The sequence below is a fragment of the Streptococcus marmotae genome, from assembly GCF_001623565.1.
Taxonomy (GTDB): domain Bacteria; phylum Bacillota; class Bacilli; order Lactobacillales; family Streptococcaceae; genus Streptococcus; species Streptococcus marmotae.
Genome location: NZ_CP015196.1, coordinates 1 through 57,671 on the forward strand (window position 1 = coordinate 1; position 57,671 = coordinate 57,671).

The 57,671-nt window shown below is 40.1% G+C and carries 53 protein-coding genes, 1 tRNA gene and 1 pseudogene (1 of these 55 running past the window's edge); 9 read left to right on the plus strand and 46 right to left on the minus strand.

Going from position 1 to position 57,671, the window contains the following annotated elements; all coding sequences use genetic code 11:
• Positions 1–477: 477 nt before the first annotated feature.
• Both eno and A4H00_RS00010 read right to left on the minus strand, forming a co-directional pair.
• Positions 478–1,785, minus strand: a complete 1,308-nt coding sequence (gene eno, locus A4H00_RS00005; RefSeq protein ID WP_067085729.1) for a surface-displayed alpha-enolase — start codon at positions 1,783–1,785, stop codon at positions 478–480.
• A gap of 124 nt (positions 1,786–1,909) precedes the next feature.
• Positions 1,910–2,920, minus strand: coding sequence for a YeiH family protein (locus A4H00_RS00010; protein ID WP_067085732.1), 1,011 nt, complete (start codon positions 2,918–2,920; stop codon positions 1,910–1,912).
• Between the two features lie 122 nt (positions 2,921–3,042).
• Between A4H00_RS00010 and A4H00_RS00015 the strand changes: the two genes are divergently transcribed.
• Complete coding sequence (locus tag A4H00_RS00015) at positions 3,043–3,489, plus strand: DUF1694 domain-containing protein (RefSeq protein ID WP_067085735.1); 447 nt, start codon at positions 3,043–3,045, stop codon at positions 3,487–3,489.
• Between the two features lie 38 nt (positions 3,490–3,527).
• Here A4H00_RS00015 and serB read toward each other — a convergent pair whose 3' ends face one another.
• From serB to A4H00_RS00055, 9 genes are all read right to left on the minus strand, one after another.
• On the minus strand, positions 3,528–4,238 hold the full coding sequence (serB, locus tag A4H00_RS00020; protein WP_067091294.1) for a phosphoserine phosphatase SerB: 711 nt from the start codon (positions 4,236–4,238) through the stop codon (positions 3,528–3,530).
• A gap of 122 nt (positions 4,239–4,360) precedes the next feature.
• Positions 4,361–6,085: a septation ring formation regulator EzrA gene (gene ezrA, locus A4H00_RS00025; protein ID WP_067085740.1), complete on the minus strand. Its 1,725-nt coding sequence runs from the start codon at positions 6,083–6,085 to the stop codon at positions 4,361–4,363.
• 88 nt (positions 6,086–6,173) lie between these two features.
• Complete coding sequence (gyrB, locus tag A4H00_RS00030) at positions 6,174–8,126, minus strand: DNA topoisomerase (ATP-hydrolyzing) subunit B (protein WP_067085744.1); 1,953 nt, start codon at positions 8,124–8,126, stop codon at positions 6,174–6,176.
• Between the two features lie 234 nt (positions 8,127–8,360).
• A complete protein-coding gene (locus A4H00_RS00035; protein ID WP_067085747.1) occupies positions 8,361–8,900 on the minus strand; it encodes a DJ-1 family glyoxalase III in 540 nt (179 codons plus the stop codon).
• An 8-nt stretch (positions 8,901–8,908) separates the two neighbouring features.
• Positions 8,909–10,141 carry an FtsW/RodA/SpoVE family cell cycle protein gene (locus A4H00_RS00040; protein ID WP_067085750.1) on the minus strand — a complete coding sequence of 411 codons (1,233 nt, stop codon included), beginning with the start codon at positions 10,139–10,141 and terminating at the stop codon, positions 8,909–8,911.
• Between the two features lie 261 nt (positions 10,142–10,402).
• Positions 10,403–10,645 carry a type B 50S ribosomal protein L31 gene (locus A4H00_RS00045; protein ID WP_067091298.1) on the minus strand — a complete coding sequence of 81 codons (243 nt, stop codon included), beginning with the start codon at positions 10,643–10,645 and terminating at the stop codon, positions 10,403–10,405.
• A gap of 101 nt (positions 10,646–10,746) precedes the next feature.
• Positions 10,747–10,896: a hypothetical protein gene (locus A4H00_RS11725; protein ID WP_157770957.1), complete on the minus strand. Its 150-nt coding sequence runs from the start codon at positions 10,894–10,896 to the stop codon at positions 10,747–10,749.
• Between the two features lie 2 nt (positions 10,897–10,898).
• Positions 10,899–11,843: an FAD:protein FMN transferase gene (locus tag A4H00_RS00050; protein ID WP_067085753.1), complete on the minus strand. Its 945-nt coding sequence runs from the start codon at positions 11,841–11,843 to the stop codon at positions 10,899–10,901.
• The gene (locus A4H00_RS00055) at positions 11,830–12,768 is read right to left on the minus strand and encodes a DHH family phosphoesterase (protein ID WP_067085757.1); all 939 of its coding nucleotides are present in this window, start codon (positions 12,766–12,768) and stop codon (positions 11,830–11,832) included. Before A4H00_RS00055 ends, A4H00_RS00050 begins: the two co-directional genes overlap by 14 nt.
• 99 nt (positions 12,769–12,867) lie before the next feature.
• Between A4H00_RS00055 and A4H00_RS00060 the strand changes: the two genes are divergently transcribed.
• Positions 12,868–13,323, plus strand: coding sequence for a flavodoxin (locus A4H00_RS00060; RefSeq protein ID WP_067085759.1), 456 nt, complete (start codon positions 12,868–12,870; stop codon positions 13,321–13,323).
• Positions 13,324–13,374: 51 nt separating this feature from the next.
• On the opposite strand, the gene A4H00_RS00065 is transcribed toward A4H00_RS00060, so the two are convergent.
• Complete coding sequence (locus A4H00_RS00065) at positions 13,375–14,601, minus strand: chloride channel protein (RefSeq protein ID WP_067085762.1); 1,227 nt, start codon at positions 14,599–14,601, stop codon at positions 13,375–13,377.
• A 259-nt stretch (positions 14,602–14,860) separates the two neighbouring features.
• On the opposite strand from A4H00_RS00065, the gene A4H00_RS11730 reads away from it, so the two are divergent.
• Positions 14,861–15,007: a hypothetical protein gene (locus A4H00_RS11730; protein ID WP_157770958.1), complete on the plus strand. Its 147-nt coding sequence runs from the start codon at positions 14,861–14,863 to the stop codon at positions 15,005–15,007.
• A 113-nt stretch (positions 15,008–15,120) separates the two neighbouring features.
• On the opposite strand, the gene A4H00_RS00070 is transcribed toward A4H00_RS11730, so the two are convergent.
• The 5 genes from A4H00_RS00070 to A4H00_RS11615 all read right to left on the minus strand — a co-directional run bounded on the left by A4H00_RS00070 (position 15,121) and on the right by A4H00_RS11615 (position 21,442).
• Entirely contained in the window at positions 15,121–16,653 is a 1,533-nt protein-coding gene (locus A4H00_RS00070) for a ClC family H(+)/Cl(-) exchange transporter (RefSeq protein WP_067085765.1), read from the minus strand.
• 368 nt (positions 16,654–17,021) lie between these two features.
• Positions 17,022–17,093: transfer RNA gene (locus tag A4H00_RS00075), tRNA-Arg, on the minus strand.
• Positions 17,094–17,195: 102 nt separating this feature from the next.
• Positions 17,196–17,543: a 50S ribosomal protein L19 gene (gene rplS / locus A4H00_RS00080; protein ID WP_067085767.1), complete on the minus strand. Its 348-nt coding sequence runs from the start codon at positions 17,541–17,543 to the stop codon at positions 17,196–17,198.
• A gap of 683 nt (positions 17,544–18,226) precedes the next feature.
• Positions 18,227–20,113 carry a DUF4838 domain-containing protein gene (locus tag A4H00_RS11610; protein WP_067085769.1) on the minus strand — a complete coding sequence of 629 codons (1,887 nt, stop codon included), beginning with the start codon at positions 20,111–20,113 and terminating at the stop codon, positions 18,227–18,229.
• Positions 20,114–20,125: 12 nt separating this feature from the next.
• On the minus strand, positions 20,126–21,442 hold the full coding sequence (locus A4H00_RS11615) for a PTS sugar transporter subunit IIC (protein ID WP_067085772.1): 1,317 nt from the start codon (positions 21,440–21,442) through the stop codon (positions 20,126–20,128).
• A 149-nt stretch (positions 21,443–21,591) separates the two neighbouring features.
• Here A4H00_RS11615 and A4H00_RS00095 point away from each other — a divergent pair, with 149 nt between their 5' ends.
• A complete protein-coding gene (locus A4H00_RS00095) occupies positions 21,592–22,788 on the plus strand; it encodes an ROK family transcriptional regulator (RefSeq protein WP_067085775.1) in 1,197 nt (398 codons plus the stop codon).
• Between the two features lie 639 nt (positions 22,789–23,427).
• Here A4H00_RS00095 and alaS read toward each other — a convergent pair.
• The 7 genes from alaS to metG form a co-directional block, all read right to left on the minus strand.
• A complete protein-coding gene (alaS, locus tag A4H00_RS00100) occupies positions 23,428–26,046 on the minus strand; it encodes an alanine--tRNA ligase (protein WP_067091302.1) in 2,619 nt (872 codons plus the stop codon).
• Between the two features lie 19 nt (positions 26,047–26,065).
• A complete protein-coding gene (locus A4H00_RS00105) occupies positions 26,066–26,560 on the minus strand; it encodes an LURP-one-related/scramblase family protein (protein ID WP_067085778.1) in 495 nt (164 codons plus the stop codon).
• 194 nt (positions 26,561–26,754) lie between these two features.
• Complete coding sequence (gene prsA, locus A4H00_RS00110; protein WP_067085781.1) at positions 26,755–27,747, minus strand: peptidylprolyl isomerase PrsA; 993 nt, start codon at positions 27,745–27,747, stop codon at positions 26,755–26,757.
• A 61-nt stretch (positions 27,748–27,808) separates the two neighbouring features.
• Positions 27,809–28,528, minus strand: a complete 720-nt coding sequence (locus tag A4H00_RS00115; protein ID WP_067085784.1) for an O-methyltransferase — start codon at positions 28,526–28,528, stop codon at positions 27,809–27,811.
• A 364-nt stretch (positions 28,529–28,892) separates the two neighbouring features.
• A complete protein-coding gene (pepF, locus tag A4H00_RS00120) occupies positions 28,893–30,695 on the minus strand; it encodes an oligoendopeptidase F (RefSeq protein WP_067085786.1) in 1,803 nt (600 codons plus the stop codon).
• A 62-nt stretch (positions 30,696–30,757) separates the two neighbouring features.
• The gene (locus tag A4H00_RS00125) at positions 30,758–31,720 is read right to left on the minus strand and encodes a competence protein CoiA (protein WP_067085789.1); all 963 of its coding nucleotides are present in this window, start codon (positions 31,718–31,720) and stop codon (positions 30,758–30,760) included.
• Positions 31,721–31,926: 206 nt separating this feature from the next.
• Positions 31,927–33,924 carry a methionine--tRNA ligase gene (gene metG / locus A4H00_RS00130; protein WP_067085792.1) on the minus strand — a complete coding sequence of 666 codons (1,998 nt, stop codon included), beginning with the start codon at positions 33,922–33,924 and terminating at the stop codon, positions 31,927–31,929.
• Between the two features lie 197 nt (positions 33,925–34,121).
• Here metG and A4H00_RS00135 point away from each other — a divergent pair, with 197 nt between their 5' ends.
• The 3 genes from A4H00_RS00135 to A4H00_RS00145 all read left to right on the plus strand — a co-directional run bounded on the left by A4H00_RS00135 (position 34,122) and on the right by A4H00_RS00145 (position 36,115).
• On the plus strand, positions 34,122–34,949 hold the full coding sequence (locus A4H00_RS00135; RefSeq protein WP_067085795.1) for an exodeoxyribonuclease III: 828 nt from the start codon (positions 34,122–34,124) through the stop codon (positions 34,947–34,949).
• A gap of 9 nt (positions 34,950–34,958) precedes the next feature.
• Complete coding sequence (locus A4H00_RS00140) at positions 34,959–35,339, plus strand: VOC family protein (RefSeq protein ID WP_067085799.1); 381 nt, start codon at positions 34,959–34,961, stop codon at positions 35,337–35,339.
• 188 nt (positions 35,340–35,527) lie between these two features.
• Complete coding sequence (locus A4H00_RS00145; protein WP_067085802.1) at positions 35,528–36,115, plus strand: helix-turn-helix transcriptional regulator; 588 nt, start codon at positions 35,528–35,530, stop codon at positions 36,113–36,115.
• 244 nt (positions 36,116–36,359) lie between these two features.
• Here the strand turns inward: A4H00_RS00145 and A4H00_RS00150 are convergent, their stop codons facing one another.
• The 14 genes from A4H00_RS00150 to tmk all read right to left on the minus strand — a co-directional run bounded on the left by A4H00_RS00150 (position 36,360) and on the right by tmk (position 48,478).
• Positions 36,360–37,793, minus strand: a complete 1,434-nt coding sequence (locus A4H00_RS00150) for a 6-phospho-beta-glucosidase (RefSeq protein WP_067085805.1) — start codon at positions 37,791–37,793, stop codon at positions 36,360–36,362.
• A gap of 29 nt (positions 37,794–37,822) precedes the next feature.
• The gene (locus A4H00_RS00155) at positions 37,823–38,842 is read right to left on the minus strand and encodes a glycoside hydrolase family 5 protein (protein ID WP_067085808.1); all 1,020 of its coding nucleotides are present in this window, start codon (positions 38,840–38,842) and stop codon (positions 37,823–37,825) included.
• 14 nt (positions 38,843–38,856) lie between these two features.
• Positions 38,857–40,209: a PTS transporter subunit EIIC gene (locus A4H00_RS00160; RefSeq protein ID WP_067085812.1), complete on the minus strand. Its 1,353-nt coding sequence runs from the start codon at positions 40,207–40,209 to the stop codon at positions 38,857–38,859.
• Positions 40,210–40,343: 134 nt separating this feature from the next.
• Entirely contained in the window at positions 40,344–41,093 is a 750-nt protein-coding gene (locus A4H00_RS00165) for a MurR/RpiR family transcriptional regulator (protein ID WP_067085814.1), read from the minus strand.
• Positions 41,094–41,641: 548 nt separating this feature from the next.
• Positions 41,642–41,995: an arsenate reductase family protein gene (locus tag A4H00_RS00175; protein ID WP_067085819.1), complete on the minus strand. Its 354-nt coding sequence runs from the start codon at positions 41,993–41,995 to the stop codon at positions 41,642–41,644.
• Positions 41,989–42,489 (minus strand): methylated-DNA--[protein]-cysteine S-methyltransferase, encoded by a 501-nt coding sequence (locus tag A4H00_RS00180; protein ID WP_099092145.1) that lies wholly within the window; start codon positions 42,487–42,489, stop codon positions 41,989–41,991. Before A4H00_RS00180 ends, A4H00_RS00175 begins: the two co-directional genes overlap by 7 nt.
• The gene (locus A4H00_RS00185; RefSeq protein ID WP_067085825.1) at positions 42,479–42,682 is read right to left on the minus strand and encodes a DUF6440 family protein; all 204 of its coding nucleotides are present in this window, start codon (positions 42,680–42,682) and stop codon (positions 42,479–42,481) included. The genes A4H00_RS00180 and A4H00_RS00185 overlap by 11 nt, the downstream gene beginning before the upstream one ends.
• Positions 42,682–43,866: a phosphoglycerate dehydrogenase gene (locus A4H00_RS00190; protein WP_067085828.1), complete on the minus strand. Its 1,185-nt coding sequence runs from the start codon at positions 43,864–43,866 to the stop codon at positions 42,682–42,684. Before A4H00_RS00190 ends, A4H00_RS00185 begins: the two co-directional genes overlap by 1 nt.
• A 54-nt stretch (positions 43,867–43,920) precedes the next feature.
• Positions 43,921–44,481, minus strand: a complete 561-nt coding sequence (locus A4H00_RS00195) for a GNAT family N-acetyltransferase (RefSeq protein ID WP_067085831.1) — start codon at positions 44,479–44,481, stop codon at positions 43,921–43,923.
• Positions 44,481–45,572, minus strand: a complete 1,092-nt coding sequence (gene serC / locus A4H00_RS00200) for a 3-phosphoserine/phosphohydroxythreonine transaminase (protein ID WP_067085834.1) — start codon at positions 45,570–45,572, stop codon at positions 44,481–44,483. Before serC ends, A4H00_RS00195 begins: the two co-directional genes overlap by 1 nt.
• A gap of 180 nt (positions 45,573–45,752) precedes the next feature.
• Positions 45,753–46,613 (minus strand): 16S rRNA (cytidine(1402)-2'-O)-methyltransferase, encoded by an 861-nt coding sequence (gene rsmI / locus A4H00_RS00205; protein ID WP_067085837.1) that lies wholly within the window; start codon positions 46,611–46,613, stop codon positions 45,753–45,755.
• A gap of 2 nt (positions 46,614–46,615) precedes the next feature.
• Positions 46,616–46,933, minus strand: a complete 318-nt coding sequence (gene yabA, locus A4H00_RS00210) for a DNA replication initiation control protein YabA (RefSeq protein ID WP_067085840.1) — start codon at positions 46,931–46,933, stop codon at positions 46,616–46,618.
• Between the two features lie 3 nt (positions 46,934–46,936).
• Entirely contained in the window at positions 46,937–47,842 is a 906-nt protein-coding gene (locus A4H00_RS00215) for a DNA polymerase III subunit delta' (protein WP_067085842.1), read from the minus strand.
• A gap of 3 nt (positions 47,843–47,845) precedes the next feature.
• The gene (gene tmk, locus A4H00_RS00220; RefSeq protein WP_067085845.1) at positions 47,846–48,478 is read right to left on the minus strand and encodes a dTMP kinase; all 633 of its coding nucleotides are present in this window, start codon (positions 48,476–48,478) and stop codon (positions 47,846–47,848) included.
• 260 nt (positions 48,479–48,738) lie between these two features.
• On the opposite strand from tmk, the gene A4H00_RS00225 reads away from it, so the two are divergent.
• Complete coding sequence (locus A4H00_RS00225) at positions 48,739–49,602, plus strand: YitT family protein (protein ID WP_067085848.1); 864 nt, start codon at positions 48,739–48,741, stop codon at positions 49,600–49,602.
• A 146-nt stretch (positions 49,603–49,748) separates the two neighbouring features.
• Here A4H00_RS00225 and A4H00_RS00230 read toward each other — a convergent pair whose 3' ends face one another.
• From A4H00_RS00230 to A4H00_RS00240, 3 genes are all read right to left on the minus strand, one after another.
• Positions 49,749–50,405 carry a CBS domain-containing protein gene (locus A4H00_RS00230; protein ID WP_067085851.1) on the minus strand — a complete coding sequence of 219 codons (657 nt, stop codon included), beginning with the start codon at positions 50,403–50,405 and terminating at the stop codon, positions 49,749–49,751.
• 256 nt (positions 50,406–50,661) lie between these two features.
• Positions 50,662–51,036: a hypothetical protein gene (locus A4H00_RS00235; RefSeq protein ID WP_067085854.1), complete on the minus strand. Its 375-nt coding sequence runs from the start codon at positions 51,034–51,036 to the stop codon at positions 50,662–50,664.
• Positions 51,037–51,047: 11 nt separating this feature from the next.
• Positions 51,048–53,117 (minus strand): ATP-binding cassette domain-containing protein, encoded by a 2,070-nt coding sequence (locus tag A4H00_RS00240; RefSeq protein WP_067085857.1) that lies wholly within the window; start codon positions 53,115–53,117, stop codon positions 51,048–51,050.
• 312 nt (positions 53,118–53,429) lie between these two features.
• Between A4H00_RS00240 and A4H00_RS00245 the strand changes: the two genes are divergently transcribed.
• The gene (locus A4H00_RS00245) at positions 53,430–53,987 is read left to right on the plus strand and encodes a hypothetical protein (RefSeq protein ID WP_067085860.1); all 558 of its coding nucleotides are present in this window, start codon (positions 53,430–53,432) and stop codon (positions 53,985–53,987) included.
• A gap of 263 nt (positions 53,988–54,250) precedes the next feature.
• Here A4H00_RS00245 and A4H00_RS12390 read toward each other — a convergent pair.
• The 5 genes and pseudogenes from A4H00_RS12390 to A4H00_RS00265 all read right to left on the minus strand — a co-directional run.
• Positions 54,251–54,362: pseudogene (locus A4H00_RS12390) on the minus strand (IS200/IS605 family transposase); the annotation flags it as partial.
• Positions 54,363–54,619: 257 nt separating this feature from the next.
• Entirely contained in the window at positions 54,620–55,681 is a 1,062-nt protein-coding gene (locus A4H00_RS00250; RefSeq protein ID WP_067085862.1) for a zinc-dependent alcohol dehydrogenase family protein, read from the minus strand.
• 403 nt (positions 55,682–56,084) lie between these two features.
• Positions 56,085–56,795 (minus strand): ABC transporter ATP-binding protein, encoded by a 711-nt coding sequence (locus A4H00_RS00255; protein WP_067085865.1) that lies wholly within the window; start codon positions 56,793–56,795, stop codon positions 56,085–56,087.
• Positions 56,795–57,559: an ABC transporter ATP-binding protein gene (locus A4H00_RS00260; protein ID WP_067085866.1), complete on the minus strand. Its 765-nt coding sequence runs from the start codon at positions 57,557–57,559 to the stop codon at positions 56,795–56,797. The genes A4H00_RS00255 and A4H00_RS00260 overlap by 1 nt, the downstream gene beginning before the upstream one ends.
• A protein-coding gene (locus A4H00_RS00265) for a branched-chain amino acid ABC transporter permease (protein WP_067085868.1) crosses the window boundary here: on the minus strand, positions 57,559–57,671 show its 3' end. 838 nt of this gene lie beyond the right edge of the window; 113 of the gene's 951 nt are visible here — the last part of the coding sequence; its start codon lies beyond the right edge, outside the window; the stop codon is at positions 57,559–57,561. The genes A4H00_RS00260 and A4H00_RS00265 overlap by 1 nt, the downstream gene beginning before the upstream one ends.

Sequence of the window (57,671 nt, forward strand, 5' to 3'; positions counted from 1 at the left end):
TTATTATTTTAAATACTTTTAAGTTATTAAAACAAAAAACATATTAAACCATGTTAAAAAGCTCCCTCAACAAACGTTAAGAGAGCGATTCTATATTCATAATTATACCAGAAAAGCCCCTAAAATCGCTTCTAAGGGCTTTTAGTCTATATACCGTTAATTTATCAGACAAGCTAAACAATAGATCTAGAAAATGTCTTAACTGGAGAACATATTTTATGAAGAAGAAATGCACTTAATTTGACAATTCAAGGTCTAAAAAATAACCCTGCCATGGCAAGGTTACCCCATCTGATAGATAACCAGTAGAGTAGGTTTTGTAGTAGTCGTTTGCGTTGATTTTATACTTAACAAAAAGAACAATCTCTAAAATTGGGGTAGTACAAAGGGTAGTAAATCCCCCAAAAAAACACCCTAGGATAACGCCCTAGAGTGTTGATTTATCAAGGCTTTTAAGCCCTTAACCCCATAAAGAGATTATTTTTTCAAGTTGTAGAAAGAGTTCAACCCTTTGTATACTGCAACTTCACCAAGTTGATCTTCGATGCGAAGCAATTGGTTGTATTTCGCAATACGGTCAGTACGTGACAATGAACCTGTCTTGATTTGACCAGCGTTTGTTGCAACTGCGATGTCAGCGATTGTTGAATCTTCTGTTTCACCTGAACGGTGTGATACAACCGCAGTGTATCCAGCTTCTTTCGCCATTTCAATTGCTTCAAATGTTTCAGTTAATGTACCGATTTGGTTTACTTTGATAAGGATTGAGTTAGCAGCACCTTCTTTGATACCACGTGCTAGGTAGTCAGTGTTTGTAACGAAGAAGTCGTCACCAACCAATTGTACACGTTTACCAAGACGTTCAGTAAGAGCTTTCCAACCGTCCCAGTCGTTTTCATCCATACCATCTTCAATTGTGATGATTGGATATTTGTTTACCAATTCTTCAAGGTAATCGATTTGCTCTGCAGAAGTACGTACAGCAGCTCCTTCACCTTCAAATTTAGTGTAGTCGTATACTTTACGCTCTTTGTCGTAGAATTCAGATGATGCACAGTCAAAACCAATCATGATTCCATTTTCACCAGCTTCGTAACCAGCTGCTTCGATTGCTTCGATGATTGTTTCAACACCGTCTTCAGTTCCTTCGAATTTAGGAGCGAATCCACCTTCGTCACCAACAGCTGTTACCAAACCACGAGCTTTCAAGATTTTCTTCAAAGCGTGGAATACTTCAGCACCCCAACGAAGACCTTCTTTGAAAGTTGGCGCACCAACTGGCAAGATCATGAATTCTTGGAAAGCAATTGGAGCATCTGAGTGAGAACCACCGTTAACGATGTTCATCATTGGTGTTGGAAGAACTTTTGTATTGAATCCACCAAGGTAGCTGTAAAGTGGGATTTCAAGGTAGTCAGCAGCAGCACGTGCTACAGCGATAGACACGCCAAGGATTGCGTTTGCACCCAATTTACCTTTGTTTGGAGTACCGTCAAGAGCAATCATTGCACGGTCGATTGCTTGTTGGTCACGAACGTCGTAACCGATGATAGCGTCTGCGATAACGTTGTTTACGTTATCAACAGCTTTTTGTGTACCAAGACCAAGGTAACGAGATTTATCTCCATCACGAAGCTCAACTGCTTCATGCTCACCAGTAGAAGCTCCTGAAGGAACCATACCACGACCGAATGCGCCTGATTCAGTGTAAACTTCTACTTCCAGTGTTGGGTTACCGCGTGAGTCTAGGACTTCGCGAGCGTAAACATCAGTAATAATTGACATTTTTTACTCTCCTTTGAGTTAATTTTATTTACTAAACCATGTTACCTTAAAAATGCGTTTTTTTCAAGGAAAAACTTATTTTTTTCGCACTTCTAGCAATGATAACGCTTCCTTGTTTCTACTCCTATCCAATTCTAAGCAGAAAAATCAGTAGTAAGGCTAGACTGACTTGAAAGACACCTATCAAGCCCATGTAAATCAGAAATTTAGGGCCTTCTTGGAGAAACTTCTTAAAGTCTAGGCGTAGCCCAATCGCTGCAAGGGCTGTCAATTCAAACCAAGAACTGAAAAATGTAGAGGTTTTCCCGAAAAAGAATGGAAGTGGGAAAAAACTATTCAACAAACAAAGGGTGAGAAAAGCTAGGATATACCACGGAATGCTGGCTAAAACCGATTTCAGATTGGTATTTTCAGCAGGAGTTATTCCTTTCCTCTTGGTCATCAAGCGCTCAAAGGCAAATACGACAACCACTAGAAAGAGGATACGGGTAATCTTAAACAGGGTCGCATATTGGGTGACATTTGCATTGATCAGGCTGGCAGCGGCTACGACTTGACCGACTGACTGTAAAACACCTCCTGTCAGAGCGCTATTTGCTAAATCAGAAAAGCCTAATAGTCTAACGCCGATAACAGGTAAGACAAAGAGTAAAATCGTACCGAGTAAGTTGATGAGTACAATCGCCTGTCCCTTGTCCTTACTATCAGCTCGAATAGCTGGAGCAATAGCTCCGATAGCCGATGAGCCACAAACCGCATTTCCCCCTGCAATCATGAGGGCCATTTCTTCTTTGAACCCTAATTTTTTCCCTAGAAAATAGCTAAAGGTAATGACACTAGCCATCATGAGAAGAATATAGAAAAGACCAGATAATCCCAAGTGAGCAATCGTTTGAAAGGTCACGGTTAGACCAAGTAGGGCAACTGAAATTTCTAACAGCCTACTTTCTGAGAATTTTGTCCCTTTTTCAAATCGCGTGCTTCTACAGATTGTATTTCCTAAAAAAATCCCGATACAAATAGCTAAACTAGCCGCTCCGATACTGGGGAAAAACCTAGCTAGCCCTTTTGCAAGGACTGCTACTAGAAAGGACAGGATAAAACCTGGCACGATCTCCTTATGGATAATTTTCATAATTGAACTCCTTTGCTATACGTGACCTTATTGTACCACAGTTGCACTCATTTTCCGAGGAAAAGCGAGAAGGATTTCATCTGTCCATTTTCTATTTAACCGTCTTATGATATACTAGGTATATGAAAGATATAAATGACATCATTATGCAACAGGCTGCTGGAGGGTTGAAACTCAATCCAGATGAGCAGCGAAGATTTTTACAAACCTTTGAAGAACGAGTGATTGGCTTGTGTAACATTGACGAGGCAAATTCACACGAGCTACTAGAGCATTTCAAGGAGATGTTGCGGCAACTGAGCAAGGATTTTCAGCCTATTTTTGTCAAAATTTCCCCCTACATTGATAGCCAGAAGCAAATTCTCTATCTCAAAATGGCGCAAGAATTAGGCTGTGAGGCTACGATTGTCTCTGAAGATTGTTCAAAACAATATGGTCTGGTCATTCATACAAACTGCCCTAGTCAGGTAGACACCTACGAGCTCTCTCAACAATTTACAGAACTTCTCTACCCTACAACGCCAAAAACAGAGAAAAAAACTTCTTTTTGGAAAAAATTATTTGGTTGAAAGCAAAAAGGGAGTGGGGAAAATCGATTTCTACGAAATCACGATTTTTCTCCCACTCCTTTTTTTTTATCTTCCATCAATCCGTCCATGACATCCAGAACTTTGATTAGATTTTTTTCATTGATTTGATAAGGTGCCTGTTCTCGTACGATTGGTTTGGCACAAAAGGCAATGCCTATTCCTGCCACTTGAATCATCGGGAGGTCATTGGCACCATCTCCAACTGCGATTGTATCAGCTAAATGCAGACCATTTTCGAGTGCCCATTTTTCTAAACACTCCTTTTTAGTCTCTTTCGTGACAATCTCTCCTAAAACTCGACCAGTCAAGATTCCATTTTCAGTTTCCAGACGATTGGCCTTGACATAATCAAGCCCCAGCTTCTCTGCCAGCTTATCAACCGTTTCATGAAAACCTCCTGAAACAACAGCAACCTTGTATCCTCTCTGGTGCAATTCTGTAACCAATTCACGAGCACCCGGTGTAAAATGAATCTTTTCTAAAATATGGTCAAAAACGCTCAAGGGCAGACCTTTTAGTAGAGCGACACGCTCAGCAAGTGCCTCTTTAAAATCCAACTCTCCTCTCATCGCTCGCTCTGTAATGGCTGCGACTTTCTCACCGACACCAGCTTCCTCACCTAGTAAGTCAATCCCCTCTTCTAAAATCAAGGTGCTGTCCACATCCATGACCAATAGTCCTTTTACTGTCACTTTTTTCTCCTTTATCTGATTTATAGATTTTATCATTTTAATGTCCATGTCGGGTAACTTTTCATGAATTTGTCACCAACACGAATCTCCTGATATTTTTCTTTGTGAGTTTTGTCCAACTCTTTCTATAAAACAAAAAGCCCAAGGGCTTTTTGTTTTTAATAACGAATGGTTTCTTTTGTTTTTTCGTAGGAGCGCACAAATCGCTCTGTCACTCCTGGCTCAACAGTTTCTAAGGCAAATGAAATTTCTTCAAATGCGGCTTGATAGTCAAAGTCCTTTTCAAAAGTTGCTAATGAACGATTGAAAGCCTTTTGAATACTGTCACTAGATGAACGGTAACGATTTGAATACTGCAACAATTGTTCTGTTAGAGCTGCATTTTGTACAATACGGTAAGCTGTTTCTTCTACTTCTCCCATATCAAATGTCGCATTTTCTAATAAACGGTTGACAATTTCAACATTGATGCGCTTGTGATCCAACTCAGCTAGCAAAGCTTCTACGTGGTCGCTTGCTCTAAAGAAAATTGATAGAAATTCATCTGGGATTCCAGGGAGATTCCGTTTTTCCATATAGCGCTTCAAGACATGTAATTTATTCACATAAACAGTAGCTTGCTTACGGGCATTCGTCTCAGACGCTTCTTGAGATTTGAGATAATCTGCTAGGACTAATTGCTCTTCTTCCATCTCCTTCAAGGCTGTCAAAGCATGTTCTAAACGCTCTTCTAAGATGGAGTAAGCGACTTGCGGATTGTCTAATTCCTCGATGCTATCAGCAACTGTTGTCTCCAAGGAGGCGACTTTCACAGATAATTGATGAATACGAGATTGTTTGCTTTCTGCTAATAGGTAGGAAGTGCTCAAGCGTTCTGTCTCTTCCACCAACACCTTTGTATTATTTGCAATGTGCTCCAAGAATTTTGGTAAGTTTTTACTGATTTTAGCCGCCGATTGGTGTGCATCAATTTCACGCGTAAATACTTTGTATAGGTGGTCAATTTTTGCTTGAATATCCGCATTTTCTGAGTCAGCAGCATCCAAATCAAAGGATACAATCAGAGCTGTATTTTCACGGATAGCCACACGAATTTCTTGGAAACGAACTTCAATATTACCTTCTATGAAAAGATAGCCTTCTTCGACCAGTTTCCGGTAACCAGCTTCTAAATCTTCCAATTGATCTGGGAAAGTTTGAGTGACCTTTTCAATCAAAGCAGGGATGCGCTCCATAATTTGATTGAGAGCAATCATGTGATTTTCTGTCTTATCAAGAATACCTGCAGCTTCAATTGGGTCACCAGACGAGTTCAACATGACAAATTCTGAAAATTCAACTTCAATATTTTTGAGTTGCTTTTCTAATTCTGGTAGGGTTTCGCCGTACTGTTCTGCATTTTCACGAACAGACTCTTGTAGGGTATCAAAGAGGTCCAAGGCATGTTTGACACGACCTGAATTTTTTTCCTCTTGCTCTTTTAAATCACGCAAGCCCTGACGAATCGCAGCAATGTCTTCTTCAATCAAGTCGATTTGACTTTCGATACTGTCAATAGCACTTTTTGCTCGCACAAAGCGGAATGAGTTGTTAAAGGCTTCGGCTTCAAAAATATGATTTTCAATGTCTGCAAATGAATTCAGAGACAAATCAACCCACTTTTGATTCCACTCACGGAAAGATACCTGACTTTGTCCAATCAAATGAAGACTCTTCACCGCTTCGACCTCATCATTGACAGGTAGGTTAAATAAATCCTCTTTTCGATCTTCTAACGCAATCAATAAGTTATCATTGCGTTTACGAGCAATCAGACAGGCAATATAAGCAATGATTAAGATAACAACAATCGCAACGATTAAAATGATTGTTCCTCTAGACATGTAAATCTCCTTAGATAATAATTTGTACTGGAAAATATCGCTTTATTATACCATACTTTTCAGCGATATGCACTCGTTTTTTAGAAAATTATACGTCAAGTGTGGAATATACCGCATTTTCTTCGATAAATTCGCGACGTGGTTCTACCTTATCTCCCATTAACATGTCAAAAATCTTATCTGCCTCTGCTGCATCATCAACTGATACACGTGCCATTAAACGATTTTCGGGATTCATCGTCGTTTCCCACAGCTGATGATCATCCATTTCCCCAAGTCCTTTATAGCGCTGAATTGTTGGTTTCGAACGTCCTTGACTGTATCGCTCCAAGGCTTCTTGCAATTCTTGCTCCTGATTGACACCAGGCTGAATATACTCTTTCACCTCGCTTCCGACCTTGACCCCATAAATCGGTGGCTGCGCAATATAGACATAGCCCGCTTCGACAATTGGGCGCATATAGCGGTAAAAGAGAGTCAAAAGAAGGGTACGAATGTGGGCACCATCGACATCGGCATCTGTCATGATGACGAGCTTTTGGTAGCGTGCCTTGGTCACATCAAAGTCCGCTCCAAATCCAGTTCCCATAGCGGTAAACAGACTGCGAATCTCTTCGTTGGCCAAAATTTTATCCATACTGGCTTTTTCAACGTTGAGGATTTTTCCACGAATTGGCAAAATTGCTTGAAATTCGCGGTTACGTCCTGATTTTGCTGAACCTCCCGCTGAATCCCCCTCTACAATAAAGAGTTCTGTTTGAGCTGGATCATTTGAGGAGCAGTCTGCCAATTTGCCTGGAAGGTTTGAAATCTCTAATCCTGATTTTTTGCGTGTTACTTCGCGGGCTCGTTTAGCAGCAATCCGAGCCTTACTTGCTAAAATTCCTTTTTCAACGATGCGACGAGCAATCTGCGGATTCTCCAGCAGAAATTCTGAAAAGGCTTCCGAAAAGAGGCGGTTGGTAATTTTCACTACCTCGCTGTTTCCCAGCTTGGTCTTGGTTTGTCCCTCAAATTGTGGGCCAGGGTGCTTGACGGAAATAACAGCTGTCAACCCTTCTCGGACATCCTCACCCGTTAAGTTGTCCTCATTTTCCTTGAGAATTTTATTTTTCTTAGCATAGTCATTAATGACACGGGTCAAGGCTGTGCGGAAACCTTGCTCATGCGTTCCACCTTCATGGGTGTGGATATTATTAGCAAAGCTGATTACATTTTCATGATAGCTTGTCGTGTATTGCATCGCCACTTCGACTGTAATATCATCCATTTCGCCATCCGTGTAAATCGGTGTCTCAAAGATGACATCCTTGTTTTCATTGAGGTATTCGACATAGGAAGCGATACCGCCCTCATAGTGGTATTCCTTGCTTTGCTCCAGCCCTTCTCGCTTGTCGATGATCGATAGACGTAAGCCACGATTGAGAAAGGCCAACTCTTGCACACGCTTATTCAATTTTGCAAAGTCAAATTCTGTCGTTTCTGTGAAAATTTCAGGGTCTGGCGTGAAATGAACCGTTGTACCTGATTGGTCTGTTTCGCCAATCACTTCTAGATCTGCTACGACTTCCCCACGACGGTATTCTTGGTAATAAACTTGACCATTTTTGTACACACGGACATCTAACTGAGTAGACAAGGCATTTACGACCGAAGAGCCAACACCGTGCAAACCTCCTGAAACCTTGTAGCCCCCACCGCCGAATTTTCCTCCAGCATGGAGCACGGTAAAGACCGTTTCAACCGCTGGACGTCCAGTTTTTTCCTGAATATCAACAGGAATCCCACGTCCATTGTCGACAACGGTAATGGAATTATCTTTTTCAATATAAAGCTCAATATGGGTCGCAAAACCAGCCAGTGCCTCGTCAATAGAGTTATCAACAATTTCCCACACCAAGTGATGCAAGCCCTCTTTTGAGGTTGAGCCAATATACATCCCTGGACGCAGGCGAACCGCTTCTAGCCCTTCCAATACCTGAATCTGACTGGCATCGTATTCTTGCGCCTTTTCCTTTATTTTGTTTATTTCTTCTGTCATTTTTCTTCCTTCAACCTGCTCTTACGATTGCTTCTTGATTTCTCTTATTTCCAAGAAAGCCTTATAAAAACAGTTTTTTCATGATAAAACTAGCTAGACTAGTACTCCTTATTGTATCATATTTTCCGCCATTTTCCTAGAAAAAAAGGAGGATTCCAAGTCTGATTCCAGCGAAATCAGCTCGTTCCTCCTTTACTCTATCTAGCTACTCTCCCTCTATATAGGTGCCAAGGTTTAGCGCTCATAAACCATAGCTTGTGCTAGGCTATCCCCATCTCCACCAAGTACATCAACTAGTTGGTAGGCAAAAGCAAGGCTGGTACCTGCTCCTCGACTGGTAATGATCTTTTCATCAACGACCACGGTCTCTGCTACATGCTGACCAGAAGGGATTTCTGCTTCTTTACCTGGGTAACATGTGTACCGACGATCCGTCAGCAAGCCCGCTCTTTCTAAAACAATTGGCGCAGCGCATATGGCTGCAATCCATTTTCCGCTTGCTGCAGCAACTTGTAAAGCTGCAACCAAGCCATCATGGTCACGTAAATGAACAGACCCTGGCATTCCCCCTGGCAAAACGACCATATCATAGTCTGAAAATTCGCCTGAAAAGACCTTATCTGCTTGGACTTTGATCCCATGGGACCCTTCGACTTCTAAATCCGTCAATCCGACCATATCACACTCAATTGAGGCACGGCGCAAGACATCTACAGGTGTCAAGGCTTCTATTTCTTCAAAACCATTTGCTAATACAACTGCTACTTTTTTCATAAAAACACCTATCTTTCTACACGTTTTATTGTGATTTTCTTATATGTTCGCGACTTATTCCAACGCTGTTCGTTTGACAAGGTATATTGATAACTCATGGATAACATCAATCCAACACCGATAAGATTGGAAATGATGGATGAGCCACCTTGTGAAATAAACGGCAAAGGAATTCCTGTCAAGGGAAGAACTCCAATGGCTGCACCGATATTTTCAAAAACATGAAAGAGCAGCATCATAATGTAGCCTGTCGATACGTAGGTATAAAAGCGATTATTGCACTGCAAAGTAATCCGCAACATACGATAGATAAGCAATGTATAAAGACCAATCAAAGTGACTCCACCAATAAAGCCAAAATTCTCTCCAATCACCGTAAAAATCATATCACTTTCCCGAACAGGAACCAAGAGATTGGTCTTGTTAAAACCGATTCCTTTGAGACCACCGCTACCAATAGCAATTAAACTTTGTGCCTGTTGATAGGTTGTGGACTTAGCGTTTTTAAAAGGGTCTAACCATGCTGCGATACGATTGATTTTGTAGGTATCCATTCCTATGTTGTATAAAAAGGTTGTCCCACCAGGAGCGATAAACAAGAGTAAAAATCCACCTATCAAGATCACTGCTCCAACAAAGGTTGGCAAGAGAATTTTCCATGAAACTCCTGAAATCAGCACCATCCCACTGAAAATTGCTAGAAAAACCAAGGAAGTCCCTAAATCTTTTTGAAAGTAGAGAAGTCCAAGTACAGGAATCGTCCATAAAACGAGATAAGCAATCAGCTGAAAATCTTTTTGAAGGTTTCTTATTGGGTGTTTTTTCTGAAAGCTGACAATGGTACGGGCCGTCATGATGATGTAGGAAATTTTCATAAATTCAGAGGGCTGAAAGAGGGTCACACCACGAATAGTTACCCAGTTTTTCGCCCCTGTTGAAGCTACTAGCTCCGGACTGTAAAACACGATTGGAAGCACCATCAATCCTAAACCGAGCAAATACAATAAAGGAGTCATCTGCCATAAAAATTTCGTACTGAAGAACATCACCAAAAACGCAAAAGCAATTCCCGTAAAAATCCATATCAGTTGCTGTCCAACAATTGTTGCCACATTATGCGGATAATCTTGGCTGACAGCTACATAGACCGCTATCAAACCAATTAACAATAAAAAAAAGACCGGCAAAATCAAAGCATAGTCAACCCTGCTCTCTATTGAATTCTTCCTATTCATTTTCATTCCTCATACTTTCAAATAGCTCACCATTCCAGTATAGCAGAAAAGAGAAAAATTTTGAACTAGGAAGATAGGACAAAGAAAATAATTTTACCAACAAAAATAACTAGTAACTACGCTTTTTGGGGTTTCTAAACCTAAAAAATAGCACAGCAGGCCTAGACTAGCTCACTTATTCCCCAACTCATGAAAAAACAGCCCACTGGGCTGAGAGCCGCTCTTTCATTTCTTGGCTCACGAAAAAACGGTCCACTGGACCGTTTTTTATTTGAGACCGTATTTTTTGTTGAAACGATCCACACGTCCATCTGCTTGCGTGAACTTTTGACGTCCTGTGTAGAATGGGTGTGAGTCTGATGAAATTTCCACACGAATCAACGGGTATGTTTCACCTTCAAATTCGATAGTTTCTTTAGAGTTCTTTGTAGAACCGCTAAGGAACTTGTAACCAGTAGTTGTGTCCATGAAGACAACAGTGCGATATTCTGGATGGATATCTTTTTTCATTTTAAAAATTCCTTTCTGCCATGGACTCTTTGTCGAGCCATAGATAATACCTGTATAGTCTATCATATTTTACAACACTTAGCAACTATTTTTTCTATTTTTTATTGAATAGAGGCACCCGAATCGGCATCCGTTTTAATCTTGCTTCCAAAATAGCCCTCAGATGCTCCAGAATCAGTATCCGTAGATGCATTGATCAGCATTTGCCCTAGAAGCGACAAATCAGTGATGTCATAATCTAATTCTTTCAAACTTAGTCTCCATTTGCCACTACTAGCTTATTGCGCAAACCTGGGGTGAGAAGCAGCTGATTTTTTTGAGTAATGAGAATTGCTTCAATCCCTTCTTGGTCTTTAACTGTTTGGTAGATTTCTTGGATGGGGCGTCCGAATAAACGGGTGGTCCAGATTTCTCCGTCAACTGATTGTTTGGAAACAATGGTCAGACTTGCGACATCACTTGTGACGGGATAACCTGTCTGACTATCAAAGATATGGTGGTAGGTTTTTCCTTCATAGGTAAAGGTTCGTTCGTAGATACCTGAGGTGACAACTGAGCCGTCTTCAATTTTTACAATAGCAATATTATTTCCTCTTGGAAGGTTTGGATGCTGAATACCGATATGCCACTGGCCATCTGGATTGTGGTTAGCCTGGCCAAATGTCAGGACATTGCCTCCCAGATTGATGAGGCCTCGTGATACGCCAATACGCTGCAAGTGCTCAACAATTCGATCTGCAATATAGCCTTTAGCAAGGGCACCTAGGTCAATGGCCATTCCTTCTTTTCGTAAATAGACGGACTGGGTTTCCTCATCTAATTCAATGTCTTGTGGATTGATTAAGGCTAATTTTTCATCAATCTCTGCTTGGCTAGGAACACGCGCATCTGAAAAGCCAATCCGCCAAGTTTGTACGAGAGGACCAATCGTAATATTTAAACGGCTATTGGAAGCGCAACTATGACGTTTTCCAAGTGCAATCAATTCAAATAAATCAGACGCAACAGGGACTGCTTGAACCCCTGCATTATAATTCACTTCCATAAGCTCAGATGTTAAATCGTTAGCCGAAAACCGATCTTTATACAGATATAAGAGCTCCTCTACTTGGTCTAAAATAGGCTCTGCCTCTTGGTGCCAAATTTTAATATCAATGACCGTTCCCATGAGACGAAGTTGTCGACTACTCGCTTGCATCGGCTGCTACCTGCTTTAATTCTTGGTAAATTTGCTCATTTTCTTCAGTAGAATATGAGTTGGCGCCACTGGCTAAAGGATGACCTCCTCCATGATGGCGCTTGGCAATTTCATTGATAGGGAGAAACTTACTGCGCAACCGCACCCGATAAGAACCGTCAGGTTGCTCAACAAAAATTCCCCAGCTTTTGACTATATTGACACGACCAGGCACTCCTACGATAAAAGAGGTATCTGCATCTCCAATACCAAATTCCTTGAGCAAGGTCTGGCTGAGAAGCACACGTGCTGCTCCATTTTCATCAATTTCTAAATGATCATAGACATAGCCAATTAACTTAGCAACACTATAATCAACTGATTCCATTTGCCGCGAAAGACCTGCAAAATCAAACTCATACTGACGAAGTTTTGCCACGATTTCAAATGTTTTTACCGAAGTTGTTGGATACAAAAAGCGCCCTGTATCCCCCACAATACCTGCATAGAGTAAATAGGCAATATCCGCATCTATTTCCAACCCCATATCAAAGGCAAACTGCGCAATCATTTCGCTACAAGAGCTAGCGCTGGTATTGACCCATGAAAGATCTCCGTAGACTTCATCGTTGGGGTGATGGTCCATCTTGATGAGAAAATCGCCCTGATTATAGCGTTTGTCATCAATACGAGCTTGATTGGCTGTGTCCGTCACAATAACCAATGCTCCTTGGTACTCCTCATCTGCTACTGTTTCCATTTGCGCCAACCAAGCAAGATTTGGCTCTGTGTAGCCGGTCACCTTGATTGTTTTTTCTGGAAAATTTTTCTGCAATAGACGCTGCAGGCCAACCTGACTACCTAGGGCATCTGGATCCGGCCGCATATGACGGTGAATGACAATGGTTTGGTACTCTCTTATTTTTTCTAAAATCTTTTCTAGCATTCTAAGCACTCCTTTTTTTCATTCTATCATAAAAGTAGCGCTTTTGAAAATTTGGAGAATATGGTATACTAAGGCTATCATCTATTTTGGGAGGAAACTATGGCACTGGCAAAAATTGTCTACGCTAGTATGACGGGCAATACCGAAGAAATTGCGGATATTGTCGCAAATAAATTGGAAGAACTCGGTCTGGAGGTACACAATGACGAGTGTACCACCGTTGAAACAGAAGAAATCTTGGATGCGGATATTATCATCGTGGCAACCTACACCTATTCATACGGTGCAGACGGTGAATTGCCTGATGAAATCGTTGATTTCTACACAGATTTAGCGGATTATGACCTGACAGGAAAAATCTATGGGGTCTGCGGATCTGGTGACACCTTCTATGAAGATTTCTGTAAGTCAGTAGACGATTTTGACCATATGCTCGCTTCACGTGGTGCAACCAAAGGAGCAGAAAATGTCAAGGTCGACTTAGCAGCTGAAGAAGACGATATCGTGAACCTCGAACGCTTCGCAACAGACCTCGTTGCAGCATTAGAGGCCTAATATATGTAAGTTAACCAAAAGGAAGCCTATTTTGTGGGCTTCCTTTTCTCTTTATTCTACATCGATAACTAAAGCTTGTTGCAAACCATAGATAGACTGCTTGCGATTGAGCAGATAGCTGATGATAACAGTAATGGTGAAAAATGGGAGATGATGAAAACCAAAGACCTCTCCACCAATCAATATAGGAGCAAGTAAGGTATTGGTCGCGCTGGCAAAGACACTAATATACCCTGCTGCTGCAACCAGTTCTACCGGAAGTCCAAAAAATGGAGCCAAAATAACACCAAGAGAGGCACCGACAGCAAACAAGGGTGTCACCTCTCCCCCTTGAAATCCAGCCGCTAGGGTTATAGTGGTAAAAAGCAGTTTCAGTAGAAAATCATAGGAATAGATTTGCTGGCTTGAAAAGCTCTGTTCAATCAAATTCGTCCCCAAACCTGCATAGCGTCCAAAATGAGCTAAACGAATGACTAGACTAAGCATTAGACCAATGATGGCAATTCTCCAATAGGGATTGGGCAAATAGTGAAGAGCCTGTTTTTTTAGATACTGCTGTAGAGAGATAAAAGCATTGCCAGTCAGACCAAAGAAAAGACCCAAGAGGATACATTTGACAAACACGGAAACGGTTAACTCTGGAGTGGTTACAATCACATGGGTAAATTTTTCCAAGCCTAAGTGATGAGAGAAGCTACTAGCAGTATAGACCGCAACAAGAGCTGGCAGTAAGGCATACAATTGAAGCTGGCCAATTGCAAGCACCTCTAAGGCAAAAAAGAGGGCTGCAAGCGGGGTTTGAAATAAGCCTGCAAAACCTGCTGCCATACCGGTCACTAGAATCACTTGTTCGTTCTTAGGAAAGGTAAAAAAGCGGTCAAATTGATGAGAAATAGCTGCACCAAGCTGGACTGCAACTCCTTCTCGCCCAGCACTCCCACCAAATAAATGGGTTAACCAAGTGGACAAGATGACAAGTGGAATGAGCGAAGATGGAATCTTTCTATCTTCACCATGAGCCACTTCAAAAACAAGCGCCATTCCTTTTTGTGCTTCCTTGCTAAAATGCTGGTAAAGAAAAACAATCGCAAGTCCAGCTAGTCCTAGAAAAGGCAAGAGACTGCTAAGATGGCTCGTCCGCCATTCTCCAATCCAGAGCAAAACACGACCAAAAAGGGTTGTTAAGCCACCTGTCATTAGACCGATGATTAGACCAAATACCGCTAAACGAATCGTCACACTATAGGGATGTTGATAACTTTCTTTTATGGGAATCATCGCTCCTCCTTCTTTTTAAAAATTTTACCAGAGGCTGAGACAAAAGTCTCTTACCTCGTTACGTTACATAGTTTGAGCAGTTTGACGCATATCAATAGTCAGGGGAGTGACGATTGATATCTGAGCTTGAAAATCAAAAAGCGAGGATTGTCTGGTTTGTAAAACGTTGATAAGTCAACACTCTAGTAGAAGAGGCTAGCGAACATTTCGCTAGCTCTATTTCCAACCTTTCACAATTCTTAATTGTAAGGAGCGAACTATGCTCGTTCTATTTCCAGCCTTCCACAATTCTCAATTGCAAGGGGCGAGCTGCGCTCGTTCTATTTCCAGCCTTCCACAATTCTCAATTGTGGAAGCTAGTCAACATGCGGGGGTGGGAGTAAGCGAATCCAGTGGATTAGTTTAGCCCGAACCTAAAAATAAAGGAGTGAGGATAATCGATTTCTGTCCCACTCCCAAAATGATGATTCAAACAGAATGGATTGTTCACCATTTTTAAGACCAGAAACTTGAAAAAGGCTATAGCAATAACTGTTTGACCTTACTGATTTCTGATTCATTCACGACTAAGAAAATGGTCGCACCTGCGTGGAGGACTGTGGTCCCAGATACCACTTCTGATTTCTGATGATGAATCTGAGTTGTCAGTAAAATATTTTTCGGTAAATCTAAATCCCGCACTCGTTTACCAGCTAGTTTGTCCGATACAATCAGTTCAATCAGCGTTGGCTCAATGATATTGGAAGGTGCAGTGACAGACATCTTGGCTAGCATGGCTTCGTAAATAGGCTCCCCTTTTAGCAAATCCATCACAATATAAGAGACGAGAGTAACCACACCAATAGCCATCAGTTGTTTCAAATCCCCTACCATCTCGGTCACTAAAATCATCGCAGTAAGCGGAGCCTTGGAAATCGCACCAAAATACCCTGCCATGCCCAATACGATAAATAAAGGAAGAGCCGTTTCCGAAACAAGATGAAGTTGCTCAAAAATTAGACCAAAAGTCATGCCCAATAGAGAACCCAAGGTTAACATGGGCAAAAAGATACCACCTGGTAAACCACTACTATAGGAAATCATGCTCCAAACAAACCGAATGAAAAAATAAAGACAGATTGTCGCTAAGATTTGATGCTCCTGAGCAAGTGAAATAATTAACCGATGCCCACCACCTAGTAGCTGTGGATAGAAATAACCAATCGGAATAATCAGCAAAATACCAATCATCCCATAAGCATAAGACGGTACCCGACATTTTTCTCCAAGAAAGTCATAGAAACGATGAAAGTTTAAAATCACTTTTTCATATCCAAAGCCCATTAGCCCTAAAAAGATTCCCAAAAGAAGAAAAATCCAGTATTGTTTTAAAGAGAGAAAAGGCAACGCTTGATTCATCGATAAAACAGGGGTTAAGCCAAAAATATTCAATGAAATAAAATTGGCAACAAGGCTTGCCACTAAGGCTGTTACCCACACCATACGTGAAAAATGGTGATAAATTTCTTCTACTACAAAAAGTAGACCAGCAATCGGTGCATTAAAGGCTGCTGAAAGTCCTGCTGCTGCACCACTAGCAATAAAGGCTCTCGTTTCTAATGGACTGGCTTTTAGGAATTTCGCTACACCTTTAGCTGACATTGCGCCTAACTGAATACTCGGTCCCTCACGCCCGAGCATAAATCCCATTGAAATAGCACATACGCCTGCCACAAATTTTTTCCAAAGTACACTCCACCAATCCGTACGCAGCAAGCCCTTTAATTCTCCCTCAATATGGGGAATCCCTGAGCCCTTAATATCTGGATCAGACTTGACTAATAGGCTAATCAGCCAAACTACCAGTAGACTGACTAGAGTAATCGGTACGAGACGAATCGGATTGGCTTGAGCAGCATGATACTGCGATAAAACCAGCTCAAAAAGTATCTCAATGGCCAGACGAAATAGGCTAACTACTATCCCTGAAACAATCCCAACCACTATGCCACGCCAGACAAACCCCATAATCGAGCTTGCCGAAAACCGAAACTCTCGATGATGATTTTCCATAATTTTTCTCCTATCCTTATCCTAAATGAATAGCTCCCTAAATGTACATCACGCATTCTGTTTAGTGGGCTTCAGGATTTCTTATCCCTATTCTACCAAATCTAAACCAATTTTTCGAGGGAAATGGGTTAATACACAAAATACTACCTCACCTAAGCGAGGACTAGTTCCAATTAAAGCAATAATAGATCGAATTGAGGGTCCTCCCCACAAATCACCCTTAAAATAAATTCTCATACAACGCACGACAGGTTAGGCTATACCGAAGAACTCTTTTAATATGCTCTTATCTTTCCCTTCGCTTATATTTTAGGCATCAGAAAACCCTTAAAAACAGTGATGTTCAAAGGGTTTTTGCTGTTTTTATATCTCCCCTGCAGGAATCGAACCTGCAACTAATTCTTAGGAGGAATTTGTTATATCCATTTAACTAAGGGAAGGTTCTTTTATTGTATCGTAGACAGGGAAAGATTGCAAGAAAAAAATGAAAAGCACCCTTGCGGGTGCCCATATCCGTAATAGATTGAAATTCCAATCGTTGATTAACGACGGATTTCTTTGATACGCGCTGCTTTACCTTGTAATGCACGTAGGTAGTACAATTTCGCACGACGTACTTTACCGTAGCGTACTACTTCAATTTTATCAACACGTGGAGTGTGGATTGGGAATGTACGTTCTACACCGATACCGCTTGAAATTTTGCGGACAGTATACATTTCTGAGATTCCTTGACCTTTACGAGAGATAACAACCCCCTCAAAGATCTGGATACGCTCGCGGCTTCCCTCAACAACCTTTGCGTGAACACGCACAGTGTCACCAGGACGGAATGCAGGGATATCAGTACGAAGTTGACCTTCTGTCAAACTTTGAATTAATGGATTCATGTTTTCTATTCTCCTATCTTGCCAATCATGAGAGCATGGTCTCAGCGGATTAACCGTTTTTTTGTGCGTCCATCACACACGCTCTCTATTATATACAAATATTGAGAACTTGTAAAGTAAAATATATGATTATTTTTTGAATGTAAAATCTCAGAGTAAATTCTAGGTGTGGTAAAAACCAAAAGTTAGACTGAGACAGAAAAATAAGGTAGAACTTACTTTGGGACAAGTAGGTAATCTATCATGAAACACAAACACTTAACTCTCTCAGATCGTACCGATAGTCCAATCTGACATGAATTTCCACTAGTTTTTAGCGTTTTTTCAGACTAAATGCCACTTTAAGGAGCAATGGAAGTTAGTTCGGGGATTTAGCACTATCAGCCGAACGTGATGATGTCCCATCCGTTAAACGAGAAAGATAAAAGAACAGGACAAAATCAAAAAAATGTTCAATATTGAAAGCCGTATTGATGGAAAAATAGAGCCTGTGATGACTGAATTGTTCCCTTAACTGGACAATTACGAGTGAATTTTATAACAGATATCGAACCTGATAAAAAAGAGCTTCCAAGAATAATGATATTTGTGCTTGTTCGTTTGATCAACATCAACCACTTTTATACATTCTTCCTCTTCCGCTCTAGTTCAAATTTTTATCTATCTAGAATAAGGCGCAGGAATCACAAGGTAAAACCTGCATAATTTTTTGCAACCTCAATAACACGATACACATCTAAGTTTTGCTGGAAATGCATTTCATGATTACGAATGTAATCCAGTACATCTCGCCATTTTCTTTGTGCTTCTTGGAGATTTCCAGAAGCTAGCAAAGCTAACGCAGTACTCATCTTTACGATGTATTCTCTATGATAGGCTAATTGCCGCCATTCATGCCGTTGTATTCCACAATTCTCTACAATATTTTTTTCGATAACAGGCAACATATTATCTGCGAGATTGCGCGATACAGCATACTCTACTCCCAAGATAGCATTCTGACGTTCCCCAATAGCATTAAAATGATCACACGATGAATACCGTGACAACGTTTCCAAATACGAAACAGCCTCAGGCCAATTTTTTCCATAAAGTGCTGAGAAGTAGTGTGTCTTTAAGTCTTCGTATACTTGTTCTTTATTCCATAACATTTGTCCCATCACATAATTCGGGAAATTATGCGGGAATCCTGCACGTAATTCTTGGCAACTGATATAGCCGTTTAACTGTAACTGCTCTAAAAACTGTACATCCCGATAAATCGTTTTACTAATCTTCATGTATCCAAAATCACCATAGTGCGCTCGACCTAATGGATAGTCATAGACAAAACTATCTCCTTGGAACATCTTTTTCCAGCTAAATAAATATGACAGATTTTCCTCCAAGGAATTTGGAAGAACCATTTTGTTTCTAATATAAGATTTTGCTTGCGGGATTCCTCCTTCATAATTGACATCTGCGTAACTCTTTTCGAATGTACGTGTAATCGGAGCAAACATCATGGTAAATCGATTTGGATTTTTTAAGATTTCATACTTCGGAGCAAATAGCAACTCATGATATAGTAAGAAACAGATCTTCGTTTCCAAATTTTCAGCTTCTAAGGCAACATCTAATTCGTTTAAAATCCGAATATATTGATCAGCTGGAATATCTTTCTGACAGTCCTCACATTCACAAATATTATTGCGAGCATCAGACAACCATACATGTAAATAATCGACATCAGGTCGCTCCTTAGCATAAGAAACGATTAACTCTACCATCTTTTGACTTACTTCCGAATTCGAAAAACAGAGACTTGTTAAAATCGGTGCAGTATTATATAGCTCTCGCTTACCGTCTAATTGAGCTACCAAATGCTCTTTTTCCTTTGGTAATGTCAATCCTGATTCCCAACCATATTTTGAGGAATATCCTAAAACTTCACCAGTCCACCCATGACCAACTCGATGATGACGTAAGCCACGTTTAGCTAGTTCCTTATCAAGACGGTCACTCATTTTTTGAGCAATTTCTTGATTGAATGGCTCTTTTTCTTGATAAGGATTAAACTCATGCTCATACCATCTCTTCAAAAAAGAGTACGGATTCTCAAACTGAATAAAAAAGCTATTCATGCGAATCTTTGGCAACCAATCAATGAAATCTGAGACATTCTCATACGAGTCTGCACCCTCTATACAAACTCCTCTGTGCTTATAACTCGCTACCTCATCAACAGAAATAACTTTTGCTTCCCACACCGCTCCATCCAAAGTTGGAACAACTTCATTCTGTCGACCAGGCCGAGTAAATACCACACCAAATTCATTTAACAGACGATAAACACCTATCAATAGTGCAATATCTGAATTACCAACAATTGTTCCCTGCCCATTGGCTAATCGAATAGAAATACAATCTGTTTCTTTATTATCTGGTATTACAGATAAAACAAGATCAGCTTGTACATTGTCAATTTCCACTACTTTCTTTGCAAATAATTTGAAAAGGTAAGTAGTTAATTCTGAGATAGCAAAGTTACTTGTAACCGTTTTATTATCTGTATATATGGTGATATCCATTATAAGACCTCCTTATTTTTCTTCCAGTATTTCACGTTCTAAATTTTGCGCATCTGCAACTTTAAAAAATGGATAATAGATGAGGAATGAAATTGCTACTAGTACCAATTGTAGCACTGCACCTTTCCAGCTACCTCCTGTAGCTAAGAAACCACCAATAATTGGAGGCATCGTCCAAGGAAGAACAACCCCAGTTGTCATTGGGACTAAACCACTTGCCATAGCCAAATAAGTCACTATCGCATTAGTGGCAGGTGTCAAAACAAATGGAATCAGCATAATCGGATTCAAAACAGTAGGAAAACTAAACAGAATAGCCGTATTGATATTAAAAATTGCTGGAATAAATGATATCCTTCCTAATGTTTTGTAAGTTCTACTCTTGCTAAAAAGAATAAGGCAAAGTGCAAGTCCAATCGTCGCACCTCCTCCTCCAATAAAGACAAACAAATCTTTAAACGGCAACGTAATAATATGAGGAAGGGCATCTCCTGCTGAAAATGCAGTCTGATTTTCATTCGTAAACGCAAGCCAAACTGGATCTACAAAGGCATTTAAGACTTGTCCACCATTTACACCACAGAACCAGAAAAGAGAATTTACAAGGACTACAATAATCATCCCTGGTAACGTTCCAGCAATAAGGCCTAGAGGTTTACCAAAAACAAGCCCCAAAACTGTTCCAAGCCCTCCACTAATTCCAGCTGCTTCAAGACCTTTTAGGACACACGCCCAAACCGCAAAAATTGTGATACCTGGAAGAAGGGCTGAAAAAGATTTGCTTACAGCTTCTGGTACGTTCTTAGGCATTCTAATAATGATGTTTCGCTGAATAAAGAACCGATAAATTTCAGCAGTAACAAGACTAACTGCAATAGCCACAAATAATGCACTTGCGTTTAAATTCCCAAAACCAATCGCACCTCCGAATGTTTGAGCTACTTTCTCCCCGGCCTCATTGAATACTTGAGCTGAAAAACGCGGAGTCATAATGATAAAGCTGGAAATAGCTAATACTCCCGCAGAAGGTCCATCCGTATCATAAGAGCTCGATAACTTATAGGCAATACCAAAACACGCAACTAAACTGATAATAGCCATCGTACTTTGATTTAAGGTTGTCAATACCCCCATCAACCCAACATTCATCAGCCAGTTCTTAAAACCTTCGCTTGGCCAATTCGTCAACAACAGGAACACCGAACCAATTAGAACAAGTGGCATGGCAACCATAAACCCTTCTCTAACCGCTTTCAAATGGCGCTGGTTCCCTATTTTTTCTCCTAAGGGAGCCAGTCTGTGTTCAAGAAAATGAATAAATCCATTCATTTTTCTATCCTCCTTGTTTTATTTTTTATTTCAACTTAATTATACAAAGAAAGCGTTTTCTTGTCAATCTTTTTTTAAAAAAATAAATTAAAATATTTTGTTTTATTCTATGATATAATATAATAAATACAAAAGGAACTGCACAAACAATGAGTAATTCAATATATAATTCAGACGCTAACACTCAGAACACCTCTAAAATAGTAGAGTTTATTTACAGAAATCAAGACGTATCTCGGATTAAGCTTGCACATGCGTTAAATATAAAACCAGCTACTGTTACAAACATCATTGCTTCTCTGATAAAAGAACAACTCGTATTTGAAACTGGCGATCAAATCAGAGAATTAAAAGGTTCTGGTAGAAGCCGTAAACTCCTCAGTATTAATCCTCAGTATGCTTTTTTTATTGGCATCGAGTTTAATATGACTGGTATTATGATAGCCGCAACCAATTCGATTGGAAACTGCCTCTATCAAAACTCTATCAAAACTTCTGAATATTCTACTAATCAAATCAATCACGTCATTATTCGTCTTATTCAAGGCTGTATCAATCATTTAGGATCTCAAACTTGTTCCGGTATCGGCATAGCTATTCCAGGACATTTTGACTCCCTTCATCAAACTGTTATTTCTAATAATAAAATTTGGGAACATTTTAATTTAAATGAAATAAAAAATGTATTTTCTATACCTATTTTCATTCAAAACAATATCGAATGTATGGCACTAGAAGAATACCTCTTTGATCCACATAATTCACCTGATAAATTTTTATTTATACATGTGGGACCTGGTTTATTCTGCTCTTTTTTTGACTCACTACATATCACACTTCCTAAAGGGAACTATATTGGTGAGATCGGACATACTGTTGTAGACAGGACCGGCTCCTTTTGTGAATGCGGTAAAAGAGGTTGTTTACAAACTTATATCTCTGATAGTTGGTTAATCGAAACCGCCAAGTATTTATATGAACATTCAAGTAATACCGTACTACGGAATTTAGTATCTTCTACTGAAGAAATCACCTTAGATACCGTCATTGCAGCATATACACTAGGAGATAGCTTTATCATTGATAAAATCGAAATTGGGCTATCACTCCTGGCCATTTCAATTGCAAATACACTTATTATCTATGACTCTCAAAAAATTTTTATCAATAGCCAACTTCTAAATCATCTCGATTTCAAAGAAAAATTAATCAAGCATATCCATGAGCAATTCGAATTTATCTCAACAGATGATCAATTAAATATTGAAGTTTTAGCATTTGATTTATACAGAGGAGCACAAGCAGCCTGTGCTCTGGCTGCCTACCATACCATCATCAGAACATAAATAAAAAAGACGCAGGAAGACGAACCCAAATTATTCAAAAAGAACTCTTCTTCCCCCTAAAGTTGATGAAGCCCTGAAACAGTCAGCGCAATTGATACTCAATGAAAATCAAAGTTAGCGACTTTCTTAGATGTTCCCTACCTCTTTTTTATCACTATCCTTTTCATTTACTGAAAAGCATCATGTTTGACTTACTCCGTACTTAGCCTACTTCATTTCATAGCAAAATTAAATAGTTATACATGTGATAGCTATTTTTGAAATTAATTGATCATGAAAATGAATAATCTAATACAGAAATTAAAATAAAAGGCAAAAACCGAATGATTAATGCTTAATCTCTTTTGAGATAGCATCATCATTCGGTTTTTATCAAAAAACTGTTTCAGTAGACTCCGGGTTGAGCGGTCAATCATCAAGCTTAAAAAGTAGCAACAACTTGCTGCTTTATTCTGTTTTTACTAGTTTTAATAATAGAGGAGTTTGTGGGTGAGAGCAAACGAATCCAGTGGATTCGTTTAACCAAACCTATAAAGAAAGGAGTGAAGTTAATCGATTTCTTCGAAATCACGATTGAGTCTCACTCCTTTCTTTCGCTTTTCTACTACTAACAACTTTTATCAGCTACACGCCATATCTTTACAACTGGTTGCCAACTTCTGCCAAGAGTTTTCCAATTGCAGAAGCATCACTTCCTCCTGCCATAGCCATGTCTGGTTTACCACCACCGCGACCAGCGACGATTGGAGCGAGTTCTTTTATTAGATTGCCTGCATGGACATCCTTGGTCTTGCTTGCGACAAGAACATTGACTTTTTCACTGATAGCAGCCACAAGCACCAAGACATCTGAATAATCTTTTTGTTTCCAGTTGTCAGCAAAAGTACGTAGTGCTCCTGCATCTGACACTTCGATTTGGCTAGCAATATAGCGCAGACCATTTGCTTCTTTGACATCTTTGAAAATATCACCAGCCGCAGCTGCTGCTGCTTTTTCTTTCAAAGCTGTATTCTCTTTTTGCAATTCACGCAACTGTTCTTGCAGGCTTGCGACCTTGTTTGGTACTTCTTTGATTTGTGGTGCTTTAATGGTTGTAGCCACTGCTTTAAGCAATTCTTCCTCTTCACGGTAGGCAAGGAAGGCTTCACGGCTGGTTACTGCGATGATACGACGAGTTCCAGAACCGATTCCTTCTTCTTTGACAATTTTGAAGAGGCCGATTTCAGCAGTATTTGCCACATGTGTACCACCACACAACTCAATCGAATAGTCGCCAATCGTTACAACGCGGACTTCTTTGCCATACTTTTCACCAAAGAGAGCCATTGCCCCCATTTCTTTCGCCGTGTCAATGTCTGTCTCGACTGTCACGACTGGAAGGGCTGCCCAGATTTGGGCGTTGACTTCTTCTTCGATACGACGGAGTTCTTCAGCTGTTACGGCTTCAAAGTGGGTAAAGTCAAAGCGTAAGAATTCTTGCTCGTTGAGAGAACCCGCCTGCGTTGCATGCTCACCGATGACATGGTGAAGAGCTGCATGTAACAAGTGAGTCGCTGTATGGTTTTTCATGATGCGGTGGCGACGAAGTGTATCAATGGCAAGAGTATACGTTGCACCTGTATGCAATTCTCCAACCACTTCTACTGTATGAAGTGGTTGACCATTTGGAGCCTTCTGGACATCTGTCACACGAGCAACTAATTGGCCTGTTTCATCAAAAATCGATCCATGATCTGCAACCTGTCCCCCCATCTCTGCGTAGAAAGGTGTTTGATTGAAGACAAGTAGGGCTTCGCCACTTGCTAGGCTATCTACACGCGCATTGTCTGCAATCATGACCACTAGGCTTGCGGTCAATTCGTCTGCACCATAAACAAAGGTAGACTCTTCGGTAATGCCTGCAAGGGTTTCATTTTGCATGCCCATTGAACCACCTTTGACAACTGACGCACGCGCACGCTCTTGTTGCTCTTTCATGGCTGCTTTAAAGCCTTCATGGTCAATGGCAAATCCTTGGTCTTCTGCCAATTCTTCGGTCAATTCAACTGGGAAACCATAGGTGTCATACAGTTTGAAAATATCTTTTCCTTCGAGGGTTGATTTTCCAGCTTCTTTCAACTCAGCTAACAATTCATCCAAGTGGATTGAACCCGCATCAATGGTCCGTGCAAAGGTTTCTTCTTCTCGTTTAACGATTTTTTCGATAAATTCATGCTTTTCAAGCACTTCTGGATAGTAACTTTCCATAATATGGCCAACTGTCACAACTAATTGGTACAAGAAGGATTCATTAATGCCCAAGCGACGACCATGCATAACCGCACGGCGGAGCAAACGGCGAAGGACATAGCCACGTCCCTCATTTCCAGGAAGAGCACCGTCACCAATCGCAAAGGAAAGGGCACGAATATGGTCTGCAATGACCTTAAAGCTCATGTTATCCCCGTCTGGATCATACGTTTTACCTGATAGCTTTTCTACCTCACGAATAATCGGCATGAAGAGATCTGTTTCAAAGTTGGTCTTAGCCCCTTGAAAAATCGCAGCCAATCGCTCTAAACCAGCACCCGTATCAATGTTTTTATTTGGCAATTCCTTGTACTCAGAGCGCGGTATTTCTGGATCTGCGTTGAATTGAGAGAGAACGATATTCCAAATCTCGATGTAGCGGTCATTTTCAATATCTTCTTCTAAGAGACGAATGCCGATATTTTCTGGGTCAAAAGCTTCTCCACGGTCAAAGAAAATTTCTGTATCTGGTCCAGAAGGTCCTGCACCGATTTCCCAGAAATTATCTTCAAGTGGAATCAAGTGACTTGGGTCAACCCCCAGAGCAAGCCAACGGTTGTAAGAATCGGTATCGTCTGGGTAGTAGGTCATGTAGAGCTTTTCTTTTGGAAAACCAAACCACTCTGGGCTGGTCAACAGTTCAAAGCCCCACTCAATTGCTTCATCGCGGAAATAATCTCCGATAGAGAAGTTCCCAAGCATTTCAAACATGGTGTGGTGACGAGCTGTCTTTCCGACATTTTCAATATCGTTGGTCCGAATGGACTTTTGAGCATTGGTAATCCGTGGATTTTCAGGAATTACTGATCCGTCGAAATATTTTTTTAGGGTTGCTACCCCAGAGTTAATCCACAAGAGAGTTGGATCGTTGACTGGGACAAGATTAGCAGATGGTTCTACTGAATGCCCCTTTGACTTCCAGAAGTCCAACCACATTTGACGAATTTGTGCACTAGATAATTGTTTCATTTTTCCTATTTCCTTTCCTTTACGTTGCGGCAGCTGCTGAGGCACTCCGCATCTCCTTCACATAATCAATTGCAATCACAAGGGCAATTGTGACATCTGCATACGCATCTTCATAGACTGTAACTTGGTAGGTCGAAGTCATCCGAAACCATTCTTGGTCGATTTTCGCAACCACAGTACCATTATGGATTAAGTCAAACTTCATATCCCAGAAATCACCAATCACCTCGAGGCCTAAATTCTCAATCTCGTACCGAGGCTTGAACCAAGAGAATTTCTTCTGAATGGTGAATGGGGCTTGTCCTAAGACCTTAACCTCGAAGCGAGAGAAGAACCCGGAGAATTTCCTCTGAATAGTGCTAACAAGCTGTCCATTAGCACTGCGAATCTCAAAGTTTTTAAACCATTTGAGCAGACTGCCTTCGACTTGGTAACAGAGTTGACCACGGTCATCTTTGATATCAAATTTGCCACCCCAGGACCAAAAACGTTGCTTAATCTGAAATTGTTTCATCCTAGACCTCCAAAAGAAAAGACAAGAACACTAACGAAGGGCGAAAAACCGCGGTACCACCTTCATTCAATGAACTTGTCATTCTCATTTTTTATGCAATTGTCATGACTAAGTAGCAAGATAGTCTACCTTATATGGCTCGCACCGACCGCCAATTCTCTGAAATAAGGAGGATAGACTATCTATTCTTAATCTTATTTATCTTTTTCTGAACTTGATTCTTTTGTTTCAGAACTGCTTGAAGCTTCTGTGCTTGATGATTCTTTACTTGAACCATCTCCTGTAGTGATATATTGTGATAAGATGCCTTGGAAGGCTTGATCTTTCACCTTTACATTAGCTGTTTTAAAGGCATCTGCAATTACCTGCTTCACATAAGTGGCATCACTTTGCTTAGACTTAATAAACGCCTCTTTCAAAATATCTTTGTATTCTTTCCAATCCGCAGCTTTTTCTGACTTACTGTTTAATTTTACAACATAGTAGCTGGTTTTATAATTCGATAAATTGACACTTTTCACAACAGAAGCTCCAACTTGCCCATTGTTCAAGGCAAACACAGCCGTCTTCACTTCATTTGGTACCGTCGTAGACGTTGAGTCAAACTTAATGGTTCCTCCTTCACCTTTTGTTGCTGCATCTGTCGAATTATCTTTCGCAAGTTGGGCAAAATCAGCACCTTCTGCTTGTGCTTGACCTAACACTTCATTTGCTTTTGCTTCATTATCTAATTTGATAATTTGTGCCGTTACTTCTGGAGTATAGGATTCGTAAGCTTTTTGATACTCTTCATCTGTCAGTTCTTTTTCTGCCTTTTCTTTCACAGCAAATTCAACTAACTTATTGGCACGAATTTGTTTTTTATAAGTTTCTTGTGTCAATCCTGCTGAAGCTAAGGCTCCTGCAAATGATTCCCCGTAGCTCTTTGCCATTTTTTCGTAGGCCTCATCTACTTCTTTTGCAGAAACTTCTTTGCCGTACTGCTCTTCAAAGACATCGCCAATCACCATTGACAATAAGGTCTGCTGCGCTTGTTGATTTGTTTTCACACGTTCATAAAATTCTGAAACGCTGATTGTATTACCTTTCATGGTAACGATATCCTTGTCAGATGTATTCGAACAAGCTGCAAGGGTTACTGCTGCAAACAAGGTCACAGCTCCTGCGAGAATTTTTTTAGTCTTCATTCCGAATTGCTTCTCCTTTTTTATTAACTGTACCATTATACCACAAATGCTTAAAAAATACTTAATTTTCTTCTGTAGGAAGGACTACATCTTCTACGTTTTTCCTAAGCATAAGCAAACCGTCACTCATGGACACTAAACTTGCTGTCAAATCAGGGTTGTCTAAGGTGGCATCAAATAGTCGCTGCAAGCCTCGATAAATCGTCCGCTGACCACGCCGAACTTCCATAATATCGCGCGCTACGTCGCCACCTTGAAAAATATCGTCTAAAATAATCAAGCCTCCAACTTTCACTTTTTTCAAGACTTCTGGTAAAAAGACAATGTACTTCGACTTAGCAGAATCCATAAAGACAAAATCATAGCTATTATCTGCCAAGGTCGGCAACACATCCATCGCTTCACCTTCGACTAGTTGAATCTGATTTCGCTTGTCATATTTGGTAAAATTTTCCTTAGCAAAGCCAATCATCTCTTCATTGCGATCAATAGTCGTAATCTTGGAAGTTGGACTATTTTCTGCCATTAATAAAGCAGAATATCCAATCGCTGTTCCAATTTCTAAGATAGCAGCAGGCTGCAACAATTGCATGAGTAGGCGAAAATAAGCTGTTGTCTCGTGAGGAATAATCGGAATATTCTCCTTGCGTGCAAAGTCTTCCAGTTCTTTCAAAAATCCTGTATTTTGCGCCTGACGTGCCCGCATCATTTCCACAATTTCTTCCTTTACTACTGGACGGCGCATGTTGTGGTTTGCGTTTTTACTGTATGATTCTACCATTTTTTCAGTATAACATAAGGGATTTTTGCGGTCAACTGATAGTCTTTGGAAATCACGACAGACGCATGAAGAAAATCATTCGTTGAAAAAGTTGTGAAAACAGCAAAACGCCTACTTTGATAACCTTATTTCAAAAAAAATCGAATGATTTTCGAGAAATTCTCTAGTTTTCCATTCTTTAATACTACATGAAAGTTTCGCTTTCGGCAATTACGGGTCTTGGCTTTCAACATTTCAGAATAATAAATCATATTTTAGAAATAATTTGGAAAAATTTTCTTCATGCGTTTGGCATGTTTGGAAATCAAGTTCTATCGCTCACCGTAGAAAAAGGCTGAGAAAAACTTCTCAACCTCACTATTTTTTACAAATGAACACCTTTTTCAACTAGAGCTTCTAGCTCTGTCAAACGGGCTTCAAAGACCTTGAAGGCATCGTTCAGGTAGTCTTCTTTTGTCATGTCAACGCCTGCTTTTTTGATGACATTTAATGGATAATCTGAACTTCCTGCCTTGAGGTAAGCCAGATAATGTTCCTTGTCTTCTGGACTCCCATGTACAATCTTATGAGAAAGGGCAGAAGCTGCTGCAAAACCTGTCGCATATTGGTACACGTAGAAATTATAGTAAAAATGCGGAATGCGAGCCCATTCAAATTGAATTTGTGGGTTTTCCTCAGCAGATAAACCATAGTATTTCTCGTTGATTTCACTATATAAATTATTCAAAAATTCAGCTGTCAACACTTGACTTTCTTGATCAGCTTTGTAGATTGCCTGCTCAAACTCAGCAAATTGTGTCTGACGGAATACTGTACCACGGAAGCCATCCAAATAATGATTGAGAATAGCAAAGCGTGTCTTATCATCTTCAACTTCTGACAATAGTTTTTCTGTCAGAATATTTTCGTTGGTCGTAGAAGCAATTTCTGCCAAGAAAATAGAATAATGGCCATACACATACGGCTGATTCTTACGTGTAAACATGGAATGAAGTGAATGCCCTGTTTCATGGATGAGAGTATAGAGATTATCGAGCGTATCTTGCCAGTTCAAGAGCATGAAAGCATTGGTATCATAAGCTCCTCCAGAGTAAGCTCCTGAGCGTTTTCCTTCATTTTCATGGACATCAATCCAACGATTTTCAAAGGCTTCCTTAACTTGGGCACTGTATTCATCACCAAAAATTGTTAAGGTATCTGCAGCCTTAGCTAAAGCATCTTCATAGGTGAATTTGTAATCAACATCTGAAAGCGGTGTGTACATATCGTACATTTTCAAATCGTCAATTCCCAATAATTTCTTCCGCAAATTGATATAACGATGCAAGAGTGGCAGATGTTTATTGACCGCCTCTACCAAAGTATCGTAAACAGACTCTGGAATAAAGTTAGCAGACAAGGCTGCATGGCGAGCGCTGTCATACTTCCGCAAGCGAGCCTTTAAATTATTGACTTTAACATTGGCTTGCAAGGTCTTCGCATAGGTGTGTTGGAATTGCTCATACGTGCTATACAGACCTTCATAGGCTTCTTGACGAACGGCACGGTTGCTTGATTCCATAAACGAAATGTAACTACCATGCGAAAGCGGTACAAGTTCACCTTCTTCGTTGGTAACCTCTGGGAAACGAATGCTAGCATTATCAAGAACAGAAAAGGTTTCTGACGGTGCATCGAACACTTCACTTGTTGCAGCTAATACTTCTTCTACTTCTTGAGATAGGACGTGTTTCTTGCCTGCTAATAGTTTCTCAAATTGGTGGCTGTACTGTTGCAAAGCTGGTTCTTCTTCCATGAAAGCCGCCAGTTGCTCTTCTGTCGCTTCTAAGAATTCTGGTTCATAGAAGGCAAAAGCTTGTGAAAGGGCTGAATAGAGTCCTAAAGCCTTCGCTTGAAATTCTTGGTATTTTCCTTCACGTGTATCTTGGTCATTTTTCATTGAAGCATAGACATAAAGTGTTTCCATACGGCGCATGAGCTCTAATTGCGTCTCACTAATTTCTAGTAAACTCTTTGCTGAATCAAGCAAGTGGCCAGCAAATCCTGCTGTCTTTTCTACATCAGCTTGTAGGGCAGCCAGCTCGCCTTCCCATGCTTCATCCGTTGGAAAAATGGTGGTCAAGTCCCACTGGTATTTTTCTTCAATTTCACTACGTTGTTTTGTCATAATTGATTTACCTCCGTACAGACTATTTTACCATAACAAAAGGAGTTCTTCTAACGTTAGCTCTACTGTCCGAGTTTTTTCCTTGACTTTATCTGATAAAATGCTGGTGAGTAGAGATACTGCTCTGTCTTGCAGTCCAATTGCTGATAATATTCCCAAAAATGAGCATAATAAGCAGACAAATCTTGCTCAATCTGAGCAAATCCAATTGTCGATTCTGGCAAACGAATCTGAGGGTAAAAATCATCTAATGTTTGAGTAAGAAGATTGCCACCTTCCTGGTAGAGTTGGGCTTGAATGCCCATCCATTTTGGAGATTGGTGATACAACTGACGTGCTAAATATTCACGTATCTGCCTATCTAGCCTGCCTTTTAGTACGGCTACTTTTTTCCCTTGGTACGGAAAACGCAGTATCGTTAGCAGATTTCCAACCCCTAAGGGAAATTCCTGCGTCAAGCACTGCACTTGCCCGTGCAAATCCTCATGAATAAGGTAACGCAAACGTATTTTTTCACGCTCTCTATCCAATTCCCAAAGAAAAAATCCTAAGCGATGACTAAAATAAAGAAATTGCCTCTGCAGATTCGTCAACCGCTTTTTCAGCCATAAGTCCTTGCCCAATAGCCAAACAACGCGGTAACCTGCCTGCTGATAAGAATAGGTCCGCTCTTGTAACCGCCTTATCGGCAAACTCGAACATTGGATTTCAAGAACCAGCTTATCATTAATAAAAACATCTGCAATTTGCTCAATCTCTGGCAATCGTTTTTCGAGTTCTGCCTGACTATCTTGCAAAGCCCATTGATACAAACTTGTCTTCAACTGAAGATGTTGTTCCGATTCATTTTCTGAGAAATAATGGCAATTTTTCAGTGATATATGAGCAAAATGGGGGCGCATAACTTCCCCTTTGCGTAAGCGTACAGGTCCACCACATCCGGGACAGAAAAATGCTTGACCGTCTACCGCTTGCTGTTCAAGTAAGTGGACAGACCGTCCTTGTTCATTTTTTGCAACTAGCATAAGCCCTCCTGTCTATTCATTCGTAAAAAAAGTTGAACAATTTTCAGTTGTTCAACTTTTGATATTTTTCTTCACAAACAGTAGCCGTCCCTTGTTTTGATAGTTATTAAATTAACTTTGCTAACATGAACTGTTGATAGCTAAATCTAGAAGGTTGAAGCAAAAAAACAAAGTAAGTGGATTTGTTTGATTTCTTAGGAGAATGTTTATCCAATCACACTTCCATTTGGTACGCTAGCATCAACTGTCAAGAGGGTCAAGCTATCTCCATGTTCAGCAGATAGAATCATCCCCTGACTGATGTGTCCCATCATCTTACGCGGCTTGAGGTTGGCTACAATTTGAACTTTTTTGCCGACCAATTCTTGCTCATTTGGATAATATTTGGCGATACCTGAAAGAATTTGGCGGTCTTCCTTGTCACCAGCGTCCAAACGGAATTGAAGTAATTTATCACTACCTTCAACTTTTTTAACTTCTTTGACTTCCGCCACACGGATTTCGACCTTTTCAAAATCATCAAACTTGATTTCCTTGCGGTTGAGGGTCAATTCAACCTCTTCTGGTTTCCATTCTTTTTCCACAACTGGTTTACCAGCTGCCATTTGTTCCTTGATGTAGGCAATTTCCTCGTCCATTTCAAGACGTGGGAAAATTGGCTGACCTTTTGGAACCACTCGCAAGTCTTTTGGTAAATCTGCAAGTGCTAAATTCTCTAAGCTATTTGCCTTTTCCATTCCCAACTGCTCTAAGATTGCAGCACTTGTCGTCATCATGAATGGCTCAATCAAATGAGCCACCACACGAAGACTTGCTACTAAGTGGCTCATGACGGCAGCCAGTTCGCTTCGTTTGTCTTTCTCTTTTGCTAACAGCCATGGAGCCGTTTCATCGATATACTTGTTAGTACGGGCAATCAAGGTCCAGACTGATTCTAGGGCACGTGGATAATCCACCGCATCCATTTGCTTATGGTATTCTGCAATTGCTTCTGCTGCTACCTGTGCCAAATCCGCATCAAAGGCTGTCACATTTTCTGCATAGCTAGGCACTTGTCCGTCAAAGTATTTATTCACCATAGCCACTGTACGGTTGAGGAGGTTTCCAAGGTCATTGGCAAGCTCGTAGTTAATCCGCCCTACATAATCCTCTGGCGTAAAGGTCCCGTCTGAACCGACCGGCAAACTTCTCATAAGATAGTAACGCAAAGGATCGAGTCCATAGCGCTCCACCAACATATCCGGATAGACAACATTTCCTTTAGATTTAGACATTTTGCCGTCTTTCATGACAAACCAACCGTGAGCAATCAAGCGTTCTGGTAATGGTAAGTCAAGCATCATGAGGAGGATTGGCCAGTAAATCGAGTGGAAACGTAAGATGTCTTTCGCAACCATGTGGTAGACACTACCATTATTCCAGAATTTATCAAAATTCGCATGATTTTCTTGACCATAGCCAAGGGCTGTTGCATAGTTCAAGAGGGCATCAATCCAGACATAGACAACATGTTTTGGATTGGACGGTACTGGAACTCCCCAGGTAAAGGAAGTCCGGCTGACTGCCAAATCCTCAAGACCTGGTTCAATAAAGTTTTTCACGATTTCATTCATCCGCCCATCTGGTTGGATGAAATCAGGACGTTCTTTAAAGAAGGCTACCAAGCGATCCGCATACTTGCTCAAACGAAGGAAATAGGATTCTTCTGATACCCATTCCACCTCATGACCAGAAGGGGCAATTCCCCCAATCACCTTGCCTGCTTCATCTCGAAAAACTTCTTCTAACTGGCTTTCGGTGAAAAATTCCTCATCAGACACAGAATACCAGCCAGAATATTCCCCTAGATAAATATCGTCTTGTGCCAGTAAACGTTCAAAGACTTCTGCCACTACCGTTTCATGGTAGTCGTCTGTCGTACGAATAAAGCCGTCATAGGAAATATCTAGGAGTTTCCATAATTCTTTGACCCCCACAGCCATGCCGTCCACATATTCTTGCGGAGTAATACCAGCTTCAGCTGCCTTGTCTTGAATCTTTTGGCCATGCTCATCAAGACCTGTCAACGAGAAAACATCATAGCCCATAAGGCGTTTGTAACGTGCTAAAACATCGCAGGCAATCGTAGTTGTCGCATTTCCAATGTGGAGCTTCCCAGAAGGGTAGTAAATGGGGGTCGTAATGTAAAAATTCTTTTCTGTCATAACTTTTCCTTTCAGGGCAAATGAAACCCAGTTCTATTTCTTCATTATATCATAAAAAAGGAACTGATAACACACAAAATATCACGTACTCTACTTCCCTATGTGTAGAAATGACCACAGAAGATTGAGCACAAAAGAAGCCTACTTCTCTCACTTTTTGATATAATACAAGAAGAACAAAAAGAAAAGGATAGATTATGAAACTCATCTCATGGAATATTGATTCCCTCAATGCAGCCTTGACCAGTGATTCTGCCCGTGCACAATTGTCACAAGCCGTGCTGCAAACCCTCGTTACAGAAGACGCGGATATTATCGCCATCCAAGAAACGAAATTGTCAGCCAAAGGACCTACTAAAAAGCATTTGGAGATTTTAGAGCAACTCTTTCCTGATTATGAAAATACATGGCGTTCATCTGTCGAACCAGCTCGTAAGGGCTATGCAGGAACCATGTTTCTCTATAAAAAAGGCTTGACACCAACTATTACCTTCCCAGAAATTGGAGCACCAACGACCATGGACTTGGAAGGTCGAATCATCACTCTAGAATTCGAACATTTCTTTGTGACCCAAGTTTACACACCAAATGCGGGAGACGGGTTGAAACGCCTTGCTGACCGCCAAGTCTGGGATGAAAAGTATGCAGAATATTTAGCAAAACTTGATCAAGAAAAGCCTGTTCTGGCAACAGGTGACTATAATGTTGCCCACCACGAAATCGATCTTGCAAATCCTGCTAGCAACCGTCAATCACCTGGATTTACCGATGAAGAACGTGCAGGATTTACCAATCTACTTGCCAAGGGATTCACTGATACCTTCCGCCACTTGCATGGTGAGCTTCCCCATCAATACACTTGGTGGGCGCAACGCAGCAAGACCAGCAAAATCAACAACACCGGCTGGAGAATTGACTACTGGCTTACCAGCAATCGTGTAGCTGATAAGGTCACCAAGTCTGAGATGATTGACTCAGGTGCCCGCCAAGACCACACCCCAATCGTGATGGAAATTGATTTATAAGGAGAAACGATGATTACAGCATCAACCACCATGCTCTATGTAGAGGATACAACAGCCACTATGGAATTTTGGACCGAAAAAATGGGCTTTGTTCTCTTAGATACAGCTGACCACGGAGACGCTATTTCCTATGAAATTGCGCCGTCGCTTGCGGCTACGACCAAATTTGGCATTCATGATAAGGAGTGGGTTGCAAAAGCAAATCCTGGTATGACTCTCGGCTTTCCAAGTCTGTTGTTTGAAACAGAAGATTTAAAATCTGAGTACGAACGTTTGACACAAGCAGGCGTTTCCACCAATCCCATCATGGAATACCAAGGGATGGTTCATTTCACCTTTGCTGACAACGAAGGACATTACATCGCAGTACGAGAAAGCACCGCCAAATAATGCAAAAAGGCAGAAGAGTTCGCTCTTGCCTTTTTATTTATACCTTGTCAACTTCCTGTCAACTTATTTTTAGCCTTAGAACGTGTCTTAATTCCTTGACATTGCTCATTTTTCATCCCTTGTCAAAGGATTTTGCTAGCCAGAAATGCAACCATTTGGTATGCTAGGTGTAGAAGGAGGAAATCATTATGGAACTTGGAAAACAGATCAAACACTATCGCAAGGAATTTGGCTTGTCTCAAGATGATTTGGCAGAAGAGCTATTTGTCAGCCGGCAAACGGTTTCTAATTGGGAACGCGGAACCACCTATCCTGACATTCAAAATCTTCTGCTCCTTTGCCAGATTTTTGATACTGACCTGAACCAACTCGTGCAAGGGGATATTGTGACATTCAGCGAAATTCTCCACGGAGCAGACTATAACAGATACGAACGCCATTCACGCATCATGACTTGGGGAATGTTTCTTTGTGCCATCCTCTCATTTCCGCTCTTTTACTATCTAGGTTGGACAGGCATTATCATTTTCTTGATTCTCTGGGGAGTCTCTCTTTATTACGCTCATCAGGTCGATCGGTTCAAGAAGAAATATGATTTGAAAACTATCAAAGAATTGATTGCCTATAGCGAGGGAAAATCACTCAGCAAAATCGCAAAACGCGAGGAAAAAGCAAAGACACCTTATCAAAACATTCTTATTGTTGCGGGATTTACAGTCGTTAGTGCCTTGATTGCACTTCTTGTCGCAGGGATTTGCCTGTTCTTCTTTCCTTGAAGATCCTCCGTAAGATAAAATAACAAAACCACAGACATTGTTTCACCTAAAATAGGTAGTAAACAATATCTGTGGTTTTTCTTAGTACATTTTGTTTTCTTTTAAGTACGTAGGATACTTTAGACTACAGCAACATCCAAAATAGAGAATTTACTTCAAGTTTTTCTATATTATTAAAGGAAAAATTGATTAGATATCAGGTGGGAAAAGGAATTTCCCTAAAATAATAAGGCTGTCTATGCACTCAAATATTCTCTCCATTTGATGCTATCAGTTCTTTATACCAAAAGAAGGAATCTTTCTTATATCGTTCAAGGGTACCAGTACCGTCATTATTTCTATCTACATAAATAAATCCGTAACGTTTTTTCATTTCGCCAGTAGTAAACGATACACAATCAATACAGCCCCAAGGAGTATATCCCATTACTAATACTCCGTCTTCATTAATTGCTTTCTTGATTTCTTTAATATGATCTGATAAGTAAATTATCCTATAGACATCATTAACCCTACTATCTTCTGTAAGAATATCAAATGCTCCGAACCCATTTTCTACAATAAAGATTGGCTTCTCATATCTTTCATACATTGCATTTAGAACATACCTTAAACCTTCTGGATCTATTGACCAACCCCAGTCTGACTCTTTGATATGAGGATTTTTTACAGAATACTCACTCGAACCATCTAAACTAGTTGAAACATCCGTAAATGCGGTTGAATCGACAGTATTACTCATATAGTAAGAAATACCAATATAATCGACCGTACCCAATTGGAGATCTACTAAATCCTCTTCAGTAATATCAAGTTTGAATCCCTTTTTCTCAAACATCTTCAGAGCATAATGGGGATAGCGACCGCGTACTTGAACATCACAGAAAAACCATCTGTCATGCATCATTCTTTGGGCTAATATTTGATCTGATGGCCTACTCGAATATGGATAGATAGGAACCATCGCAATCATATTACCGATTTGAAAATCAGGATTAATTTCTTTACCTAACGCCACTGCTTTTGCAGAAGCAACCAGTTCATAATGACCACATTGATACATGGCCTCTTCAGGATTTTCGTAGTTATTAAAATGGGCTCCAGAATTTGTCCAACCAAAAATATCGTTTTTATAGTTCATTTGATTGTTAATTTCATTGAAGGTCATCCAATACTTGACTTTATTTCTATATCTCTTAAAACAAACTTCTGAGAATCTGAGGAAGAAATCAATTGTCTTACGATTCATGAAACCACCATAATTCTTTGCAAGTCCATAGGGCATTTCAAAATGGGATAACGTTATAACTGGTTCAATTCCATATTTTAGTAACTCATCAAAAACGTCATCATAAAACTGCAATCCTTCTTCATTTGGCTCTAACTCATCTCCATTGGGAAATATTCTTGACCAGGCAATGGACGTTCTAAAACATTTAAATCCCATCTCAGCAAATAATGCAATATCTTCCGTATAACGATGATAAAAATCAATTCCTATATGATTGGGATAATACTTACCTTCTATAACACCATCTGTTATTTCTCTTGGGACTCCATATGCTCCTGCAGTCATAACATCCGCAACACTAAACCCTTTACTTGTTTCTAAAACACCACCTTCAAACTGATGCGCCGCTAAAGCACCACCCCATAAGAAATTTTTTGGAAACGCCATATTTGCTCCTCTCAATTTCAATTAATTTTTCAAATTTTTGACACCTGTTTCTGAAAACTCCAAGTCTCTTTCAGAGAATCATCAACCTTATAACTCCAATAACAATTCCCTATCGCACTCTCCCATGCAGATAATTGTTCTTTTAGAAGACACTCAAGTATTTCTGGTTCACTACTCAAGTAATTGGATTGGCTCCACTCACCTACTAAAACATCATGTGATTGGCTTGCATCTTCAATCTTCTTCTTGAAATTATTCTGGATATAGTCAACATAGCTGGCAAGTGTCGCTTCCTGAATTTCAAATCTTGCAAAATTAATATACATGTGGGTATCAATTACAACATTTGGATAATCTTCCCTCACCATAAACTCAGACCATTCTTCAATTCTAAATCCATCATGAAAAACAATTTTTCTCTCATCTCCAATTATTGGATTTAATCTATTATACGTCTGTTTGTAAAAAGATTTAAGAAATTCAGTGGAAATCTCTGAAGATTTAGATAAGTTATCCTGGTACTTCTCAGGCAAACTATATTTTAACATATTAAATATTTTGTTATCAGCCGGCTCATTTAGAACCTCAATTCCCCAAAGTGCTGATGAATCCTTATATCGAACAGCCAAACGTTCTAATGTATTTAATAGCTGTACAACATTTTCTTGATGATGATGAAAAGTACATAGCCCAGTAAAGCCACTATTATCTAAGCCGTTCTGTCCACCTGGTGCTGTATGCATATCAATCAGGATTTTTAAGTCATATTTTTCAGCCCAGAGAAATGCTTTATCTAAATAGTCAATTGTCCCCTCAAAAATCGTATGTGAGATTGGTATACGAATAAGGCTAACTCCATTATCAGAAATAAACTTAAAATCATTCTCTGTGATCCAACTATCCCTGTGCTTTGAGAGGAATTCATTGATGTTAGAACCTAGTTCTAGTTTTAATTCAGATTCATCGTCTGATTTGGTACCATCAAAAACTGTAGGAGACATCCACTTTTCTAATACTAGCCAATTGCCTAAATTGACTCCTCTAACCATTACACACCTCTCAACTAAGCTTGTTCTTCCAAATAACTATCACCTAAGAGCCATGTTGCAATGAATGAAGTTATGATTGAAATAGCAAGTACAATGAACGCATAAACGATATTCAGTGGGTTTTCACCACCGATAAACATAGCAATCGAAGCCAATCCCGGACTGCCAAAAGCAAAAGCTTTAAGCGACAGCAATCCTGCTACTAAGGCTCCTATCCCTCCTCCAATCATGCTTCCATATAATGGTGTTTTGTAACGTACGGATACGCCAAATAGAGCTGGTTCTGTAATACCCATCAAGGCAGTTATACCTGATGAATAAGCCATACTTTTAGTTTTAATATTCTTAGAACGTACTGCTACTGCTAATGCCGCACCACATTGAGCCATATTGGCCGCTAGGACTGCAGGAAACATGAGTGGGTCAAATCCGAATTCAGTAAATACACCAATAGTAATAGGTGTAAAACTTTGGTGCATACCAGTCATTCCAATAAATGGGCCAAATACACCAATTAGAACAAGCCCAGGAATACGAGCAAACTGTACAAAATATGAAATTATCGTAGCAAAAATATTACCTACAAAAGCTCCTATAGGTCCTAATAGTGCTAATCCTACAAGACCGGTAATAATTAAAGTGAGTAATGGAGCAAGAAAAAATTTAACCGTTTCATGAATTTTATTATAGAAAAAGCGTTCAATATAAGATTCAAACCAGACAATTAAAATAATTGGAACAGCTGTCGAACTATAAGAAAATGAAGTAATTGGAATGCCAAAGAATGAAATTGGTTGTCCAGCTCCCATTAACTCAACCAAAGCTGGATAAAGCAATACACCAGCAAGAGTCAAAGAAATACTTGTATTTGTCTTAAAATATCTAGAAGATGTATAAGCGATTAACAATGGTAAGAAATAAAATACTGCATCTGAAATTGTATTTAAGATAATGTAATTTTGAGAATCCGAAGTTAACCATTTAAAAGCAATTGCCGCTGCTAATAATGCTTTAAGCATACCTGAACCTGTAATAGCAGGAAGTATCGGTGTAAAAATGCTAGTTAAAGCTGAAAGAATTCCTACTTTAGAAGTATTCGTCTGCCCCTCAACTTCAGCATTTAAATGATAAAGCTCGTCAATTGAATTATAGACATTTACAACGTCACTGCCAATAATGACTTGAAACTGCCCATTCTGTTTCATAATTCCTTTAACACCATCTATATCTGACAATATTTTTTCATTCGCTTTAGCCTCATCTTTCAGTTCAAATCTGAGACGAGTAGCACAATGTACAAGCGAAATAATATTTTCTTTTCCACCAACATTAGTAATAATTGATTTTGATAGTTTTTTATAATCCATAATGATTCAACTTTCCATTTTTATTTCTGAGCTCACTTGTATAATAGCAGATAATTAAAGGGCTTACAATATTTTTGGAAACGATTGTAACAGGTTTAGCATTTTATAATTTGTTACATAATAAAAACAGAGTGTTACTTTACACTCTGTTGTATCTCTAACACTTCCCTCCCAAGTCGTTCTATCCAAGCTACCGTTGCTATCTGGCTGGAAATATCTATATCTTTATCTCTAATATTTTTTAAATAAAATGGAATGCAATCATCAGTCAATTGCCCAATAGAGCTATTTTTACTTGATGTAATGGACACTGTCTTAGCCCCCAGAATGTGAAATTGTTCTTGGAGTTGAAGAATCTCCTTTGTTTCTCCAGAAATAGTTAAAAAAATTACTACAATTTTTTCGTTCTGATTCCTTTCTGAAATTGCTCGTATTGGAAAAAAAGGATCTGTTATCGCAAAACTCATTTTACCTATATTAGCAAAATATCTTGAACCGTACAATGCAATGCTTGAAGAATTTCCAACACCGATAAATATAATTTGATTTGCTAAATAAAGTTGTTCCGCAATTTTCTGAGCAATCTGATTGTATTCATCTGAATAAAAAGATTCAAAAAAATGCAACAACTCAAAACTATTCTTTTTCAACTGAAACGACCCACGTCTCGACTCTGCATACTGTTTCAACATAATCTTAAATTCAGAATAGCCTTCACAACCTGTTTTTTTACAAAATCGTAATATAGTAGCTGTCGAAACATGTGTTGCCTCTGCTAGCTCTCTAATTCTCATGAACGGAACGGCTTCTAAATTTTTGATTATATATTCATAAATTTCGTGTTCCAATTCATTAAATGATGTTAAAATTTCATAGTCAAACATACACTAAATACTAGACCTTTCTTGTACAAACATCTTTTTAAAATTAATTCATTGTCATTATACCACAAAGATCAGACAAAGATATGAAAACAGTAGCTCACTAGAACTCCTGTCTTCTTAACTTTTATTTCTTCTTTGATTAATACACCCATTTATTGTTGTCCACGATAAACGTTTTTACCAATCTTTTTCCAATATAGGCTACGTACGATAATTTTCGCCCCAAGCAGCTACTCCCTCATTCTCTGTCACCCTATAAAAGGTACGTAAGCCGTACTAGTCTCTCTTTTTCTCCATAATCCTCTAAATCATAACCATACTTCTTAGCATTTATGTGCAGACAAAAAAAGCCAATAAGGTACCCATCTTCCTGATCAAGTATTGCGACCGGATACCTATCCCTATCTTTTTTTGACATTTCAATAATATTTTGGGGAGTATCGGTATGCGTACTGTCACATAAAGAATAGGACTGCAATAAACGGCCATGTTCAATTTCATGATACAAGGATAGTGTCACCATCATTAGCTCATTTATCTTTCTTCTCTTACAACCCTAGTGCTCTATACTCTGTTCGATAACCAATCTGCAGGATTTTGCCGTCCTGAATGAGTAAAGGGCGCTTGATGAGCATACCGTCATTTGCTAGTAGGTCCAAGGCTTGATCGACTGTCAACTGGTCAAATTTGTCTTTTAACCCAAGAGCACGATAGCTATTGCCAGAGGTATTGAAATATTTCTTGAGCTCAAGCCCCGTCGCTTCCATCCACTCTTTTAACTGACTCGCTTTGGGTGGATTGGTTTTAATATCAATCGCCTCAAATGCAAGTCCCAGAGCTTGTAACTCAGCCTTGGCTGCTCGACAGGTTGAGCATTTTGGGTATTCATAAAATGTTAACATGTATTGTCCTCTTTTTTCATTGATGATTCATGGGCGAGTAGCCAAATTTTCTTCTCAAGACCCGCCGCGTAGCCTGTCAATTGCCCCTTACTACCTACTACTCGGTGGCAAGGAATCAGAATCGCAATCGGATTTTTCCCCACCGCACCACCGACTGCTTGACCAGAAGCCATACCCAAGCGCTTGGCAATTTGACCATAGGTCATGGTCTGCCCACCGGGGATTTCTTGTAGCACTTGCCAAACAGTTTCTTGAAATGGTGTGGCAGGAACGTCCAGCGCTAAAGTGGAAACATCAACTGTCCGACCAGCAAAATAATCATCTAACAAGGAGACGGCTTGTCTTAGGACAGGGTGTTCTGTCATGATTGGTTTTTCTGTGATACCACGTTCAAAATGCTGTTGATTCTCAAACCAAATACCGCGTAATCCTTTATCTGTTGCAATGATAGACAGCTCCCCTAGCGGTGATGAATACAGGCATTTATAGTACATCATCTTGGAATTTCTTATTGATGTTTGGCTTTCCTTCTGGATTCAACAAGGGACGCAATTCCTCATCCCCTAGACGGAGATACTCGACACCAGTTTCCTTATCAACCCAGAGGGCTGTAATGAGATTCACTTGAAAGACTTCAAAGCGTTCTTTTAATTCTTTCACATATTCTTTTCGTTCTTGTTTATCCATTAGTTTTTCCTACCTTCGATGATACGAACCTTGACAATATTCTCATCACTTTCAAATTGCTCAGCAAGTGCCTTGATTTTTTCCTTATCTGCCTCATCCAAGTCAAGCATAGTGTAAGCATAATCACCTTTCGAACGATTTAAGATATTGTCAATATTGATATTTAAGCTAGATACAGCTGTCGAAATCTTAGCCACCATATTTGGCACATTTTTATTGATCAAGGTAATCCGAAATGGTGTTGATAAGGCTTGGTGCATATTTGGGAAATTAACCGAGTTCGTAATTTCTCCTGTTTCCATAAAACGACGAATGGTCTGACCAGCCGCAATGGCACAGTTTAGCTCAGCTTCCTCTGTTGAACCACCAACATGGGGGAAAACTGTAATGTGGGGCTTGTTGAGTAAGTCTTCTGTTCCGAAATCTGTCACATAGTGACCAACAACTCCTGTTGCAATAGCATCAAACAAGTCCTGATGATTCACCAATTCTCCACGAGCAAAGTTGATAATGGTCGTTCCTTTTTTCATCATCGCAAATGCTTGCGCATTGAACAAGTCACGTGTCTGTTCCGTTAGCGGTACGTGAACTGTGATGTAATCTGACTGCGCAAAAATCTCCTTCAAATCAGCAACACGTTTGACATGGCTTGAAATGCTCCATGCAGTTTCAACCGATACGTAAGGATCGTAGCCCAAAACGTTCATTCCCAAACGGCGAGCATCATTTGCTATTCTGGCTCCAATGGCACCTAGTCCAATGACACCAAGAGTTTTCCCTGTAATTTCTGTTCCTGCAAAGGCTTTTTTCCCAGCTTCAATCTGTTTTGGCACATCATCACCTGATAGAGTGTTGGTCCATGCGCTAGCGCTAATATAGTCACGCGCAGAGAGTAAAATAGAGGCTAGAACTGCTTCTTTTACCGCATTAGCATTGGCTCCCGGTGTGTTAAAAACGACAATTCCTTGGGCTGTTGCTTCTTCGATTGGAATGTTGTTGGTTCCTGCACCTGCACGAGCAATCGCTTTTAGATTCTCAGGAAAAGCAACACCATGTAAATTTTCAGAGCGAATAATAAAAGCATCTGGATTAGCTGCCTGATCTCCATCAATCTGAAATTGATTTCCCAGTTCTTTCAAGCCAATTTGATTAATATTGTTAAAAGTTCGTACACTAAATACCATGTTATTTCCTAAAAGGGAGTGGCTATCCCCATTCCCTTCTCTTTCTATTCTTTTTTAGTCATTTCTTCCTAGCAACCAGCGGTCATCTTCTGCAATTTCCTGATACAAACTGGTTTCTTGCTTACTTTTTATTTTCTGATAGGCTAAGCGCTCCCCGTCAATTGGAACTTTCCCACAATAGACAAAGCCTAATTTTTCCAAGATATGCTGCATGGGCAGATTTTTTTCATGGGTGTCGCATCGAAAATCTGGACCCTTTTGTCCTTCAATCAGGCCCTGTAAAAAGGTCTGAATGATTTGTTGCCCACGAAACTGTTGCGCAACTGCTATGCGGTGAAAAGTGGTGTAGATAAAATTATTGTGCTGCCATTTTCCGTCATAAATCTCGTTATAGGCTGGTTCATTACCGACTTGGACAGCTGTATAGGCTGCTACCTGTCCCTCTACAATTGCCACATAGCCACGACCTGATAAAATATCCTCAAAGACATCCTCCTGACTTGGATAGACTCCTTGCCACTGGCTACTACCCGATTGGTCTAAAAAATCACGAGCATCTTGAAAAATCTGACAAATCGCAGTCACTTCATTGGGGTGAGCAAGTCGAATTTCCATTAGGCATTCTCCTCTTCAAATTTCTTCATAAAGGCAATCAGATCAACCACTCCTTGGCGGGGAAAAGCGTTATAAAGACTAGCTCGCATACCGCCGACTGAACGGTGACCCTTGATATTTTTAAAACCTGCTGCGGTCGCTTCTTTGACAAATTTTGCATCAAGTTCTGGACTTGGCGATACAAAAGGAATGTTGGCTACCGAACGTTCTTCAACCTTGCGCACTGGATTCGTGTAAAAGGCTGATTGGTCAATGTAATCGTACAAAAGGCCTGATTTTTCACGGTTGAGTTTTTCCATTTGGTCGACCCCACCGATTTCCTTGACCCATTCAAAGACGAGTTTCGAAATGTAGATAGAATAAGCTGGTGGTGTATTGTAGAGCGATTCATTTTCCGCTTGAATGCGGTAATCCAACATGCTTGACAAGACTGGCTCATCATTCAAGAAATCCTCACGGACAATCACGACTGTCACACCTGCAGGACCAATGTTTTTCTGCGCACCTGCATAAATCATGGCAAAATCTTCCACACGATAGCGAGCTGCCAAAATATTGGATGACATGTCTGCAATGACTGGGACACCATTGGTATCTGGAATCGTATAAACAGCTGTTCCTTCAATGGTATTGTTGGTGGTCAAGTGGACATAGGCTGCCTCAGGGTCGATTGTATTCTTATCAAAACTTGGCAGTTCTGCGTAGGTAATGTCTTCTGTCGAGCCCAGTAAAATCGGCTCAAAAGCGATTGTTTTAGAGAGTTTGACTGCTTCTGTATAAGCTTTTTTCCCCCATGAACCACCTGCTAGATAATAGGCTTTCTTGCCACGAGCAAAATTAAGTGGAATCATGGTAAATTCAAGCGAAGCGCCGCCTTGTAAGAACAAAACTTTATAGTTGTCTGGAATGTCCATTAACTCTCGCAAAGTCGCTTCAGCTCCCTTGATAATGTCATCAAACTCCTTGGAGCGATGCGACATCTCTAATACACTCATCCCTGAGCTTTTGTAATCCAGTAATTCAGCCTGTGCTTTTTCTAAGACAGGGGTGGGCAATACTGCAGGACCTGCAGAAAAATTATAGATTGTCATCATACTCCTCCGACATAAAAAAGATTTTGTTTATTATATCACAAATTTTCAGACAATTCCATCATTTTCCCCTACCTTAGACCAGTTATTTGCCTTTTGAGAATAAGAAAACACGAGACAGAAAAAATCCTAGCCTCGTTCAAACTTATTAACGTGTCTGAAATGGTAACTTCTAGCTCACTAGAGCCCATGATAGAGATCATAGACTTCTTGCTTTTTGAGTTGATAGCGCTTGGCTACTTCCTTTATTGCTTGATTGGGCTTATGACCAGCCGCAATCAGCTTATCCACCTCTACTACTAGATTTCCTTTATCTGCTACAAGGACCTCATCTTCTGCGTAACCCGCTACGATAATTAGACATTCACCTTTTAAAGGATTTTCTGAAATAGAGGACACAACTTCACTAATCTGTCCACGTTGGTATTCTTCATACAGTTTTGTCAATTCACGAACCACAACCACAGAGCGATTTCCATAGACAGCCTGCATATTTTCCAAAGTCGCTTTGACCCGATGTGGTGATTCGTAGAAAATTTGTGTTTCTGGATAATGCTTTTTCTCTTCAAAAAATGCTTTTTGCTGACCAGATTTCCGTGGCAAAAATCCATAAAAAATATGCGGTTGAGGCGCTAGACCAGAAGCAATCAAAGCTGTAATCCCAGCCGATGCCCCCGGCAGTGCAACAACTGGAATGTTTTCTGCAATCGCGGCTTTGACCAAATCATGCCCTGGATCTGAGATACTTGGAAGTCCCGCATCTGACACCTGAGCGATTGATTGACCGGAACGCAACATGTCGAGTAAGATGGGAATTTTTTCGTAGGCATTATGCTCATGAAAGGAAATCTGCCGCGTCTCAATCTCAAAATGTTTCAGCAAAAGTCCTGTATTACGTGTGTCTTCTGCCGCAATACTATCGACCTCTTTTAGAACTCCAATCGCTCGAAAGGTCATATCCTGAAGATTACCAATCGGTGTCGGAACAAGGTATAGGGTGCCATAGGGCAGGGAGTGTTTGACTGATTTTTGAATCTGCATAGTTACTCTCTATTCAATAATTCTTCACAAAACAGACATGGCTCAACGCTATCCGCACGTTGACCATAAAAGCCTGAGCAAATATGAAAGCCATCGTCATAGATACTTTTCAAATTTTCTTTTCCAAAATTGGCTGTCCGATTCTGTTCACGGTCTTCTTTTTCTAGGCGTTCCCGTAATTTGGAATTCTCTAAGCGTAGCGCAGCATTTTCTTCGATGACCCCTCGCAAGTGTTTCTTAATCGCATCAACTTCTGCAATCGTAACCAGTAAGTTGTTTGAAAAACCTTCTAGGGCATCAAAAATCTCTTTCTTATCCATTCTCTATCCTTTCACTTGTTTTTCTGTTGCTAATACCCAATATTCTAAGGCGTTTTGTAAGCTAACATTGCTTTGCCATTGCCGGCGTGCTAGTTGTAGATGTTCTAAGTATATCAAGACATGTGGCTCTCTCATTCGATCTGCTAATAGGAGGGTAAGCAAATCTAGCAACCTTGCCTGTTCTCCTTTTTCACCAACGAGGCGTACCAAGACACCTATCTGCAGATAGGCTTGATCAGACTGAGTCAGCAGCAGGTCGAGCCATTTTTTAGCGAATGTTAGTAGATCCAAAAAAGGTTTATGGCTGGCCAATTGTTTCGCTTCTTCGATATTTTCGACCAGACGAGCAATCAACTGGGCCTGCGTTTTTAACAAGCCTTCTTCTTCCAACAACCGCTCTAAAATTGGTACATTTTTGGGAAAAGTCACTAACTGTGCCCGGCTTTTGATGGTTGGTAAAACGGCTTGCTCCTGACTGGTCAATAAAAAAATATGACTGTCACTCTGAGGCTCTTCTATCACTTTCAAGAGAGAATTGGCAGCATTTGGATGCATTTTTTCCGCATCACGAATAATAAAGACCTGTTGAGTAGACTCAAAACCAGACTGTGAAAATTGCTTGACCAGATCTCGAATGGTCTCTGTCTTAATCGTATTGCCCTGGGGACGGATAATTGTCACATCTGTAAACTCATCTTCTTCAATCAAGCGACAGGTTCGACAATGACCACAAGGAGCATATCCGTCCTTCTCCTCACAAAAAATCGCCTGACTCAGAAAGATAGCCATTTCAAAACTCGCAAAATTACCTGAAAAGAGATAGGCATGCGCTAACCGTTCTTGTTGCAAAACCAGTTGAAAAGACTGGAATAACTGAGGTTGTAGTCGTTGTAATTCTTCTTTTTTCATCGTTTATCTAAAAAAGCGGTCATAGATAGCAGTATAGGCTGCCTCTACCACTTTCTCCACATTCTCAGAAGCATCAATCTTCACCACACGCTCTGCTTCCTTGTCTACAATCGTTAAATACCCTTTTCGCACACGCTCGTGCAAATCCAAGGTTTCCATATCCAGTCGATCAACATCCCGATGCTTGTTTCGAGCAATCCGAGCCAGTCCTTCTTCGACATCAATATCAAAATAGAGGGTCAAATCTGGCTTGATACCGTCTGTAGCATACTGGTTTAACCAATCAATGGCTTCAATATCAAGCCCTCGGCCAAAACCTTGATAGGCAACAGAGGAGTCGATAAAGCGATCTACTAGTAACAGGGCGCCATCTTCTAAGGCTGGGATAATCCGCTCTTTCAAATGCTGGCGTCTTGCCGCAATGTAAAGCAATAATTCTGTCTTATCATCCATCGCTGTATTCTGAGGATTTAGGATAACCGAGCGAATTTCTTCTGCAATAGCCACACCGCCTGGCTCACGAGTCGTGATGACTTGCTTTCCTAATGCTTCCAAGCGAGGCACCAATTCTTGTAAGACCGTTGTCTTTCCTGCACCATCTGGTCCTTCCAATGTGATAAACATTCCTTGTGTCATACGAATCCCCTACTTTATGATATTCTTTGCGTTTCTCTTACTTGACTGTATAATCGTTCCACTTTCACTTAGTCTTGGACAACATGTCGTAGGAATAACCGCAGTTGGGTCAGGCAAGCAACAACCGACTAAGTGAAACAGAGTAACTACACTTCTTTTTATTCTACCAAAAAAGCCAGGAAAAAGCACTTTTTATTTGTCTTGTGAATCCGTTTTAAATCTGTTAGAATGAGAATAGGCGAAACGAAGGGAGACGGGCAATGCTACGAGCCAAAAATCTTTTTTTTATTCTAATAGGAGCAGGGCTATTTTCTTTTGGTCTCTACTATTTAATTATTCCAAACCATCTCTATGAAGGCGGTGCAACGGGTATTAACCTCATCCTTTACTATCTGTTTGGGATTCAACCCTGGCTCATGAATATTCTCATCAATATTCCTCTGTTTATCATTGGTTGGAAAATTCTAGGAAAACGGACTCTCTATTACAGCCTAGTAGGCACACTTGGCGTAACTGCTTGGCTAGCCATATTTGAGCATATCCCTATTACCATTCCATTAGAAAATGACCTCATTTTAGTTGCTATTCTAGGAGGGATTCTTATGGGAGCTGGTCTGGGAATAATTTTCAAGGCTGGGGGAACGACTGGAGGAAGTGACATTTTAGCCCGTATTGGTCACAAGTATACTTCTTATACGATTGGGCAAATTATCCTAGCTTTTGATATCTTTGTCTTAACCCTTACTATTCTGGTCTTTCATGATTTAAGAAATGTTCTCTATACGCTCATGATGGTCACCATTGTCTCCCGTGTGATTGACTTTATCAGCGACGGAAATTACGGAAGTAAAGGCGTTATGATTGTCTCTGAAAAATCACATGAGTTGGCGCAAGCGATTGACGAAAATATCGAACGTGGGATTACACTGATTAAAGCACAGGGCTTTTATAGTCGAAAAGAGATTGATATGGTTTATTCCGTCATTTATAAAAGTCAGCTACAAGAAATGAAAGAACTAATCCACCGCATTGATCCCCATGCCTTCATCACAATTACGGATGCCCATGAAGTTTTAGGCGAAGGATTTACACTTGATAGCAATAAACAACCCTTTGAAAAATAAGAATGTGCCATTCATTCAAATCGAATAGCTTTTCTATTCCTTTCAAACTAATCTATAAGAGAAGTGTACTCGCTATTTAGTATGACAACTCTCGCTGTCTCTAGAGTACCGATTATCCTAACAGAAAAAGAGCACGTTGCTCTTTTTTATATTTTCTTCGTTTCAGTTGGCACCATACTATCCACTTTGATATTGGCCTGTTCAAACGTGTCTGCTAACTGCTGACTGTCGACCTTTCCTTCAATCTGTACCTCGATGACCACACTACCTGACTTATCCGCAATCTGGACAGTGCTGACAATGTTGTAGCCTTTTTCTGAAATCAATCTGATAATCTTTTCCAGCTCACCAGCCTTATTTTCTACCAAAAAGCGCACGCGCACGCCTGCTTCACCATAACCAGACACATGTAGAAAGGCCGCAAAGACATCGCGATCTGTAATGATCCCTGCCATTTGATCATTGTCCACAACCGGCAAAATACCAACCTTATTTTTGTACATCAAGTAAACGGCATCTTCTAGGCTGGCAAATTTCGACACAGTAATGACATCTCGTATCATGACATCACGAACCTTGGTTTTGTTCAAGAGATAATTCATCTCATAGATAGACAGACTGGTCGCCTTTGACGGGCTAGCCTCTGCAATTGTTCCTTCAGTGACAAGTCCAATCAACTTATCATTTTCAATAACGGGTAAACGGTGAATCGCTTGCTCCCGCATCAATTCAGCGGCATGTGCAATCGTCGTATCCGGGGAAATGTAGACCACCTTTCGTGTCATAAAATCTTTAACTGCCATATGCAATCCTCCTCGTCTCTTCTATAACTCTAGTATACCACAAATCAGAAAACGATTTCAATTTTTATTGAAAAAAAGTGAAATTTTTTCTTTAATACACAATCTTCTCGTACTCGTTACTTCCTGATACATTCAAAAAAGGAATGGGAGAGAACTCGCAGTATCAAGACGCTCTCTTGTTTCTAAGCTCACTCCCACCCCACTAATGACATCTTCAGTTTACCATAAAGCAACTATCATACAGATTTATTAAAGTCTAGAAATCTATTGAGAAATAATGCTGTCCTTCCCAGAGATTCACAGCGCCCCAAGGAGAGTTTACACCAGCGCCAATGATGACACTTCCATTTGCTCGTTCTCCATAAGGAATGGAACTTTTCCATGTTGAGCGGTTGCTAATCGTATTAGGGAAAATCGTCCAATCTGTAAAATACATATTTGTCACAGAACCACTATTGCTATTTGAGTAGCCCGAAGCATGAAACGTCACATTGAGAACATGCAAACCGACTAAACTATGCCCATCAAGGGTCTGATAATGGGTCTCAAATCCAGCACTCACCCTGCTACCAATGAACATAGTGAGAAAACTAAGTACCAATAAGACTACTTTTATCCGTTTCCTTTTCATTTTTAACTACCTCATCTATTCGTCCGCAGTGTATCAACGATCGACTGTTTACAGGTTTGATAGATTGGCATCAGACCACTAATCGTCAATACAGTAAAGGTGAGACAAAGAAGCCACATGATAGAGTTTAGGTAAAACTGAATGATATCCTGTAAGTGTAATTGGAGTACCTGCATTGGAAGAACTGCTAAAATAAAAAGTATGCTTGCAGAAATAAGGAAAATCCTTCTGCCATACAGCAGTAATTCTTTAAAGAACAGCACAAGAACTTGTTTCGTCTGATAGCCTAAGGCTTTTAAGATGCCAACCTCAAATCGTCTTGTACGGTTCACCAAATAAAATACAAATGATAAAATAGCGACTACCAATACTAACAATACGCCTGAAATGAGCAGTAAGAAGTTTTGGATATACTGCAAACCTTTGCTGAATTGTTCATAATTCTCAAAAGAGGACACAATTGAAAATTTCGAAGAAAGAGCTTTAATGCGCTGAACTTCTTGCGGAATAGTTTGGCTATCTTTTACAATTAGATGAACCGCACTTGGAGACCAGGCTTTCAGATTAAATCCACCAAGAGTCGTCTCTTTAAGGGGATTTTCAGCAATAGCTTCATCTTGAATCCTTTTCATCTGCTGACTATCCATAAATAGAGAATTGCTATATGGAGAATAGTCAAAAGGATACTCAGACTTTACAATCCCTAAAACGTTGAACGTCCTCTCTTGCTTGACATACAAATCTCCATCTCCTTTAAAAATGACCCCTTCTTTTTCAATACTATTTTCATACAGAGCAATCGGAACGTAAAAAGAAACCGACACCTCTGATCCAGCAACGATATTTTTTAATTTCTCATTATTGATAAATTGCTCTGATAGATATACTCCCTCTGTCTGTGTGTTATCAAAATATTGAATCTGTCGTTGAGTTGTATTGGTAGCAAACAAAGGCTGGATAGAATACGGTTTACTCAGTGATACCGTCTGCCCATTAATCGTTACAGATGGCTCTGTACTTCGTCCAGCTGTTAGATAATCGCGAGCATTTTCAACAGTCATGCCAATACTGGGAAATTCCATATAGGGCTGAACAGATTCTATTTGGCCACTATCCTTTATCTGATTTATTTCTTCACTGGTCAGACTTAAAAAATCGTCCATCACTTTTTTGGTATTCAACTGTAGCGTATCATGAATTACCAAGAAACCATTTTCCAAAGATTGACTCACTAAAGATTGGTAGCGACTTGCAAATAAAGATTGGATATTAAACGACGCAACAGCTATCGCTACTACTAGTGAAACAAAGGCAGATAGCAACCGTGGGAGGGGATGTCTCCTATGCTTTTGTAGGGGAATCGAAACTTTCGTCCGTATCCTCGCTTGCCACTCTCCTGCTTCTTCCATAGATTGTCTGATTGTTCCTCCAATGAGGTGCTTATCTTGAAAATGAAGCTGCTCATCACCGATTGCAATAACAGTTGGATCATGGGATACCACTATGACAATTTTATTGAACTTCCTAGCAAGATCCTCTAAGAGTGAACAAACCAGCCACTTATTTTCATCGTCTAAAGAATTTGTCGGTTCATCTGCTAAAATGATGTTCTTATCGGCAACTAAGGCACGGGCAATCGCAACTCTCTGCTCCTCGCCACCAGATAAATCTTCCGGATAGCGATCCAATAAGTCTTCAATCCCCATTTCTTTTAAAATCGTTTCAATCCGTAGTTCCTTACTTGCCTCGGACTCCGCATAAAATTGCAAGGGCAGCAGTAAATTTTCCTTCACCGTTAAATCGTTTAAAAGATTTTGTTGTTGAAATACAAAAGCTACCTCCTCGGCGATAAACAGAGATGTTAATGCAGGATTATCACTGTCAATTCGCTGACCGTCAAAAAAATACTCCATCGCTGAATCACTTGCTGCCACTAGCCCAATCTTATTCAACAGAGAGGATTTTCCGACACCTGATTTCCCATAAATTGTATAGAGATTTCCTCTGTGAAACTGAAGATGTGTAGTTTCTAGCAAGACTTTTTCTGAATAAGCTAGGCGAACATTTCTCAAATCTAACATAAAAACCTCCTTTTGTAACCGCTTTCTTTCGATTTTATTATACACTTTTTTAAAAGTTTTTTCAATTATTTTTATGCTTTTTATACCTAGAACGTATGTATGAGTCTGGGACAGACCAGGGTAAGCGCGTCGCGCTCATCCTGATTTGTCCCACTCCCCTTTAGTGCTTTTTTATACTATTTTTATGTAGAATTCCCATCGTCAATCTTCTTATTATAACATAAAAACGCTTTCAATAACAGACTTGTTTTTTGGGAAAATTTGCTTTACAATTAAATTGAAAAAATTTAATTGATATAAGGAGGCTGTCTTATGAACACTACGCTAAAAAAATCATTTTTGGTTTCTAGTGCCATTGTTTTATTATCTAGTAATATTGTTCCTATTGTTGTTTTAGCCGAAGAAGCTAACACTAATGTTGGATACATGCCGACTGAATCGGTTGAAAATGTTGTCTATTTTTCTAACAGTGATGTTCATAAAGCTGCTGAGAATTTATATAATCAAGATGTATTCACTAAAGAACAATATCAAAAAATATGTTCTATATTTGCTCAGCGTCTAGGTGTAAAAGGAGTAAATAAGGTTGTTAATTTAGGAAATGGAATGACTGATGTTTATATTAATAATATTACATGGTCTGCGATGGTGGCTGCTGGCGGGGGTGCTATGGGATTATTGTTGGGAGCTATACCACATATAAGTGCTAGTGTGGCAGGAATGATTGGAGCGATAGGTGGCGGTGTCGGAGGTGCTTATTTGAGCGCTGACCGAGGTGTTATTGTCAGATTGAAACAAGTCTATGAGCCACCTACACAAATTTCAGGTGCAAAGCTTTACCCTAAAGTGATAGGGATTAGAGAACAATGATTGAAATTTTTAAAGATATTGTTGTCTATATTGTTGTAAACATTCTCCCCCGTATTTCTATTATATTGGGATATATTATTATGAGGTATATAAAAGCTAAAAAACAAAAAAGAAGCTAGGTCGAAAATCCAATGTCATTAAGTTAAGAGAGTTTATTCCCATTATTTAGAATAAACTCTCTTTTTCTATGCTAAACCAAAGTTAAGGAGGTGGCTGCTATGTTGAACACTATCAAACATCGTTTCTTAAAAAGAATGGTATCGTTTTAAGTCCCCCATGAAACTGAATACAGTTATCCGTAGAGGGGACTAACATGTGAACGTCGTCTGGCACCAGATGTCCTTCTATAATTTCTACTCCCTTGTAACTGTATAATCAATGTGGTGGAGCACATCCATTTTGTGCGCAATAAACTATCTACCTTTGGTGCCATATTAGTATCTCCTTTCGCTTTACAGTAGTAGGCTTGAACACTTTTATTGTAGCGCATTTGGAGAGTTTTTAGGTGTACCCTTTCGGAGCGATACAGACTAAAACTCACATAATTAAAAGGACTGAGCCAGTGCAATACAGAGCGCAGTCCTTGCTTTAAAATATTTTCTAACTTTTAGAGACTAGTGCCCTCCCTTTCATTACGCTTCTGGTGAGATGTCATTTTCGATAATGACTTTAATGGCATGGTGATCAGCAGCTTTTGAGAATACCTTGTAAGCTTCTTCGATTTCACTGAGTTTGAAGTAGTGAGTAACCAATTTTTCAGGAGCAATCTTATGAGATTCCATAGCCTTCAACAATTGTGGCGTTGTATTGGTAGAAACAAGGCCTGTTGTTACGTTAATGTTGCGAATCCATAGACGATCCAAATCAAATTGAACAGGCACACCGTGTACTCCGGCATTCGCAATTGTACCATCGATTGCGATAATCTTTTGACAGAAGTCAAATGTTGCTGGGATACCAACTGCTTCAATGGCAACGTCAACCCCACGGCCATCTGTTAAATCAAAGATTTCTTGAATTGCTTTTTCTGTATCAGCAGAATTTACTTTGTGAGTCGCACCAAATGAAAGAGCAGTCTCTAAACGGTTGTCATCCAAATCCACCATGATAATCTTCGCTGGTGAATAGAATTGTGCAGTAAGAAGAGCTGCCAAACCAACAGGTCCTGAACCAATAATCGCAACGGTACAGCCTGGCTCTACTTTTCCTTTGATAACACCGATTTCATAACCAGTTGGAAGAATGTCTGATAGCATAACGAGAGCTTCATCTGACACACCTTCTGGAGTGTGGTAAAGTGTATTGTCTGCATGCGGTACACGTAGATATTCTGCATGTGTACCATCAATCAAGTGACCAAAAATCCATCCACCTTCATCTTCACAGTGGGCATAAATCCCTTTACGACAATAGTAACATTTTCCACATGCACAGACACAAGAAACTAAGACTTTATCGCCTTTTTTGAAGTTTGTAACACCTTCACCAACTTCTTCGACAATCGCAATACCTTCGTGACCTAAAATCCGACCACTTTCAACAACTGGAACATCTCCCTTGATGATATGAAGGTCTGTTCCACAAATTGTTGTTTTCAACATACGAACCACAGCATCGGTTGGTTTGCGGACCACTGGTTTTTCAACATCAACAAAGGCTGCTTCGCCTGGTTTAACATATGTATAAGCTTTCATAAGCTTTCTCCTTTTGTGAATCTTTTTACCATGTTAGTATAGCATGATTTTTTTGTTTTTGCAAGCGGTTTCTTATAAATTTTAAAGTTTTTTTCAAAAACAAAAAGAGAGTGAGACTCAATCGGTATTCGCAGAAATCGATTATCCTCACTCCTTTATTTCTAGGTTCTGGCTAAACGAATCCACTGGATTCGTTTACTCTCACCCCCGCAAGGTTGACGTGATTTGTAGAATGTTGATTTATCAACATTCTACAAACCCGACAATCCTTGCTTTCAAATTTCTAGGCTCAGGTATCAATAGTCACTCCCCTAACTATTGATAGGCGTCAAACTGTTACATCTATAAAAGAATCGAGGCTGGACACTTTGTCTCAGCCTCTTATCACTATCACATTTCACTCTTAGCCACCGAGATAAGCTTTACGAACTTCATCAGAAGCGAGCAACTCTTGACCGGTCCCCGATAAGACAATCTTTCCTGTTTCAAGGACGTAGCCTCGATCTGCAATAGAAAGCGCCTTGTTGGCATTTTGTTCAATCAAGAGCACAGTTGTCCCTTGTTTTTGAATATCTTGAATAATATCAAAAATTTCTTGAATGAAAATAGGTGCAAGCCCCATAGAAGGCTCATCAAGGAGCAATAATTTTGGTTGACTCATGAGAGCACGCCCCATCGCAAGCATTTGCTGCTCTCCTCCTGAAAGGGTTGCTGCATCTTGATTCTTACGTTCTTCTAAACGTGGGAAACGAGCGAAAATCTTTTTCAAGTTAGCTTGGTTTTCTTCGCGATTATTGCGCAAAAATGCACCCATTTCCAAGTTTTCCATAACGGTCAGTCCTGCAAAAACATGGCGTCCCTCTGGCACTTGAGACAAGCCATCTGCTACAATTTTACGAGCTGGAACACGTTGGATTTCATTTCCTAAAAAGCTAATCGTCCCAGAAGATGGACGTACCAAGCCTGAAATAGTTCGTAAGATAGAGGTCTTGCCTGCACCATTTGCACCAATTAGTGTAACCACTTCTCCTTCATTGACTTCAAAGGATACATTTTTTACTGCTTCGATGACACCGTAATGGACGGACAAATTTTCCACTTTTAACATTGACATTAGGCCTCACCTCCTAGATAAGCTTCGATAACACGTTTATTGGTTTTGATTTCCTCTGGTGTGCCATGTGCAATCAGGCGACCATATTCCAAGACATAGATTCTCTCTGTAACTTCCATGACCAAGCTCATATCATGCTCAATCAGCATAATCGTAATGTTGAACTCATTTTTGATTTTACGAATCAATTGAGTTAATTCAGCCGTTTCCTGTGGGTTCATCCCTGCTGCTGGCTCATCAAGAAAGAGAATTTTGGGTTTAGTTGCTAAGGCACGTACAATTTCCAAACGGCGTTGTTGTCCGTAAGGAAGATTCTTGGCCAAGGTATCTGCATCCTTATCCAAATCAAAGATTTTTAAGAGTTCAATGGCTTTTTCACGTAGAGCTACCTCATTCTTGTAAAAGGCTGGTAGGCGGAAAAAACTGGCAAGGACATGACTTTTTCCATGATTGCTCAAGCCAATCAAGACATTTTCCAAAACCGTCATATCTTTGAACAGTCGAATATTTTGGAAGGTCCGTCCCAATCCTAGAGAAGCAATTTTAGAAGGCGCCTTCCCATTTAAGGTAGTACCTGCTAAACTAATCGTGCCTTCACTGGGCTCGTAGACACCTGTCAAGAGATTAAAGAGGGTTGTCTTTCCTGCACCATTTGGTCCAATCAAGCCGACCAATTCACCCTCGTGTAATTCCATTGTGACATCACCAACAGCAGTTAAACCGCCGAAATTTTTGGTTAATTTTTGTACATCAAGAAGTGCCATTAGTTCGCATCCTCCTTCTTCTTGAAGAATCGAGCAAAGGATAATTCCTTCGTTCCTAAAAGACCACCTGGACGGAAAATCATGAGCAAGATAAGGGCAAGTGAGTAGATAA

What these genes read in the sequence shown, in the direction of transcription:
- eno (WP_067085729.1), bottom strand. Translation starts at nt 1,785, where the DNA reads ATGTCAATTATTACTGATGTTTACGCTCGCGAAGTCCTAGACTCACGC.
- A4H00_RS00010 (WP_067085732.1), bottom strand. Translation starts at nt 2,920, where the DNA reads ATGAAAATTATCCATAAGGAGATCGTGCCAGGTTTTATCCTGTCCTTT.
- A4H00_RS00015 (WP_067085735.1), top strand. Translation starts at nt 3,043, where the DNA reads ATGAAAGATATAAATGACATCATTATGCAACAGGCTGCTGGAGGGTTG.
- serB (WP_067091294.1), bottom strand. Translation starts at nt 4,238, where the DNA reads ATGATAAAATCTATAAATCAGATAAAGGAGAAAAAAGTGACAGTAAAA.
- ezrA (WP_067085740.1), bottom strand. Translation starts at nt 6,085, where the DNA reads ATGTCTAGAGGAACAATCATTTTAATCGTTGCGATTGTTGTTATCTTA.
- gyrB (WP_067085744.1), bottom strand. Translation starts at nt 8,126, where the DNA reads ATGACAGAAGAAATAAACAAAATAAAGGAAAAGGCGCAAGAATACGAT.
- A4H00_RS00035 (WP_067085747.1), bottom strand. Translation starts at nt 8,900, where the DNA reads ATGAAAAAAGTAGCAGTTGTATTAGCAAATGGTTTTGAAGAAATAGAA.
- A4H00_RS00040 (WP_067085750.1), bottom strand. Translation starts at nt 10,141, where the DNA reads ATGAAAATGAATAGGAAGAATTCAATAGAGAGCAGGGTTGACTATGCT.
- A4H00_RS00045 (WP_067091298.1), bottom strand. Translation starts at nt 10,645, where the DNA reads ATGAAAAAAGATATCCATCCAGAATATCGCACTGTTGTCTTCATGGAC.
- A4H00_RS00050 (WP_067085753.1), bottom strand. Translation starts at nt 11,843, where the DNA reads ATGCAAGCGAGTAGTCGACAACTTCGTCTCATGGGAACGGTCATTGAT.
- A4H00_RS00055 (WP_067085757.1), bottom strand. Translation starts at nt 12,768, where the DNA reads ATGCTAGAAAAGATTTTAGAAAAAATAAGAGAGTACCAAACCATTGTC.
- A4H00_RS00060 (WP_067085759.1), top strand. Translation starts at nt 12,868, where the DNA reads ATGGCACTGGCAAAAATTGTCTACGCTAGTATGACGGGCAATACCGAA.
- A4H00_RS00065 (WP_067085762.1), bottom strand. Translation starts at nt 14,601, where the DNA reads ATGATTCCCATAAAAGAAAGTTATCAACATCCCTATAGTGTGACGATT.
- A4H00_RS11730 (WP_157770958.1), top strand. Translation starts at nt 14,861, where the DNA reads ATGCTCGTTCTATTTCCAGCCTTCCACAATTCTCAATTGCAAGGGGCG.
- A4H00_RS00070 (WP_067085765.1), bottom strand. Translation starts at nt 16,653, where the DNA reads ATGGAAAATCATCATCGAGAGTTTCGGTTTTCGGCAAGCTCGATTATG.
- rplS (WP_067085767.1), bottom strand. Translation starts at nt 17,543, where the DNA reads ATGAATCCATTAATTCAAAGTTTGACAGAAGGTCAACTTCGTACTGAT.
- A4H00_RS11610 (WP_067085769.1), bottom strand. Translation starts at nt 20,113, where the DNA reads ATGGATATCACCATATATACAGATAATAAAACGGTTACAAGTAACTTT.
- A4H00_RS11615 (WP_067085772.1), bottom strand. Translation starts at nt 21,442, where the DNA reads ATGAATGGATTTATTCATTTTCTTGAACACAGACTGGCTCCCTTAGGA.
- A4H00_RS00095 (WP_067085775.1), top strand. Translation starts at nt 21,592, where the DNA reads ATGAGTAATTCAATATATAATTCAGACGCTAACACTCAGAACACCTCT.
- alaS (WP_067091302.1), bottom strand. Translation starts at nt 26,046, where the DNA reads ATGAAACAATTATCTAGTGCACAAATTCGTCAAATGTGGTTGGACTTC.
- A4H00_RS00105 (WP_067085778.1), bottom strand. Translation starts at nt 26,560, where the DNA reads ATGAAACAATTTCAGATTAAGCAACGTTTTTGGTCCTGGGGTGGCAAA.
- prsA (WP_067085781.1), bottom strand. Translation starts at nt 27,747, where the DNA reads ATGAAGACTAAAAAAATTCTCGCAGGAGCTGTGACCTTGTTTGCAGCA.
- A4H00_RS00115 (WP_067085784.1), bottom strand. Translation starts at nt 28,528, where the DNA reads ATGGTAGAATCATACAGTAAAAACGCAAACCACAACATGCGCCGTCCA.
- pepF (WP_067085786.1), bottom strand. Translation starts at nt 30,695, where the DNA reads ATGACAAAACAACGTAGTGAAATTGAAGAAAAATACCAGTGGGACTTG.
- A4H00_RS00125 (WP_067085789.1), bottom strand. Translation starts at nt 31,720, where the DNA reads ATGCTAGTTGCAAAAAATGAACAAGGACGGTCTGTCCACTTACTTGAA.
- metG (WP_067085792.1), bottom strand. Translation starts at nt 33,924, where the DNA reads ATGACAGAAAAGAATTTTTACATTACGACCCCCATTTACTACCCTTCT.
- A4H00_RS00135 (WP_067085795.1), top strand. Translation starts at nt 34,122, where the DNA reads ATGAAACTCATCTCATGGAATATTGATTCCCTCAATGCAGCCTTGACC.
- A4H00_RS00140 (WP_067085799.1), top strand. Translation starts at nt 34,959, where the DNA reads ATGATTACAGCATCAACCACCATGCTCTATGTAGAGGATACAACAGCC.
- A4H00_RS00145 (WP_067085802.1), top strand. Translation starts at nt 35,528, where the DNA reads ATGGAACTTGGAAAACAGATCAAACACTATCGCAAGGAATTTGGCTTG.
- A4H00_RS00150 (WP_067085805.1), bottom strand. Translation starts at nt 37,793, where the DNA reads ATGGCGTTTCCAAAAAATTTCTTATGGGGTGGTGCTTTAGCGGCGCAT.
- A4H00_RS00155 (WP_067085808.1), bottom strand. Translation starts at nt 38,842, where the DNA reads ATGGTTAGAGGAGTCAATTTAGGCAATTGGCTAGTATTAGAAAAGTGG.
- A4H00_RS00160 (WP_067085812.1), bottom strand. Translation starts at nt 40,209, where the DNA reads ATGGATTATAAAAAACTATCAAAATCAATTATTACTAATGTTGGTGGA.
- A4H00_RS00165 (WP_067085814.1), bottom strand. Translation starts at nt 41,093, where the DNA reads ATGTTTGACTATGAAATTTTAACATCATTTAATGAATTGGAACACGAA.
- A4H00_RS00175 (WP_067085819.1), bottom strand. Translation starts at nt 41,995, where the DNA reads ATGTTAACATTTTATGAATACCCAAAATGCTCAACCTGTCGAGCAGCC.
- A4H00_RS00180 (WP_099092145.1), bottom strand. Translation starts at nt 42,489, where the DNA reads ATGTACTATAAATGCCTGTATTCATCACCGCTAGGGGAGCTGTCTATC.
- A4H00_RS00185 (WP_067085825.1), bottom strand. Translation starts at nt 42,682, where the DNA reads ATGGATAAACAAGAACGAAAAGAATATGTGAAAGAATTAAAAGAACGC.
- A4H00_RS00190 (WP_067085828.1), bottom strand. Translation starts at nt 43,866, where the DNA reads ATGGTATTTAGTGTACGAACTTTTAACAATATTAATCAAATTGGCTTG.
- A4H00_RS00195 (WP_067085831.1), bottom strand. Translation starts at nt 44,481, where the DNA reads ATGGAAATTCGACTTGCTCACCCCAATGAAGTGACTGCGATTTGTCAG.
- serC (WP_067085834.1), bottom strand. Translation starts at nt 45,572, where the DNA reads ATGACAATCTATAATTTTTCTGCAGGTCCTGCAGTATTGCCCACCCCT.
- rsmI (WP_067085837.1), bottom strand. Translation starts at nt 46,613, where the DNA reads ATGCAGATTCAAAAATCAGTCAAACACTCCCTGCCCTATGGCACCCTA.
- yabA (WP_067085840.1), bottom strand. Translation starts at nt 46,933, where the DNA reads ATGGATAAGAAAGAGATTTTTGATGCCCTAGAAGGTTTTTCAAACAAC.
- A4H00_RS00215 (WP_067085842.1), bottom strand. Translation starts at nt 47,842, where the DNA reads ATGAAAAAAGAAGAATTACAACGACTACAACCTCAGTTATTCCAGTCT.
- tmk (WP_067085845.1), bottom strand. Translation starts at nt 48,478, where the DNA reads ATGACACAAGGAATGTTTATCACATTGGAAGGACCAGATGGTGCAGGA.
- A4H00_RS00225 (WP_067085848.1), top strand. Translation starts at nt 48,739, where the DNA reads ATGCTACGAGCCAAAAATCTTTTTTTTATTCTAATAGGAGCAGGGCTA.
- A4H00_RS00230 (WP_067085851.1), bottom strand. Translation starts at nt 50,405, where the DNA reads ATGGCAGTTAAAGATTTTATGACACGAAAGGTGGTCTACATTTCCCCG.
- A4H00_RS00235 (WP_067085854.1), bottom strand. Translation starts at nt 51,036, where the DNA reads ATGAAAAGGAAACGGATAAAAGTAGTCTTATTGGTACTTAGTTTTCTC.
- A4H00_RS00240 (WP_067085857.1), bottom strand. Translation starts at nt 53,117, where the DNA reads ATGTTAGATTTGAGAAATGTTCGCCTAGCTTATTCAGAAAAAGTCTTG.
- A4H00_RS00245 (WP_067085860.1), top strand. Translation starts at nt 53,430, where the DNA reads ATGAACACTACGCTAAAAAAATCATTTTTGGTTTCTAGTGCCATTGTT.
- A4H00_RS00250 (WP_067085862.1), bottom strand. Translation starts at nt 55,681, where the DNA reads ATGAAAGCTTATACATATGTTAAACCAGGCGAAGCAGCCTTTGTTGAT.
- A4H00_RS00255 (WP_067085865.1), bottom strand. Translation starts at nt 56,795, where the DNA reads ATGTCAATGTTAAAAGTGGAAAATTTGTCCGTCCATTACGGTGTCATC.
- A4H00_RS00260 (WP_067085866.1), bottom strand. Translation starts at nt 57,559, where the DNA reads ATGGCACTTCTTGATGTACAAAAATTAACCAAAAATTTCGGCGGTTTA.